Origin of the sequence: Parasutterella secunda, from assembly GCF_023336895.1 — a bacterium.
GTDB classification, from domain to species: Bacteria; Pseudomonadota; Gammaproteobacteria; order Burkholderiales; family Burkholderiaceae_F; genus Aphodousia; species Aphodousia faecalis.
The window spans coordinates 1-50,454 of the sequence record NZ_JAMBLT010000012.1 but is presented as its reverse complement, the minus strand read 5'-3'; the positions used below and the strand labels follow the sequence as shown (position 1 = coordinate 50,454).

Annotated in this window: 45 protein-coding genes, 1 other RNA gene and 1 pseudogene; 25 read left to right on the top strand and 22 right to left on the bottom strand. The window is 47.3% G+C overall.

The genetic code is table 11. The features are described from left to right. Window positions 1–8: 8 nt before the first annotated feature. The 5 genes from recN to M3080_RS08190 all read right to left on the bottom strand — a co-directional run bounded on the left by recN (window position 9) and on the right by M3080_RS08190 (window position 5,822). Window positions 9–1,685, bottom strand: coding sequence for a DNA repair protein RecN (recN, locus tag M3080_RS08210; protein ID WP_249092669.1), 1,677 nt, complete (start codon window positions 1,683–1,685; stop codon window positions 9–11). A 7-nt stretch (window positions 1,686–1,692) separates the two neighbouring features. Next, window positions 1,693–2,583 carry an NAD(+)/NADH kinase gene (locus tag M3080_RS08205; RefSeq protein WP_249092668.1) on the bottom strand — a complete coding sequence of 297 codons (891 nt, stop codon included), beginning with the start codon at window positions 2,581–2,583 and terminating at the stop codon, window positions 1,693–1,695. 70 nt (window positions 2,584–2,653) lie between these two features. Beyond that, window positions 2,654–3,445, bottom strand: a complete 792-nt coding sequence (fabI, locus tag M3080_RS08200) for an enoyl-ACP reductase FabI (protein ID WP_022472642.1) — start codon at window positions 3,443–3,445, stop codon at window positions 2,654–2,656. An 87-nt stretch (window positions 3,446–3,532) separates the two neighbouring features. Beyond that, the gene (locus M3080_RS08195; RefSeq protein ID WP_249092667.1) at window positions 3,533–5,053 is read right to left on the bottom strand and encodes a LysM peptidoglycan-binding domain-containing protein; all 1,521 of its coding nucleotides are present in this window, start codon (window positions 5,051–5,053) and stop codon (window positions 3,533–3,535) included. Between the two features lie 10 nt (window positions 5,054–5,063). Beyond that, entirely contained in the window at window positions 5,064–5,822 is a 759-nt protein-coding gene (locus M3080_RS08190) for a helix-turn-helix domain-containing protein (protein WP_249092666.1), read from the bottom strand. Between the two features lie 206 nt (window positions 5,823–6,028). Here M3080_RS08190 and hemN point away from each other — a divergent pair, with 206 nt between their 5' ends. Then, a complete protein-coding gene (hemN, locus tag M3080_RS08185) occupies window positions 6,029–7,423 on the top strand; it encodes an oxygen-independent coproporphyrinogen III oxidase (RefSeq protein WP_428982295.1) in 1,395 nt (464 codons plus the stop codon). 419 nt (window positions 7,424–7,842) lie between these two features. On the opposite strand, the gene M3080_RS09325 is transcribed toward hemN, so the two are convergent. The 3 genes from M3080_RS09325 to M3080_RS08175 form a co-directional block, all read right to left on the bottom strand. Continuing rightward, complete coding sequence (locus tag M3080_RS09325; RefSeq protein ID WP_283162578.1) at window positions 7,843–7,971, bottom strand: hypothetical protein; 129 nt, start codon at window positions 7,969–7,971, stop codon at window positions 7,843–7,845. A gap of 389 nt (window positions 7,972–8,360) precedes the next feature. Then, the gene (gene metC / locus M3080_RS08180; protein ID WP_249092665.1) at window positions 8,361–9,530 is read right to left on the bottom strand and encodes a cystathionine beta-lyase; all 1,170 of its coding nucleotides are present in this window, start codon (window positions 9,528–9,530) and stop codon (window positions 8,361–8,363) included. Between the two features lie 27 nt (window positions 9,531–9,557). Continuing rightward, window positions 9,558–9,992, bottom strand: coding sequence for a hypothetical protein (locus M3080_RS08175; protein ID WP_249092664.1), 435 nt, complete (start codon window positions 9,990–9,992; stop codon window positions 9,558–9,560). Between the two features lie 225 nt (window positions 9,993–10,217). Between M3080_RS08175 and alaS the strand changes: the two genes are divergently transcribed. Both alaS and M3080_RS08165 read left to right on the top strand, forming a co-directional pair. Next, complete coding sequence (alaS, locus tag M3080_RS08170) at window positions 10,218–12,839, top strand: alanine--tRNA ligase (RefSeq protein WP_249092663.1); 2,622 nt, start codon at window positions 10,218–10,220, stop codon at window positions 12,837–12,839. 2 nt (window positions 12,840–12,841) lie between these two features. Next, window positions 12,842–13,069 (top strand): sulfurtransferase TusA family protein, encoded by a 228-nt coding sequence (locus tag M3080_RS08165; RefSeq protein WP_249092662.1) that lies wholly within the window; start codon window positions 12,842–12,844, stop codon window positions 13,067–13,069. A gap of 69 nt (window positions 13,070–13,138) precedes the next feature. Here the strand turns inward: M3080_RS08165 and M3080_RS08160 are convergent, their stop codons facing one another. Both M3080_RS08160 and M3080_RS08155 read right to left on the bottom strand, forming a co-directional pair. After that, window positions 13,139–13,909, bottom strand: coding sequence for a BPSS1780 family membrane protein (locus M3080_RS08160; RefSeq protein ID WP_249092661.1), 771 nt, complete (start codon window positions 13,907–13,909; stop codon window positions 13,139–13,141). Between the two features lie 3 nt (window positions 13,910–13,912). Continuing rightward, complete coding sequence (locus M3080_RS08155; RefSeq protein ID WP_249092660.1) at window positions 13,913–14,374, bottom strand: hypothetical protein; 462 nt, start codon at window positions 14,372–14,374, stop codon at window positions 13,913–13,915. Window positions 14,375–14,674: 300 nt separating this feature from the next. Between M3080_RS08155 and polA the strand changes: the two genes are divergently transcribed. Continuing rightward, complete coding sequence (gene polA, locus M3080_RS08150; protein WP_249092659.1) at window positions 14,675–17,434, top strand: DNA polymerase I; 2,760 nt, start codon at window positions 14,675–14,677, stop codon at window positions 17,432–17,434. Between the two features lie 48 nt (window positions 17,435–17,482). On the opposite strand, the gene M3080_RS08145 is transcribed toward polA, so the two are convergent. Further along, window positions 17,483–17,944 carry an META domain-containing protein gene (locus M3080_RS08145; RefSeq protein WP_249092658.1) on the bottom strand — a complete coding sequence of 154 codons (462 nt, stop codon included), beginning with the start codon at window positions 17,942–17,944 and terminating at the stop codon, window positions 17,483–17,485. Window positions 17,945–18,276: 332 nt separating this feature from the next. After that, window positions 18,277–19,128, bottom strand: coding sequence for a DMT family transporter (locus M3080_RS08140; protein ID WP_249092657.1), 852 nt, complete (start codon window positions 19,126–19,128; stop codon window positions 18,277–18,279). A 375-nt stretch (window positions 19,129–19,503) separates the two neighbouring features. Between M3080_RS08140 and hisG the strand changes: the two genes are divergently transcribed. From hisG to hisIE, 8 genes are read left to right on the top strand one after another with little or no spacing between them, the layout of a single operon-like run. Beyond that, window positions 19,504–20,403, top strand: a complete 900-nt coding sequence (gene hisG / locus M3080_RS08135; RefSeq protein WP_249092656.1) for an ATP phosphoribosyltransferase — start codon at window positions 19,504–19,506, stop codon at window positions 20,401–20,403. Window positions 20,404–20,418: 15 nt separating this feature from the next. Further along, complete coding sequence (hisD, locus tag M3080_RS08130; protein WP_249092655.1) at window positions 20,419–21,720, top strand: histidinol dehydrogenase; 1,302 nt, start codon at window positions 20,419–20,421, stop codon at window positions 21,718–21,720. 3 nt (window positions 21,721–21,723) lie between these two features. Continuing rightward, window positions 21,724–22,794 (top strand): histidinol-phosphate transaminase, encoded by a 1,071-nt coding sequence (gene hisC, locus M3080_RS08125; RefSeq protein ID WP_249092654.1) that lies wholly within the window; start codon window positions 21,724–21,726, stop codon window positions 22,792–22,794. Continuing rightward, window positions 22,791–23,864 carry a bifunctional histidinol-phosphatase/imidazoleglycerol-phosphate dehydratase HisB gene (hisB, locus tag M3080_RS08120; RefSeq protein ID WP_249092653.1) on the top strand — a complete coding sequence of 358 codons (1,074 nt, stop codon included), beginning with the start codon at window positions 22,791–22,793 and terminating at the stop codon, window positions 23,862–23,864. Before hisC ends, hisB begins: the two co-directional genes overlap by 4 nt. Next, window positions 23,861–24,466, top strand: coding sequence for an imidazole glycerol phosphate synthase subunit HisH (gene hisH, locus M3080_RS08115; RefSeq protein WP_249092652.1), 606 nt, complete (start codon window positions 23,861–23,863; stop codon window positions 24,464–24,466). Before hisB ends, hisH begins: the two co-directional genes overlap by 4 nt. After that, window positions 24,463–25,227 (top strand): 1-(5-phosphoribosyl)-5-[(5-phosphoribosylamino)methylideneamino]imidazole-4-carboxamide isomerase, encoded by a 765-nt coding sequence (gene hisA, locus M3080_RS08110; RefSeq protein ID WP_022472624.1) that lies wholly within the window; start codon window positions 24,463–24,465, stop codon window positions 25,225–25,227. Before hisH ends, hisA begins: the two co-directional genes overlap by 4 nt. Then, window positions 25,197–25,991: an imidazole glycerol phosphate synthase subunit HisF gene (gene hisF, locus M3080_RS08105; protein WP_249092651.1), complete on the top strand. Its 795-nt coding sequence runs from the start codon at window positions 25,197–25,199 to the stop codon at window positions 25,989–25,991. The genes hisA and hisF overlap by 31 nt, the downstream gene beginning before the upstream one ends. Next, the gene (gene hisIE, locus M3080_RS08100) at window positions 25,984–26,607 is read left to right on the top strand and encodes a bifunctional phosphoribosyl-AMP cyclohydrolase/phosphoribosyl-ATP diphosphatase HisIE (RefSeq protein WP_249092650.1); all 624 of its coding nucleotides are present in this window, start codon (window positions 25,984–25,986) and stop codon (window positions 26,605–26,607) included. Before hisF ends, hisIE begins: the two co-directional genes overlap by 8 nt. 54 nt (window positions 26,608–26,661) lie before the next feature. On the opposite strand, the gene M3080_RS09320 is transcribed toward hisIE, so the two are convergent. Further along, entirely contained in the window at window positions 26,662–27,174 is a 513-nt protein-coding gene (locus M3080_RS09320) for a methylated-DNA--[protein]-cysteine S-methyltransferase (protein WP_283162577.1), read from the bottom strand. Between the two features lie 385 nt (window positions 27,175–27,559). Here M3080_RS09320 and xseB point away from each other — a divergent pair, with 385 nt between their 5' ends. From xseB to M3080_RS08065, 6 genes and pseudogenes are all read left to right on the top strand, one after another. After that, on the top strand, window positions 27,560–27,820 hold the full coding sequence (gene xseB / locus M3080_RS08090) for an exodeoxyribonuclease VII small subunit (RefSeq protein WP_249092649.1): 261 nt from the start codon (window positions 27,560–27,562) through the stop codon (window positions 27,818–27,820). Then, window positions 27,810–28,715: a polyprenyl synthetase family protein gene (locus M3080_RS08085; protein ID WP_249092648.1), complete on the top strand. Its 906-nt coding sequence runs from the start codon at window positions 27,810–27,812 to the stop codon at window positions 28,713–28,715. Before xseB ends, M3080_RS08085 begins: the two co-directional genes overlap by 11 nt. 11 nt (window positions 28,716–28,726) lie before the next feature. Further along, window positions 28,727–30,583, top strand: a pseudogene (gene dxs / locus M3080_RS08080) (1-deoxy-D-xylulose-5-phosphate synthase); the annotation flags it as partial. A gap of 21 nt (window positions 30,584–30,604) precedes the next feature. Beyond that, complete coding sequence (gene murB / locus M3080_RS08075) at window positions 30,605–31,597, top strand: UDP-N-acetylmuramate dehydrogenase (RefSeq protein ID WP_346429234.1); 993 nt, start codon at window positions 30,605–30,607, stop codon at window positions 31,595–31,597. A 50-nt stretch (window positions 31,598–31,647) separates the two neighbouring features. Next, entirely contained in the window at window positions 31,648–32,850 is a 1,203-nt protein-coding gene (locus M3080_RS08070) for a phosphoglycerate kinase (protein WP_249092647.1), read from the top strand. A 204-nt stretch (window positions 32,851–33,054) separates the two neighbouring features. Next, window positions 33,055–33,261 (top strand): hypothetical protein, encoded by a 207-nt coding sequence (locus M3080_RS08065; RefSeq protein WP_249092646.1) that lies wholly within the window; start codon window positions 33,055–33,057, stop codon window positions 33,259–33,261. 128 nt (window positions 33,262–33,389) lie between these two features. On the opposite strand, the gene M3080_RS08060 is transcribed toward M3080_RS08065, so the two are convergent. Continuing rightward, the gene (locus M3080_RS08060) at window positions 33,390–34,670 is read right to left on the bottom strand and encodes an L-cysteine desulfidase family protein (protein WP_249092645.1); all 1,281 of its coding nucleotides are present in this window, start codon (window positions 34,668–34,670) and stop codon (window positions 33,390–33,392) included. Window positions 34,671–34,732: 62 nt separating this feature from the next. After that, window positions 34,733–35,392 carry a VTT domain-containing protein gene (locus tag M3080_RS08055; protein ID WP_022472572.1) on the bottom strand — a complete coding sequence of 220 codons (660 nt, stop codon included), beginning with the start codon at window positions 35,390–35,392 and terminating at the stop codon, window positions 34,733–34,735. Between the two features lie 185 nt (window positions 35,393–35,577). Here M3080_RS08055 and mutL point away from each other — a divergent pair, with 185 nt between their 5' ends. Both mutL and miaA read left to right on the top strand, forming a co-directional pair. Continuing rightward, entirely contained in the window at window positions 35,578–37,452 is a 1,875-nt protein-coding gene (gene mutL, locus M3080_RS08050) for a DNA mismatch repair endonuclease MutL (protein ID WP_249092644.1), read from the top strand. Further along, on the top strand, window positions 37,449–38,381 hold the full coding sequence (gene miaA / locus M3080_RS08045) for a tRNA (adenosine(37)-N6)-dimethylallyltransferase MiaA (RefSeq protein WP_249092643.1): 933 nt from the start codon (window positions 37,449–37,451) through the stop codon (window positions 38,379–38,381). Before mutL ends, miaA begins: the two co-directional genes overlap by 4 nt. A gap of 36 nt (window positions 38,382–38,417) precedes the next feature. Here miaA and M3080_RS08040 read toward each other — a convergent pair whose 3' ends face one another. From M3080_RS08040 to M3080_RS08025, 4 genes are all read right to left on the bottom strand, one after another. Beyond that, complete coding sequence (locus tag M3080_RS08040) at window positions 38,418–39,116, bottom strand: SIMPL domain-containing protein (protein WP_249092642.1); 699 nt, start codon at window positions 39,114–39,116, stop codon at window positions 38,418–38,420. Window positions 39,117–39,319: 203 nt separating this feature from the next. Next, window positions 39,320–40,732, bottom strand: a complete 1,413-nt coding sequence (locus M3080_RS08035; RefSeq protein WP_249092641.1) for an MATE family efflux transporter — start codon at window positions 40,730–40,732, stop codon at window positions 39,320–39,322. Beyond that, complete coding sequence (locus tag M3080_RS08030) at window positions 40,732–42,447, bottom strand: ArnT family glycosyltransferase (RefSeq protein WP_249092640.1); 1,716 nt, start codon at window positions 42,445–42,447, stop codon at window positions 40,732–40,734. The genes M3080_RS08035 and M3080_RS08030 overlap by 1 nt, the downstream gene beginning before the upstream one ends. 99 nt (window positions 42,448–42,546) lie before the next feature. Further along, on the bottom strand, window positions 42,547–42,807 hold the full coding sequence (locus tag M3080_RS08025) for a type B 50S ribosomal protein L31 (RefSeq protein ID WP_022472578.1): 261 nt from the start codon (window positions 42,805–42,807) through the stop codon (window positions 42,547–42,549). Between the two features lie 372 nt (window positions 42,808–43,179). Between M3080_RS08025 and M3080_RS08020 the strand changes: the two genes are divergently transcribed. Then, the gene (locus M3080_RS08020; RefSeq protein WP_249092639.1) at window positions 43,180–44,355 is read left to right on the top strand and encodes a sugar transporter; all 1,176 of its coding nucleotides are present in this window, start codon (window positions 43,180–43,182) and stop codon (window positions 44,353–44,355) included. A gap of 59 nt (window positions 44,356–44,414) precedes the next feature. Here M3080_RS08020 and rho read toward each other — a convergent pair whose 3' ends face one another. The 3 genes from rho to M3080_RS08005 all read right to left on the bottom strand — a co-directional run bounded on the left by rho (window position 44,415) and on the right by M3080_RS08005 (window position 47,133). Continuing rightward, the gene (gene rho / locus M3080_RS08015) at window positions 44,415–45,677 is read right to left on the bottom strand and encodes a transcription termination factor Rho (RefSeq protein WP_249092638.1); all 1,263 of its coding nucleotides are present in this window, start codon (window positions 45,675–45,677) and stop codon (window positions 44,415–44,417) included. A gap of 142 nt (window positions 45,678–45,819) precedes the next feature. Further along, window positions 45,820–46,137: a thioredoxin gene (gene trxA / locus M3080_RS08010; protein ID WP_249092637.1), complete on the bottom strand. Its 318-nt coding sequence runs from the start codon at window positions 46,135–46,137 to the stop codon at window positions 45,820–45,822. 195 nt (window positions 46,138–46,332) lie between these two features. Then, window positions 46,333–47,133 (bottom strand): enoyl-ACP reductase FabI, encoded by an 801-nt coding sequence (locus M3080_RS08005; protein WP_249092636.1) that lies wholly within the window; start codon window positions 47,131–47,133, stop codon window positions 46,333–46,335. Window positions 47,134–47,297: 164 nt separating this feature from the next. Here M3080_RS08005 and M3080_RS08000 point away from each other — a divergent pair, with 164 nt between their 5' ends. From M3080_RS08000 to M3080_RS07985, 4 genes are all read left to right on the top strand, one after another. Next, window positions 47,298–48,557 (top strand): nitronate monooxygenase, encoded by a 1,260-nt coding sequence (locus M3080_RS08000; protein WP_022473315.1) that lies wholly within the window; start codon window positions 47,298–47,300, stop codon window positions 48,555–48,557. A gap of 118 nt (window positions 48,558–48,675) precedes the next feature. Continuing rightward, an RNA gene (gene ffs / locus M3080_RS07995) (signal recognition particle sRNA small type) lies at window positions 48,676–48,774 on the top strand. 198 nt (window positions 48,775–48,972) lie between these two features. Next, on the top strand, window positions 48,973–50,154 hold the full coding sequence (locus tag M3080_RS07990) for an ATP-binding protein (RefSeq protein ID WP_249092635.1): 1,182 nt from the start codon (window positions 48,973–48,975) through the stop codon (window positions 50,152–50,154). Between the two features lie 72 nt (window positions 50,155–50,226). Beyond that, on the top strand, window positions 50,227–50,454 hold a 228-nt coding region (locus tag M3080_RS07985; RefSeq protein ID WP_428982294.1), incomplete at its 3' end, for a TerC family protein.

Here is a 50,454-nt window from a genome sequence, read left to right as displayed (position 1 = left end):
CAAACGCCTTAGCCTTTGTAGGCTCGGGCGTTTTCTATAAGTTCCCGAGCATTAGCTCGAGCCTTTTCAGTGATATCGGCCCCGGCTAACATACGAGCCAGTTCTTCAACTCGTTGATCATCGTTTAATTCACGCAAACGGCTCACCGTTGTGTCATCTTCCTGAGACTTCTGTACCTTTAAGTGATTTTTCCCGTAACAGGCCACTTGCGGTAAATGGGTGACGCACATCACTTGACGCTCAAAAGAGAGCTTTTTAAGAAGTTTTCCAACCACGTCAGCAACCGCACCGCCGATGCCGGCATCAACTTCGTCAAAAATCAAAGTATCCACAGGGGTGGATTTTGATGTGATCACTGAGATGGCCAGACTGATACGGGATAACTCACCGCCGGAAGCGACTTTGGAAAGGGCTCGAGCGGCCACACCCGTGTGACCGGCAACCAAGAATTCACACTTTTCAACGCCAAGCGAATAAGGTTCGCATTCATTAAGAGAGGCTTCAAATCGGCCGCCTGTCATCGAGAGCATTTGCATGGCATCTGTTACAGCCACAGAAAGCGTCTTTGCGGCTTGGCGGCGCTTCTTGGACAGTCCTTTGGCGGCTTGCATAAAAGTCTGGCGCGCCTTTTCCTCTTCTTTCTCTAACGCTTCTAAGTCAAGATTTTGCTGCAGGGCTTTAAGCTTTTGGCCTGTTTCTTCGTATTTTTCAAAAAGGGCTTCCGGCAGGGTATGGAATTTCCGAGCCGCATTAAAGTAAAGGGAGACTCGCTCATCAACTTCTTCAAAACGGCTCTCATCCAAATCCGTTCGATCTGAATAGCGTTCAAGTTCACGAACCGCATCTTCTAAAATGGCCTGAGCTTCAGACAATTGATTGGCAATTTCGCCTAACTTCTCATCGTATTGAGAAAGGGATTGCAATTGTTCCGTGTGTTGCCCTAAAAGCGAAAGGGCACTTTCGTCGTTTTCAGACAGTTCACTTTTGGCTGCATCGAGCGCTTCTAAAATGTCATGCGCGTTACCCAGGCGTTTGTGCTCTGCATTGAGTTCTTCCCATTCGCCCTTTTGAGGGTTGATTTGAGAAAGTTCCTCATGTATCCAGGCCAAACGGTCAGCCTCATCAGATAATTTTTTCGCGTCTTCTTTAGCTTGAGAGAGGCGTTTTTGAGCGTCTTGCCACGTGGCAAAAGCAACCTTTGTTTCAGCCAGTTCTTTTCCATAGCCGCCATAGGCATCTAGCAATGCTAACTGTCCCGAGGTTTTCAATAACGATTGCTGGGCGTTTTGTCCATGAATATCAAGAAGTTGGGCGGCAATCTCTTTAACTTGGGAGGCGGTGACGGCCACGCCGTTTATCCAAGAGCGAGAGCGGCCGTTGCGGTCAATGACACGTCGAATAATGGCGGTTTTTTCCAACAGATCATCTTCTGTGGTTAGTGCAAAATCACGAAGGTGAGCAAACACCTCGTCATTGACTTCAAAAATGGCCGTGAGGTCTGTTTGTTTGGCCCCTTCACGAATAACACCGCTATCGGCTCTGCCACCTAAAATCAGCTGTAACGCATCAATCAATATGGATTTGCCGGCACCAGTTTCACCGGTAAGAACCGTCAGCCCAGTCGATAAATCCAAAGAGAGCTCTTTGACGATGACAAAGTCTTTAAGTGAAAGGTGCAAAAGCATGATAAGGCTAATCCTTGATGGGCAGCGAAGCGTTGGCCGAAGGCATCAGATTCCAATACAGTTTTCGACGCAGTGTGTCGTAATGATTGTGTCCGATCGGATGCAAAATAGTGAAACTTTCAGGCAAAGTTCTGACTCGGAGAACGTCGCCCTTTTGCATCGGGAAAAAATCCTGCATATCGCAATAAGCTGATGCTTCCCTTGCCTCAATCAGACTGATATCCACGATACTAGAACCGGGAAGGACAATCGGACGATTGGTTAGGGCGTGGGGGGCGACCGGTACAAGAACCATGGCGTTTAAGGCCGGATGCAGAATCGGGCCGCCGGCGGCCATTGCGTAGGCAGTAGAACCCGTGGCAGAGGCAACGATGATGCCGTCAGCCCGTTGAGTGGCCATGGGATGGCCATCTACCCAGACGTTAAATTCCACCATAGAGCCCGCTCGACCGTGTGTGATACCTGCATCGTTTACAGCCGTGGCGTTAAAGACGATTTCGCCCTTGCGATAGACACGGATGTGAAGCATTGAGCGAGTATCGACTTCATATTCACCCCGAAGCAAAGGCGGCAAGTCTTTATCCATTTCCTCAAGGGAAAAATCAGTGATAAAACCAAGACGGCCGGCATTGATGGCAATGATGGGAAGCTTGAAGCGGGCCATACGCCGGGCGATGCCAAGCGTTGTTCCGTCTCCGCCTAACATAATGATCACGTCAGCTTTAGAGCCTAACTCATCAAGGCTGACACCTTGAGTTCCAGGGAGATGCTCTGCCGTACTCTCTTCAAGCAAGTATTGGACGTTTTCTGCACGCAAAATGGTAAGAAGCTTTTTTAATGCCTCACCCATCGGTTCCGTTCGCTTGGCAAAGACTGCGGCGGTCTTAAACGATTTCACTTTTCAGGGCCTTTAAAGCGACAGACCGAAAGGAAAATACACTTTCGGTCCGACCTTTTTAATAAAGAAATTATTCTTCGGCTTCTGCGCCGATTGCAACACTGTGGAAACCGGCGTCAACGTGGACGACTTCGCCCGTGACGGCGCTTGCCAAATCGGAAAGCAAGAAGGCAGCGACATTGCCCACTTCTTCAGTCGTTACCGTGCGACGAAGAGGAGCATTGGCTTCCATATGGTAAAGCATCTTAGAGAAACCTTGAATACCCGAAGCCGCCAAAGTCTTAATCGGGCCGGCAGAAATGGCGTTAGCGCGGATGCCCTTGGGGCCGACGCTGCTGGCAATGTAGCGAGTGCTGGCTTCAAGCGCAGCTTTGCAAAGGCCCATGGTGTTGTAGTTGGGAACCACTCGTTCGCCGCCCAGGTACGTGAGGGTCAAAAGAGAACCGGCGCGGCCTTGCATCAAGGGTAAAGCGGCTCGGGCGATTGCCGGGAAAGAGTAAGCGGAAATATCCATGGCTGTTTTAAAAGCATCACGCGTGCAGCCTTCAAGGAAGTCACCGGCAATGGCTTCACGCGGAGCAAAGCCGATTGAGTGAACCAGACCGTCCAAGGCGCCCCAACGTTCTTTAATTTGTGCGAAAGCGTTATCGATTTGTTCGTCACTGGAGACGTCCATTTGCAGTACAAAGTCACTGCCGAAATCGGCGGCAAAACCGGCTACGCGATCTTTGAAGCGTTCGTTGGCGTACGAGAAAGCGAGTTCCGCGCCTTCACGGTGGCAGCACTTGGCAATGCCGTAGGCAATAGAGCGGTTGGAAACAATACCCGTGATCAGAATCTTTTTACCTTGAAGAAAACCCATTTGATCCTCACTTTTTTAACAATGGATAACGGATTGGATTTTAGCTAAAGCGCTAAAAACTTTGAAGTTAAGGGCCAAGGTTTAGCATTAATGAGGGATGACTAAACGCTGACCGGGTTTGAGGTTTTTTGTTTGAAGACGATTTTCGTCCATGATGGCGCTTACGCTGGTGCGATGGCGTTGGGCGATCGTGTAGAGCGTATCGCCGCGCTTGACGCGATAGGCCGTCTTCCGAAGACCGGCACGCTGTACTTCACGAACGGTCAGGCGCAATCTTTGGCCCACCTTGATTGTGTTGCTTTTGAGTCGGTTTTGTTTGCGAATGTCCGCAGCCTTAACACCAAAGCGTGAGGCAATGCCCGATAAGGTATCTCCGCTTCGTACTCGATACGTAATGCGTCGAGTGGTGGGCAGTGGAACGAGGCGCATGGCGGAGTCGGCTTCTGCGACCTGAATGTCCTGACTGGCATGAGCATCTTTAACAAGAATGGTGCTGCCGACCTGAACACGACGATTTTTCGGGATCTTATTGGCTGCGCGCACTTCATCTTCAGTCATGCCGTAACGTTTGGCTATGGTTTTCAGTGTCTCGCCTTTTTTTACCGTATGCGTGGACCAATTGGAAAGCGGTTTGCCGGTTGCCTGCCAATTAATCAGGTTGGAAACAAAGGCGTCAGCTTTGGCAGCCGGAATCAAAATAGAGCCTTGATGCGCGGCGACAACCACCGGTCGGTTAAAACTCGGATTCAGAAGTCTGAATTCCTGCAAATCGGTTTCGGCCAATTGAGCGGCCGTTTCCAAATCAAGATCCCGGTTTTTATTGACACGCACAAAGTACGGTTCGTTGGCGATGGCGGGTAACTTTAATCCATACCGCTCGGGTTCTTGGATGAGTTTCTTAATGGCTAGGAGTTTGGGCACGTAGCGAGAAGTTTCTGTCGGAAGAGGCAAACTCATAAAATCGGTGGGTTTGCCTTTGGCTTTGTTGGCGGCAACCGCTCGGCGGATATAACCTTCGCCACAATTGTAGGCAGCAAGAGCCAGGTGCCAATCTTCAAATTGATTGTGAAGGTATTGTAGGTAGTCAAGTGCTGCACGCGTACTTTCTACAACATCAAGTCTGTCATCTCGCCAGCTTGACTGTCTTAAATCAAAGATATCACCTGTAGAAGGGAGAAACTGCCAAAGTCCTGCCGCTTTGGAGCGTGAAAGCGCCTCGGGCTGAAATGCACTTTCTACAAAGGGCAAAAGAGCCAACTCTGTCGGCATTGCTCTTTTCTGAGTTTCCGAGACAATAAAATACAAATACATCCGAGCGCGGAAAGCCATTTGCTCGGTATAGGGGAGCGCTTTAGTGTAGCGTTCCAGCTCCTTATCGACAACCGCTTCGGGTAAGTCCGATAAACCAAAGCCGCGGCGAATGGTTACCCAAATGGTGTCATCGGGATTGATTCGTGTGCGTTGAGCCTCACGCAGTTCAACAGAACGAACGAATTCGTCGTTTTCAATAGTGATGTCACCTAGCAAGTCCACAAAATCGGAAGCCGCGGCGCTCAGAGACCATCCGAGCCCCGCTATGATGACGGCCAGGTGCTTGAAAGCGATCAAAGAAAACCTCTTACTCTTCTTCTGTCGGTTCGGGATTTTGTCCCGAAACGATGGCGCGCAACCCGTCGGCGTCAATGATGTGGACGTGTTTTTGGTTCACTTCAATGAGTTTATCGTGCGAGAAGCGTGACAAAACACGGCTTACCGTTTCCAATTTGAGTCCGAGATAAGAGCCGATTTCGGCACGGGTCATACGGAGCACAAATTCAGTTCGGGAGTAGCCGCGGGATTCAAAACGTTGAGAGAGGTTTAAAAGGAATGCCGCAAGTCGTTCTTCGGCGTGCATGGATCCCAAAAGGAGCATAAGGCCGTGTTGACGAACGATTTCACGGGAAAGCACTTTTTGAAAGTGCAGATTGTAATCTTCAATTTCGCTGCAGGCAGCAAGAATTCTTTCGTACGGGATGACACAGACTTCGGTATCTTCCAGAGCGATGACATCGCACGAATGCACTTCATTGGCGATGCCGTCTAAACCGATCAATTCTCCGGACATGTGGAAGTTGGTCACTTGTTCTCGGCCGTCGCTACTCATTACAGAACTTTTTAAAAAGCCCAGACGGATAGCGTAAATAGCTTCAAAACGGTCACCGGCCCGAAACAGCGGCTCACCTCTATGAATGCGCTTACGAGATGCGATCAGATCTTCCAAGCGGTCAATGTCACGTAACGACAATCCGAGAGGAACACAATGTTCCCGAAGATTACAGTGAGAACAATTGACCCTGAGAGAGGGCACGGATGAAAGATTCGGAGACAAAGTCGACATGAAATGCCAATCAAAAATGTTTTAACACCCGCAGACAGTGACTGGACAATTGGACGGCCGCTTTCAGCTTGCGGTAATAATTCCTGTGCACAATGTCAGCAATGTCACTGCTGTCATTTTTACTTTTGACTTTCGTCAAAATCAGATTGTGAAATGATAACAGAACTTTAACTTAAATCAAATTGGTGAACTTTAGGTGTTATCCCATGTTGACTGATCCGAATTTAACCGGCGTGGAATTGCCGTCCATTGAGTTGTTGCAAAAGTTTGATGTTCCGGCTCCTCGCTACACGTCTTACCCAACCGCAGACCGTTTTAACAAAAACTTTACAACGGACGATTACGAAGAAGCTCTCGCTAATCGTGAGGCGGATAAACCACTCTCCTTGTACGTGCACATTCCATTTTGCAATGACATTTGCTTTTATTGCGGATGCAATAAGCAAGTGACGCGTGACCATAGCAAAAGTGCCGAGTATTTGGATGTTCTCGACAAAGAAATTGAATTGGTCAAGGGAAAAATCAGCGGCAAGACAACGGTCAGCCAACTTCACTTCGGTGGAGGCTCGCCCACCTTCCTCAATAATGAGGAAATTGAACGGCTGATGGATTTGATCACCAGTCGTTTCCCGTTGGAAGAGGGAGGGGAATTCTCTATTGAGGTTGATCCCAGGACTTGTCCGCCGGAGAAAGTCCAGACACTCGCTAAAGTAGGTTTGAACCGTATGAGCTGCGGGGTGCAAGATTTTAATCCGGACGTGCAAAAAGCTGTCAATCGCATTCAACCCTTTGAGATGACTCGCGATACGATGCAAGCTGCGCGTGAAGCGGGTTTTCATTCCATCAACATGGATTTGATTTACGGGTTGCCGAAGCAGACGAGAAAAAGTTTTGAAAAAACGCTTGATCAAGTGTTGGAACTTTCGCCTGACCGGATAGCCCTTTATCACTATGCACACCTGCCGAATCATTTCCCGCCGCAGCGTCGCATCCTAGATGCAGATTTGCCGGGTACGGTTGAAAAGGTTCACATCATGATGGATGCCATCACACGGCTGACGCAAAATGGCTATCGTTACATCGGGATGGACCACTTCGCCAAGGTAACTGATGAATTAGCCATTGCCCAGCAGCAAGGCAAGTTGCAACGTAACTTCCAAGGCTATTCAACTCGTCCCGATTGTGACATGATGGCTTTGGGTGTCTCCGCTATTAGCAATGTACATCACTGCTATGCCTGCAATCCCCGTGAATTGCCGGCCTATTATGAAGCCATTCGTTCCGGACGTTTAGCGACAAACCGTGGTTACAAATTAAGTGATGAGGATCAGCTTCGCCACGCCGTCATTATGACCATCATGTGTCAATTTAGGATCGTTAAGGCAGAAATTGAAGCTCGCTTTGGGATTAATTTTGATGAAACGTTTGCCTACGAACTTAGGAAATTACAAAACTATCAAAAGGTGGGCTTTGTTGAACTAACACCGGAAGAAATTGTTGTAAGTCCTAAAGGTAAGATTTTCGTCAGAGCGGTCGCCATGCAATTTGACCGTTATCTTCGCGAATCTGATCGAGCAGGCGGTTATTCAAAAATCGCTTAAAATGCATGAGGGCTACTTCCTTTTAAGAAGTTAGCCCTAACGTGTTGACGTTTCGTGCGGATCATGACCCAAACAATGGCCGACACGAGCATTAGATCAAGTCTAAAATCGCCCGTGAAAGACACACTGATTTGTGTCATAACCAAGGTGCACGAGGTTTGAGAGTCGAGCATAACTTCACCTCATGTAAAAAGACTTAGCCAGTGTTCGCGCACTGGCTTTGTCGTTTCTAAACCACTTACGTGGGCCCCTACGGCTTTCGCCGTAATCTTTTTTGCGCGCAGAAATTGAAAGATTCGGCGGCAAGGTTTCAGGCCGAGGTGAGTTAACCAAAGAAAGCTGACCAAAGCTAAAAAAATTTTAAAAATGTTTAAAAACGCACAAGGGCTACTCCTTTTTCAGAAAGTAGCCCCAACGTTTTAACGTTTCGTGCGGATCATGCCCCAAACAATGGCTGACACGAGCATTAGATCAAGTCTAAAATCACCCGTGAAAGACACACTGATTTGTGTCATAATCAACGTGCACGAGGTTTTAAAGTCAGGCATAACTTTACCTCATGTTAAAAGACTTAGCCCAGTTAGCCGCTGGGCTTTGTCGTTTCTACACTCCATTTCTGGAGACCCCTACGGCTTTCGCCGCAATCCTTTTTAGACGCGTCAACATGAAAGGTTGGGCGCAAAGATTTCAGGGCTGAGGTGAGATAGCCAAACAATCCCACTTCGTGACGAGCGGTATTTTATCAAAAATAAATTAGATATGGCTCTTTTTTTGATGTTGATTTTTGCTATCAATCAATGCTATCTAGCTTAAATAACTGAAATAATTGACTATATTTATAAATAAAATGAACGTATTCTAAGATTGATAATTAAAAAAGGCGTCAAACAAAACATTGCTTAACGCCTCATTTCTGCTGAGCGGTCGGACAACTTTGTTAGTGTGGTAGTTGATTAAAAGCTTGATTTAAGTCTTCAATCAGATCAACCGGATTTTCTAAGCCAACCGCAATCCGAACCATCCGCTCAAATGGCATAGGTGTCTGGTTCCGAGTTCCATAGCTTTGAATCAGAAGACTTTCAAATCCGCCCCATGAGTAGCCTCGACCAAAAATTTTGAGAGCATCAATCATAGGGGCAAGCTTATTGGCGTAACGCTCCTTAAATACAACTCCGAAAAGTGAAGTGGCTCCGGAGAAGTCACGCTTCCAGATTGGGTACGATGGGTCCGTCGGCAGGGCAGGCCACAAAACACGTTCAACTTCTTCTCTTTGTAAAAGCCAGTCAATAATTTGTTTTGTGCTCTGAGCGGCCGCTTTAACACGGACAGCCATTGAGTGAAGCCCTCTGTATGCCAGGTAAATGTCATCACAACCGGTTGTTTGTCCGGTTTGTACAAAAGTACGATAGGCTTGAGGCCAGGTTTTGGCATTGCAGATGACAACGCCCATCGTCAAGTCGGAGTGACCGCCAATGTATTTGGTCGCCGCATGAATGACAACGTCAACGCCAACGTCAAGGGGTTTAAAGAAAAGAGGAGTCGCCCAGGTGTTATCAATAACACTGATGACTCCTTTTTCTTGGCAGGCTTTGGCAATGGCAGGCACATCGGGCATTTCAAACGTATGGGAGCCCGGGGTTTCTAGCATGACAAGGGCGGTATTGGCCTTAAAAAGTGAAGCGATATCAGCACCGACTGAAGGCGCGAAAAATTCAACTTCCACCCCCATTCGACGCAATACTTCTTCGGCAAACTCTCGAGTCGGTCCATAAATGGTATCGATTAAAAGCGCGTGATCGCCAGCCTTTAAAAAAGCGAGAAGAGGAATGGTGCAAGCCGCAAGCCCTGACGGGAAGGCCCAAGCCCCGGCGGCATTCTTACCTTCAAGCGCGCAAAGCGCTTTGTAGAAAGCATGGTGAGTCGGAGTGCCATATGTTCCATAAGGAATTTTGTCCTCAATCATGTCCCGCTCGTGCATAGCACGATTCATCATGTCTTCGGCAGACTTATGCAACACTGTCGATGCTCGGATAACCGGCGGATTAACAAAATCGTAATCATCGGAAATATGCCGACCGGCATGGACCAAAAGTGTCTCTTCTCGCACCAGATAAACTCCTGTTAAAAAATTAATTTAACGTCTATCTTTTTCTCGACGGTCCGGACGATGGCCCTTTTTAGGGCGAGGCGGTTTCTTATCCTTATCGGGTTTGGGCGGGCGTTTCTTTTCATCCCGATCCTTACGCTTTTTGTCTTCGTCCTTCTCGCGCGGCCCCTTCCCATAGCGCTCTTTTCGCCAATCACGTCCGGCTTTCTCTTCCTTATAACGCCACTCTAATTCCTTGCGCCATTCGTCGCGCGTATAGCGTTTGTTGTTTTCGCGATCGTAGTAATACTTTCCGTCCCAACGACCATCCTTATCGTGACGCTCCATGAAGTCTTTCATTGCCTTGTCTTTGACATTGGAGAGAAATTCGCCAAGCGGACTTTTCTCTTCGGCAAAAGCCTTGGAGCCAAGAAAAGCTAAACCTAAAGCGGAAGCTATAAATAATCGTCTAGTAACGCTCATATTGACTTCCTTGGGTTAAGTTTCCCTCATCAGTAATATCATAGGCTTGAAACGAAAAAAGGACTGTTTGAAATTGTTGCCAAAAAGATTGTTAGTGCCTTGGTCGAATGCATGGATTCAGTGATATTGTCCCCAGCTAGTGTAAAAATGACTAAAATTAACAAATTCGCTCCTAAGATTTGAAAAAAGCTTGGGAAAACCATTTTTTATGAAAAGAGACTGATTATGAAGACTTCGCAAATTCGCGAGACCTTTTTGAAGTTCTACGAAAGCAAAGGTCATACGATTGTGCATTCCAGCCCTGTGGTGCCGGGCAATGACCCGACACTGTTGTTTACCAATGCAGGTATGAATCAATTTAAGGACGTGTTCTTGGGCTTTGACAAGCGTCCTTACACCCGTGCAACGACCGCTCAAAAGTGTATCCGCGCAGGCGGTAAACACAACGACTTGGATAATGTTGGCTATACCGCTCGTCACCACACCTTCTTCGAAATGTTGGGTAACTTCAGTTTCGGTGACTACTTCAAGCACGATGCAATCAAATTTGCTTGGGAGCTCTTGACACAGCACTTTCATCTTCCGGCTGAAAAGCTCTGGGTCACGGTCTACGCTGAAGATGACGAAGCTTATGACATTTGGAATAAAGAAGTGGGAGTGCCCGCTGAACGCATTGTTCGTATCGGTGACAATAAGGGCGCTCGCTACATGTCGGATAATTTCTGGATGATGGGTGATACCGGTCCTTGCGGTCCTTGCTCAGAAATTTTTTACGACCACGGTGAAGAAGTTCAAGGCGGCCCTCCGGGAAGCCCAGACGAAGACGGTGACCGTTATATCGAAATTTGGAACCTGGTGTTCATGCAATTTAACCGTGACGAAAACGGTGTGATGCACAAACTGCCGAAGCCTTCCGTGGATACAGGCATGGGTCTTGAACGTATCGCTGCTGTGCTGCAGCACGTTCACAGCAACTATGAAATTGACCTCTTTAAGAATTTGCTGGCAGCGGCAAAGAAAGCCGTTGAAGAAGCCGGTGCCACCGATGTGGATCCCGAAAGTCCCTCTTTGAAGGTGATCGCCGACCATATTCGCGCCTGCACGTTCTCTGTTGCTGATGGTATTTTGCCGGGCAACGAAGGTCGCGCTTATGTGCTTCGCCGTATTTGCCGTCGCGCTATCCGTCACGGCTATAAGCTCGGTGCGCGCAAACCCTTCTTTGCCGGATTGGTGGATGCCGTGGTCACAGAAATGGGTGAAGCCTATCCTGAAATCAAGAATCCGAAAATTAAGACGATTCTTGCCAAAGAAGAAGAACGTTTTGCTCAGACGCTCTCCCAAGGCATGCAAATGCTCGAAGATGCCATTGCTGAGACGAAGAACGGCGTTTTGGATGGTCAGGTCGCCTTTAAGCTTCACGATACCTACGGTTTCCCGGTTGATTTAACGGCAGACGTCTGCCGTGAACGTGATATGACGGTGGACATGGATGGTTTTGACGCCGCCATGCAAGAGCAACGCGACAAGGCTCGCGCCAGCGCTAAATTTAAGATGGCCGCAGGCCTTGAATACAATGGTCCGGATACGGCCTTTACCGGTTATACGGAAACCGAAGGCAAGGCTGCTAAGGTCATTGCCCTTTACCTTGATGGTGAGCAGGTTGAAGAAGTGCCGGCAGGCGATGACTGCGTTGTGGTTTTGGATTCCACGCCGTTTTATGGTGAAAGCGGTGGTCAAGTCGGTGACACCGGTGTTATGAAAAATGACACGACTATTGTTCGTGTGATTGATACGCAAAAGATTAAGGCAAAGGTAACCGGCCATCACGCCCATGTGGAAGAAGGCCATGTGAAAGTGGGTGACGTGTTTGATGTTGCAATTGACGCCGAACGTCGTGCAAGCATCCGCCGCAACCACTCGGTTGCTCACTTGCTCCAGTACGCATTGCGTGAAGTATTGGGTGATCACGTTCAACAGCGTGGTTCTTGGGTTGGTCCCGATGTGACGCGTTTTGACTTCACTCATACGGAAGCCATGACTGTGGATCAAATCCACGCAGTGGAAGATATCGTTAACCGTGAAATCTTGGCTAATACTGAAGTCTGTGTTCAGGAAATGCCGATTGAAGAGGCTAAGAAGACGGGCGCGATGATGCTTTTCGGTGAAAAGTATGGTGCGACTGTCCGCGTGGTTAAGATTGGTCCTTCTTGTGAACTTTGCGGTGGTACTCATGTTGACCGTACGGGCGATATCGGTTCCTTCAAGGTCTTAAGTGAATCGGCGATTGCTGCGGGTATTCGTCGTGTGGAAGTGACAACCGGCATGAACGTTGTGGCTTTTACACGTAAAGAAGAAAATACGATTCACGAAGTGTGCGCTGCTTTGAAGTCTCCGGTTGATGTGGTGACTGACAAGGCCCACGCCGTTTTTGATACGGTTAAGAGCCTTGAAAAAGAAGTGACACGCCTGAAAGAAAAGATTGCCCAAATGACGGCAACCACGTTGGTTTCTTCTGCCAAGGACTTTAATGGCTACAAGCTCCTTGTTACTAAGGTCGAAGGCATTGAAGCCAAGGCTTTACGCTCAATGGCAGAAGGTTTGCGCGATCAATTGGGTGAAGCCATTGTGGTGTTGGCGAGCGTAAACGACGGTAAGGTGCAGATTGTGGCTGGTGTGGCTAAGTCGCTTACCTCTCGTGTGAAGGCTGGTGAATTGGCCGGATTTGTTGCCTCCAAGATGGGCGGCAAAGGCGGTGGAAAACCCGATTTAGCTATGGCGGGCGCTCCGAAGGCAGAAGGCCTCAATGAAGCGTTAGCCTCGGTTGAAGGTTTTCTGCAAGGCAAGTAACCATGCATTTTGACGAGCAAATCGATACAAGGGGCACAAAGTGCCCCATGCCGGTGCTTAAAACGAAAAAGGCTTTGGCCAAGATGCAAACCGGTGAGGTGCTGATGGTTTTGGCAACCGATCCGGCAAGTGTCGCCGACTTAGCTCAATTTGCCTCGCAGACCGGACACAAAATCCTTTCGCAGGACGAAGTGAACGGTGAGTGGCATCACTATATCGAGCACAAATAGTCGTTGTACTCTAAAAAAAACTCGACGTTGGTTTTTATCCTTCGTCGAGTTTTTTCTACTTAAGAATGACTAATCGGCATTAACATCGCCAAAAATATCAACCCACATGGGCCAGATCGTGCCATAGGCGACGGTAGTCAAGAAAAATGCAATCGGCATGAGAACAAAGATTGAAAGATCGCCGATACCTAAAGATTCAGTGATAAAAATGACTGCTAAGGCACAAAGCACTGTGAAGCCGAAAATGAGAATGAGCAACACCACGATAGCGAGCCAATTTCTTAAGCAGCCGAAGAAGGAATAAAAAATAGCTTTCCCAACCGCCATGTTTTTCCAAGTAACCAAGGCGGGCGCAAACCAGGTCGCCATCTGTCCTAATGCGTAGATGATAACGGTGACAACGGCTGCTGACCACGGGAAATTGGCATAAACAGAATCCCAGTTGAGTCTGCCGTCAACCACTTGCCACTGACTGACCTCATCAACAGCCATAAAAATGTAGAGGTAATTGGCGACTAACAGAAAAGCCGCATAAATCACTCCGACTCTCATCAGTCGGGAGCGTTTAAACGGATCCTTAAAAAGTTCAACCAAAACACCATACGACGGTTGTCTGCCTTCGTAGGCCTCTCGAGTTCCTTCTATGATGAGCATTGTTCCGAAAGGCATAAAAAAAGCAGCGACAACGAGGCCAAACATCGGCAATGCTCCCAAAACCGACATGGTGAAAACGTAGAAAATACAAATACTCACCATACCGAAAGGGGCCTGGCGGATGGCGCTCAGGCCCTGACGGAGCCACTTAATCGGCGAGGAAAAACTCGCAATGTGACCTTGCATGCTTTAGAACCCGAAATTGATGAACTTAGGTGTTCCGAGCGTGTCTTTGCTGTGACCGGGGTTTGTACTGGGGCGGTCAGAGCGGTTTTCAACCGTATAAGGAATTTGTGTGCTACCGGGCGTCACAACGTATTCTGTGATGCGGTTGTTTTGATCGCGAACTTCTTCAATTTCTGTGCGCTGGGAACGGCGAGTGACTTTGCCTTCTTCGCGGTCTTTGCGAGCTTTGGCGTAGTCAGCATCCGTTGGCGCTAAGTCAGGATTGACATCATATTGACGCGCTTTTTCTGAAATTTTGTCGTAACTTGTTGCACGGCGAGGAGCCTTCACCTGGTCTTTGGCCGTTTGAGCATCGGCTTCACTGATTTGGGGCGGTGCACTGATCGGAGCAGCGATGGCGGGAGACAAAGCTGCAGAACCCAGTGTTAAAGCGGCAAGGGCAGAGACTAAAAGTGTTTTTTTCATAACTTACTCTCGAATTATTTTTATTCGGTTTCTACTTTGATTATAGGTGTTGGATTGTACCGAAGGAGAAAAAATTTGAAGTTAATTTGTTTAGTTTGAAAGAAGAAGTACAAAAGAATTATTGCAAAATAAAAATTTCAGCTCTTGCATAAGTTATGATCACAAAGGTGATTTTTTTCTGTAGCGTTGCCTAAATTGTTGTCTAAGTGACTAAAACAAAAAAACTAGTATGAAGTTGCCAGGAAAATTCCTTAGCTTTCTCTACAATCAAAACTTATTTGTCTTGTTTTTTCTGCGATTATGAAAACGGTTTTATTGGTTGACGGTTCTAATTTTCTTTATCGAGCTTTCCACGGCTTGCCGGATTTGAGAACAAGCGCGGGCGAACCTACAGGAGCGATCAAGGGTTTTGCCAATATGCTCAAGATGATTCGCTCCATGATAAAACCGGATTACGCGGCCTGTGTTTTTGATGCGCACGGCGGCACCTTTAGAGACAAAATTTACGACCAATACAAAGCTAATCGTCCTCCAATGCCTGATGACTTAGCCTGTCAGGTTGAACCGATTTTCTCAATGGTAAAAGCGCAAGGCTGGCCTTTTTTACAAGTGCCTGGCATTGAAGCCGATGACGTTATCGGTACTTTGGCCAAACAAGCCGAAGCGAAAGGATTCAAGGTCTTCATTGCCACAGGTGACAAAGACATGAGTCAGTTAGTCACTGACAACGTGTTTATTCTCAACACCATGACGCGCCAGATTTTGGATGTGGAAGGGGTAAAGAACAAGTTTGGTGTTGCGCCTGATCGAATTATTGATTATCTCTCTTTAATGGGTGATGCAATTGATAATGTTCCGGGTATTACAAAGTGCGGCCCAAAGACTGCTGCTAAATGGATCAACGATTTCGGTGGATTGGATGAGATTATCCGTCGAGCCGATGAAGTAAAAGGCAAGGCAGGAGAGTATCTTCGAGAGGGCGTGTCTTTCTTACCTACTGCTCGCGCTTTGGTGACGATTAAGACTGATGCCGATTTATCTGATTACGTTCAAAATGCTGATGTTTGTTCATTGACCTTTAAAGACGAGGACACCGAATTTTTATCCGGTTTTTACGCCCGTTGGGAAATGCAGCAAAGTAAAAAGGCTGTTGAAAAACGAATGCCGCAAAAACCAAAACCGGTGATCGTTGATACGACAGCGGATTTATTTTCCAGTATTCCGGCTGAACCGGAAGTAAAAACCGTGAGCCGTGAAGAGGTTGAACTGAAGATCATTCATTCCGTCGATGAACTTAAAGCATTAGCCGAGCAATTGCAAAACACAGATGCCATGGTGGCTTTCAGTCTTTTGTGTGATCCCTCTGATGGGATGCATGCAAAAGTAAGCGGCATCGGTTTTTCGTTTGGTGAGGAAAATGTTTACGTTTCGTTTGCTGCGAATAAAACGGATGCGCTTGAGGCAAAAGACGTCACCAACATTTTGGGGCAGTGGTTTGCATCCGACAAGCCCAAGGTGAGTCAGCAATGCAAATATGCTCGTCATGCGCTTGCCAACATGGGGATCGCGCTTAACACGCATACGGAAGATGTCACACTGTTGAGCTACGTGATTGAAGCGCACATGAAGCATGAATTAGCCAATTTAGCGCTTCGCTGGCTCAAAACGGATGTGCCCGCTTTGGAAGACTTAATCGGTAAGGGGGTTAAGCAACTTAAGTGTGAACAGATTGATACAGAAGCCGCCGCTCAGTTTTGCACGCAAAGGGCCCGTTCCATTGCTCAACTTTTTGTGTTGATGCGCGCAAGGGTGGATGGTGACGCAGGACTTAAATCAATTTACGAGACGATTGAGTTGCCCACGCAAAATGTTCTTTTCGAGATGGAAAGAAACGGCGTTTTGATTGACTCCATGCGTTTAGGGGCGCAAAGCGACGCTTTGGGTGATGAGATTGTGAAACTGGAGGCAAAGTGCTGGGAGATGGCTGGGCAACAATTTAATGTTGCAAGTCCCAAACAACTGTCTCATATTCTTTTCGAAGTTTTGCAGATTCCCGTCCCTCCTAAGACTAAGAAAACAGCAACGGGCGGTTACAGTACCAATGAAGATGTCCTTCAGCAATTGGCTCTTGACTATCCGTTACCCAAAGCCATTTTGGAATACCGTCGTCTAAGCAAATTAAAGAGTACTTACACGGATAAGTTACCGTTGATGATTTTCCCGAAAACCGGTCGGGTTCACACCACATTCGGTCAAACCACTGCCGTGACAGGACGTTTGGCATCGAGTGATCCCAATTTGCAAAATATTCCTGTGCGAACCACAGAAGGCAGACGCGTCCGAGAAGCCTTTGTGGCGCCAACAGGAAGCGTTATCGTTTCGGCGGACTATTCTCAGATTGAGTTGCGCATCATGGCCCATTTGTCGGCTGATGCGGGTTTATTGGATGCTTTCCACAAGGGATTGGACATTCACCGTGCGACAGCGGCCGAAGTGTTTGGTGTTACTCTCGATAAGGTCACACCTGATCAAAGACGTACAGCCAAGGTGATCAATTTCGGATTGATCTACGGGATGAGCGCTTTTGGTTTAGCTCAAAATTTAGGAATTGAGCCTCAGGCGGCAAGAAATTACATTGACCGCTATTTTGCACGATACCCGGGAGTGAAAGCCTACATGGAGAAAACCCGAGCCCTGGCTCATGAGCAGGGGTTTGTTCAAACGGCTTTTGGCAGACGACTGTGGTTGCCTGACATTACGAGCTCCAGGGCGCCGGTGCGAGCAGCGGCAGAGCGGGCGGCTATTAATGCGCCGATGCAGGGAACGGCCGCTGATTTGATTAAAAAAGCCATGATTGCCGTTGAGCGTTGGATTGAAGACAACGGACTAAAGACACTGCTGGTTTTGCAAGTCCACGATGAATTGGTGTTGGAAGTGCCGCAAGAAGAGTTGGAAAAAGTGAAAGAGGCATTGCCGAAATTAATGCAAGGAGTTGCTCAATTAGCTGTTCCTCTCATTGCGGAAGTCGGCAGCGGGGACAGCTGGGAATCCGCTCACTAAGAAAAAGGCCTTCGAAAACAGAAGGCCTTTTTCAAAATTTCTTAAAAACTATTGGCATTGACCGGCTTTTTCCGGTTCATATTGAGCCAAGAGTTTTCCGTTTTCATCCCAGAACATCAAACCTTTTTCGTTTTGCGTCAGGTAACGCGTGGCTTGCAACATATTGAGAAGCTTACCTTCAAGCTTCATCGCATCAGGTGAACACATTCTGCGCGTGGTGGCAGCAGGGGCGAAGGAGAATTTCTTACCTTCTTGTGTGTAGGTTGTATTGAAAAGATTGCAGCCTAAATTGCCTGCCACTTTGGAGTCATCCAAAAAGTCCATGACGGGTGGTAAGTTTTCACAGTTCGCTTCGTCTTTAGCACTCGGTTCTGAGCTCACAAGCTGCCAGGATGTACCTTGAAGATTTTTAGCAGCTTCTCCAGCCAAATCGTCGGCAGGGCTTTTTTCCGTGCATCCTGTTAATGCCATGACACATGCTCCTAAAAGGGCGATGAAAGATTTTTGCATAATGACCTTTCCTTTAAAACTCAGTTGAGATCGTAGCTGAAACGTTGCAGAGACTCCAGTTTTGTTGCATCTTGTTGCCAACTTCAAAAAAAAGGCTAGGGATTTTTTAAAGCCCTAGCCAAACTCTCTCTTCTCTTGTTCCGGAGGACCAGCTCTGCTTGTCTCTCACGACTCTAACTTTACAGGTCCTGGGTTTCGAATACCGATTCAAAATGTATTCGCTCGCAACTAAATATTTCAGAGCGAAGGCATTGGAAAGCTAATTTCTCAAAAATATCTATTAAAAACAAGGTGTTAAATATTTTTAACAGGCCTGTAAAATTTGCATATTGTTAAGCTTTTGTATTCTGGCGCTTTGTCAGCATGGTGGCAGTGACCCCGGCGACCATAATCACAAGGATGCCGATTTCAGTAACAAGCGACAGTTCATCGTTAAAGAAGAACCAACCCATGAGCTCGGCCATGATGATGGCAGAAAATTGCAGACAAGAGCTCAATAGCACATTGCCTTGGCCAAAAGCTAATGTCAGGGAGCATTGTGCAAGCGTGGCGCACAGTGCCATGCCAATTAAGTAGATCACGTTATCGGAAGTGATCGGTGAAAGGCCGCCTTCAATAAAAAAGTTACCTAATAAACCGTAGACCGTACCAAACACGGTGAAATAAAAAACAATGCGCCAAGATGGCTCTTTAAGTTGTCCCAACTCTTTAATTTGCCAATAGGCGACACTGCCTAAAAATCCTGAACTCAACGCTAAAAATGCGCCCAGCATTTCCCCTGAAGAAAAAGAGGGACGAAGAACCAATACGACTCCGCAGAAGCCAAGCAGAATGCAGCCCAACAATCCCCACGGCATCGGCTCTTTTCTCATTAATAAGAAAACAACCATGAATGAGGACATAAAAAGAGGCGAGGTGTAATTGAGAGTCATTGAGGTGCCAACAGGCAACATTGTCAGCGACAGAAACCACAGGGACATTGAGAATGTACCGATAAAGCTTCGCTTAAAGTGTCCGAAAAGGTACGGCGTTCGAATGGTGTAGCCGCGGGCGCGGATAAAGCTGTAGAGCAAAATGACGCCAGCAAGCGAGCGGTAGAAAATCAATTCAAAGGTACCGAAATCTTCGGCTCCCATCTTCACAAAAACGGCCATCAATGAAAAGAAAAAGGAGGCCGACAACATCCAAAGCGATTTCATTATTGACAAACTTGATTCAAAAAAACGAATTTTAAAGTTATTTTTCTGATTAAAAAATTGATCGATATAGATTGTTTTACGTAGGCAAGTCGGCAAAAAAAGTGCAAAAATAAAAATCGTTCAATAGGAACTGACATGAAATATTTATTTGTTGCCCTTAACCATCATCAACATTCGCTTGAGTAGTCTCTGGCGAGTGATGAGGTTTGCGCCGGAAGACGAAAAGAAATCTTTCGGTGGCAACAAAAATAAAATCCATTTTCATAAAGACGCCTCCGAAAGAATTTCGGGGGCTTTTTATTACGTCCTTCGTTTTCCGGTTCAAAAAGGTCGACAGATGATTTTTGGAAAGGAAAAACGATGCCTGAAAATTCTCGTTTACGTATTGCGCTTCAAAAGTCCGGACGCCTGTCTGACGATTCTTTAGATCTTTTGGAGCAGGCAGGGCTGAGGGTTCGCGTTAGAGCTCAGCGTTTAATTGCCATTGCGGAAAATTTCCCCGTAGAAGTGCTGTTAGTGAGAGATGACGATATTCCAGGACTTGTCATGGATGGCACGGTTGACATGGGTATTGTCGGGGAAGGTGTTTTGGAAGAAACAAAGCTTGCCCGCGAAGCTTTGGGCCGGGAAGCTGCCTATACCGTGAGCCGCCGCCTTGATTTCGGAGAGTGCCGTTTGGGTATCGCTATTCCGTTAGATAAACCCTGGAAAGGTGTATCCGATTTAGAAGGACTTCGCATTGCGACCTCTTTTCCGAATCTTTTAGGCAGGTGGATGCGTGAGCAAGGCGTGAAATTTAAAACCTGTATCTTGACGGGTTCTGTGGAAATCGCGCCGCGCGCAGGACTGGCTGATGCCATTTGCGACCAAATCTCAACCGGCGCCACCCTGGAAGCCAATGGTTTAAAAGAAGTGCAAACGGTTTTTCGCTCAAAAGCTTGCCTCATTGAACGCAAGGGTGAGTTTTCAGATCAAAAACGTGCATTGATGGACATGATCTTGGCCCGCATCGACGGCATTCTCATGGCTCGTGGCTCTAAGTACATCATGCTTCACGCGCCTAAAGATAAAATTGAAGAGGTTGTGAGGCTGCTGCCTGGAGCAGAACACCCGACGCTCTTGCCCATGGCCGATGATGACTCAAAAATTGTTATGCACATGGTGAGCCGTGAGACGCTGTTTTGGGAAACGATGGAAAAACTCAAAGCGCTGGGCGCAAGCTCAATTTTGGTTCTGCCGATTGAAAAAATGTTGAAGTAAGAAAGGGGAGTGGAAATGTCTGTAATGAAAGCCGTTATTTGGAATGATTTGACGGAGAAAGAACAAGCCGAGCTTTTAATGCGGCCTGCGGTTCTGGCCGGGGCTGATATTGCCAAAATCGTGGATGCCATTGTGGCCGATGTGCGGGCAAGAGGAGACGATGCTCTGCGGGACTACGCGGCCAAATTTGATAAAACAGCGCTTACAACCATTCGAGTCAGTGAAGAAGAAATTGAAGAGGCCGAATGTCGTTTGTGCAACGACATAAAAGAGGCCATGCAGTTAGCTGTCAAAAATATTGAAGCTTTTCACCGCGCTCAGGCACTCAAACCGGTAGAGGTGCAGACGATGCCCGGGGTTACGTGCCGTCAAGTAACGCACGCCATTGATTCAGTGGGTTTGTATGTGCCGGGCGGTACCGCTCCACTTTTTTCAACCGTGATGATGTTGGCGATTCCAGCCAAGATTGCCGGTTGCCGCAAAATTATTTTGATGTCGCCGCCTAAAATTGCCGATGAAATTTTGTATGCTGCCAAACTGTGTGGGGTCACAGAGATTTATCAATCCGGCGGTGCTCAGGCGATTGCCGCTATGGCCTTTGGTACGCAGAGCGTGCCGAAGGTGATGAAAATCTTTGGCCCCGGCAACGCTTTTGTAACGCAGGCCAAGCGTTTAGTGAGCGAGTGTGCTGACGGTGCGGCTATTGATATGCCGGCTGGTCCCTCCGAGGTATTGGTCATTGCCGATGCGGCGGCCAATCCAGCCTTTGTTGCAGCCGATTTGCTCTCTCAGGCCGAGCATGGCAAGGATTCGCAAGTGGTTTTGGTGACACCTGATCAATCATTGGCAGAGAAAGTCGCGCTGGAGGTTGATGTCCAGTTGCAGCAGCTGCCTCGCAAAGCCATTGCAGAGGTAGCACTATCGATGAGCCGTATTATTGTGGCTGATGATTTGGATGCGTGCGTTACGATCTCCAATCGCTATGCTCCTGAACACTTGATATTGGAAACGCGAAATGCAAGAGAGCTCGTCAACAAAGTGCGAAATGCGGGCTCGGTATTTTTAGGCGATTGGTCCACGGAAAGTGCCGGCGACTACGCTTCGGGTACCAACCACGTCTTGCCGACCTATGGGTACGCTAAAACCTATTCCAGTTTGGGGTTGGCTGATTTTGAGCGCCGTATGACCATTCAGGAGGTTACGCAGGAAGGCCTTCGCGCCTTGGGGCCGGCGATTGAAAAATTGGCTCAGGCAGAAAAGTTGGACGCACACAAGCGAGCAGCTTCTATCCGTTTGGAAAAACTTAATGGAATTTAAATCATGGATATTCGTTCATTAATGCCCTCTTTTCTTAGAACATTGATCCCCTATGAATCTCCCAACGAGGGGGCGCCAGAGGGGACGGTGTGGCTTAATACCAATGAGTACCCAACGGCGACCAAGTACGAGATGCGGTTTGAAACATTAAACCGTTATCCTCAAGTGCAACCGGCTTTATTTCGCAACCGCTATGCGCAATATGCCGGCGTAAAGCCCGAAGAGGTGCTGGTGACCCGAGGGGCCGATGAGGGCATTGAATTAATTATCCGTACGTTTTGCACGCCTTTTAAGGACACCGTGCTTTACGCATTGCCGACCTACAGCATGTACGGTATCAGTGCGAAGACCTGTGGCGCTAACGTCTTGACGGTTGAGGCAAAGAAATCGCTCGGTTTGGATACTTTGGGATTATGCAAGGCGTTAGCACAAAACCCGGACATCAAAGTGGTCTTTTTGTGTAATCCTAATAATCCGACGGGGAATACGGTCAGCCGCGACGCGATCATTCGAGTGTTGGAGGCGGCTAAAGACGCCATTGTTGCTGTTGATGAGGCTTATATTGAGTTTTGTCCGCAAGCCACTATCGTGGATTTAATCGAAAAATACCCCAATCTGGCGGTCATTAGAACGCTCTCGAAAGCTTTTGCCTTGGCCGGTTTACGCTGCGGGATGATTTTGGCGCAGGAGAATTTAATAGCGGCTTTGCGTAAGGTCATTGCCCCTTATCCAGTGCCCGAGCCTGTTGCGGCCATTGCAGCGCACGCTCTTTCTGAAGGCGGTATTGCCGCGATGAGGCAACGTGTAGAACTGATTCGAGGAAATCGGACGTATTTGAAAGAGTCTCTGGCCAAAATTCCCGGTGTCCGTTCAGTCTATCCGTCACAAACAAACTTTGTGCTTTTTGAAGTTGATGAACCTGAAAGAATCTATAAAAGTCTTTGGGAAAAGGGCGTTGCGATTCGGGAGCCTGGCTCTGACAAGGGCGTGCTAAGAGTTTCTGTCGGAACAATCGGAGAGTGCAAATTGTTTATCAATAAATTAACACAGGTACTTCAGGAGGCAGCTTCATGAGTCAATCCAAATTTCTTTTTATTGACCGAGACGGAACACTCATTGCTGAGCCTGAAGATTTCCAAGTGGATCGGTTTGAAAAATTTGTACTGGAGCCCGACTGCATTGCCGCATTGCAAAAACTTCGTGATGCAGGATGGGAATTCATAATGGTTTCCAATCAAGATGGATTGGGCACGGAAAGTTTCCCCAAAAAGGATTTTGAAGGACCACAAAATCTTTTACTTCAGATCTTAAATTCTCAAGGCATCTATTTTCGCGATGTTTTGATTTGCCCGCATAAGCCCGAAGATCAGTGCGAGTGTAGGAAACCGAAAGTGGGGCTGGTGAAAAAATATTTGGAATCGGGAGAAATGGATTATGAGCGCTCCTTTGTGATCGGCGATCGGCTCAGTGACGTCGAATTAGCCGTCAACATGGGCTTAAAAGCTTTTTTGTATAGCCGAGATAATTGGAACTGGACGAGTATTGCCGAGAAAATACTCTCCTTTGGACTTCGTCGTGCACAGATTGAACGTAAAACAAAAGAAACCGATATTCGCATTTTTGTGGATTTGGATCACTCAATGGAGTCAGAAATTAGCACCGGGATAGGCTTTTTTGACCATATGCTCGAGCAAATTGCTACGCATGCCGGCATCACGCTAAAGATTTCTGTCAAAGGCGACCTCCAGGTCGACGATCATCACACGATTGAAGATGTCGGATTGGTTTTGGGTGAAGCTTTAAAACAGGCTCTCGGAGATAAAAGAGGAATTGCGCGCTTTGGTTTTATGCTGCCGATGGATGAATGCCTTGCCCAATGTGCCTTAGATCTTTCCAATCGACCCTATCTGGTTTATAGCGCAACTTTTAAGTACCAGAAGGTAGGGGATATGTCCACGGAAATGATTGAGCACTTCTTTAGGTCACTGTCTCAAACACTGGGCTGCACCCTGCACTTAAAGACAACGGGAGACAATGATCACCATCGAGCAGAAAGTCTCTTTAAGGTATTTGCCCGCGCACTGCGGGAAGCTATAAAAATTGAAGGCAATGCACTGCCCTCTTCAAAGGGAGTACTTCAATGAAAGACATCGTGATTTTGGACACTGGATGCTGCAATTTGACCTCTCTTTTGGCGGCCGTGAAGCGCCTGGGTGTTGAACCGCTTGTGACAGCAGAGCCCGCTCAAGCCAAACGCGCATCCCGATTATTTTTGCCGGGAGTGGGAACAGCGCAGGCCGCCATGCGTGAGTTGCAAAAAAGGGATCTGGTTTCTTGCATTACGGAAAGTCGTTGCCCTGTTTTAGGTATTTGCCTTGGAATGCAGCTTTTGGGGGCAGAGAGCGAAGAGACAGGTGGCGTGAAAATGCTAAATGTGATTCCGGAATCTGTCGGCAAACTTCAGGTGGGAAGACTGACCTTACCTCACATGGGTTGGAATCGCGTTAAACCGATTATCAAGGATCCGCTTTTTGAAGGACTTGACAGTGAGTTGGGTGAGTACTTTTATTTTGTTCACAGCTACGCCTTCAATTTGAATTCTTACACCATTGCGAGCACCGAGTATGGAGTGACATTTTCCGCTGCCGTGCGTCAAAAGAATTTTTGGGGTGTTCAATTTCATCCGGAGCGCTCTGGCGCGGCAGGACTCAAACTGCTGAGAAATTTTGTTGAGGGCGACCTATGAAAAGCGCCAACAATATCATTGCTTCGGTTGATTTGATTGATGGTTCTGTTGTTCGGTTACAGCAGGGTGACTACGGAAGACAGACTCGCTACCGTGTTGATGCGCTTGAACAATTAAGTCGCTACATTGAAGACGGCTCCCGCAGACTTCATATTGTGGATTTAGACGGTGCGCGTGACCCTGAAAAAAGGCAGACCGCTTTTATTGCTCATCTGGTTAAGGAGCTGTCAGTGCCGGTTCAGACCGGAGGCGGGGTACGTACGGAAGCCGATGTTCGTGGGCTGCTCGATGCCGGTGTCGCGCGAGTCGTTCTGGGATCCGTAGCTGTTAGTGATCCTCAAACAGTTTCCCGATGGTTTCAATCGTTTGGTGCAGATCGCTTGGTTTTGGCTCTTGATTGCAAAATCGATGAAAAGGCAGTCCCCAGGGTGGTCACTCAGGCCTGGCAGAAGGCGTCTTCCTTTACTGTGGCTGAGATGATTGAGGGCTATTTGTCTGTCGGTTTGAAACATGTCTTATGTACTGATGTGGCAAAAGACGGTCTACTAAAGGGCAGTAATGTCAAGCTTTATCAATGGCTTTGTCAGTGCTATCCGGGATTGCGCGTTCAGGCATCGGGCGGCATTGGCTCTTTAGATGACATACGAGCCTTGTCCGCAACGGCAGTGGACGGAATCATTATTGGTCGTGCTCTTTTGGAAGAAAAATTTACGGTAAAGGAGGCCATTGAATGTTGGCTAAACGCATCATCCCCTGTCTAGATGTTAAAGATGGACAAGTTGTCAAAGGCGTGCGTTTTCGCAACCATGAGATCATTGGCGATATTGTCTCGCTTGCTAAACGGTACTCCGAAGAGGGGGCCGATGAATTGGTTTTCTATGACATCACTGCCTCTTCTGACGGACGAACAGTTTCTAAAGATTGGGTGAGACGGGTCGCAGAAGTGATTGACATTCCTTTCGCAGTGGCTGGTGGTATTCGCAGTGTTGAAGAGGCCGGCAGAATCCTTTCAATGGGAGCGGACAAAATTTCAATTAATTCGCCGGCATTGGCTAATCCCGGATTGATTACCCAATTGGCTGACGAGTTTGGAGTGCAATGCGTGGTGATTGGCATTGATTCGTGGTACGACTCGCAAAGCGATACTTATTGGGTCAATCAATTTACCGGTGATGAAAGTAAGACGCGACGCACGAGTTGGAAAACGCTCGATTGGGTGCGGGAGGTGCAGTCTTTGGGTGCCGGCGAAATCGTTCTTAATATGATGAATCAAGACGGTGTACGGGAAGGCTACGATATTGAGCAGCTGAAAAAAGTTAGAGCCATTTGTCAGGTGCCATTAATTGCATCAGGGGGCGCCGGCAAACGGGAACATTTTTTAGAGGCTTTTAGTGAGGCTCAAGTTGACGGTGCATTGGCGGCGTCGGTATTTCACAAAAATATTCTCAATATCGAAGAACTTAAAAACTGGTTAATCAGCCAAGGCGTTGAAATGCGCAAGGCCTATGGAGTTAAAAATGCTTAGTAATGAAGATTTAAAGCGTTTGGATTTTGAAAAAGGCAATGGTTTGATGCCTGCTGTTATTCAAAATGCGGTCTCAGGCAGAGTATTAATGCTGGGATACATGAATCGTGAAGCCTTGGATAAAACTATCAATTCGGGAAGAGTCACATTTTGGTCGCGGTCTAAAAATCGTTTGTGGACAAAAGGTGAGACAAGCGGAAATTTCTTGGATTTTGTTGACGTTGCTCTTGATTGTGACGGTGATTCACTGCTGATATTAGCGAATCCTCAAGGACCGACGTGTCATTTGGGAAAAGAGAGTTGCTTTGGTGATTTGGCTCCTGCTCACGAATTCTTGGCCAGGCTTGAAAAAATTCTGGCTGAGCGGAAAACCGCATCGCCAGAAAGCTCTTACACCGCTTCTCTTTATGCCAGAGGAACAAAAAGAATCGCTCAGAAAGTCGGAGAAGAAGCGGTTGAAACAGCATTGGCTGCGACTGTACATGACCGGGAAGAGACGATTAACGAGGCCTCTGATTTGCTTTATCACCTGTTGGTTCTTTTGCAGCAGGAGAATTTGGATTTAGCCATCATCACAGAAAACTTGAAAAAGCGCCACGAAATCAGGAAAAAATAATCATTGAAGTTCAAAGGCTTTCTGTCAGGTTATTGATCTGTCGGAAAGCCTCTTTCAGACTCGCTGACCTTCGATATTGAGTAAAAAGCGCTTGGCCTCAAAACCACCGCCGTATCCGGTAAGCGTCTTATTTGAGCCAATAACGCGATGGCAGGGGACAATAATCGATAAGGGATTCTGGCCAACTGCGCCGCCAACGGCGCGAAGAGCCCTTGGTTGTCCTATTGCTTGAGCGATGTCAGCATATGAAACGCACTGTCCGTAAGTAATCGTTTGCAAAGCCCGCCAGACCTTTATCTGAAAAGGCGTCCCGATCAGTTCAATCGGTAGGTCAAACTGCTTTCTTTTCCCTTCGCAGTATTCTTGCAGTTGATCAATGGTGCAATCAATGACCGCCGTCGTTGCTTCTTTAAAAGGAAGATTAAGTAACTTTTCAAATCGGTTAAGAATCGTTTGATGGTGCCAACCGTTTAACCAGTCAGTCATCACTAATTTATTGTCTAAGGAGGCGACAATCATTGGCCCGCAGGGTAATTTCCATTGACGGTAAAAAATAGCTCTATCCATTTTTAAATTCACAGAAGTTGCAGAACTTTTTTACACAAAAAGGATTATATGAATCAATCATAGCAGTCGCGCCGATAGGTGCAATTCTGCTAAAAACTTTGAAGTGTGAAGCAGTGTTCTCTTATTTGGGTGGCAAGGAGCGGTGAGAGCTAAAAAAAATCACTGATTTTTATGATTTAAATTGATATACACTTGCCTGAAACGGTCTTTTTTGGCTTTTACACTAAGTTAAATCAAATAAGCTTGACCTCTCATTTTTATGAAGAGGAAGTCAAAGATTCTTAAATGCAAACTTCAAAAAGCGATGATAGCTGATTCTCATCGGCGTTCCTAAACGGAAGCTGCGGTAAAATGAACAGAATGTGGATGTCACGATGAGGGTGAAATGGCTCAACCGAAATCAGTTCAAAAATTATCATTTGAAGAAGCTATGCAAGAGATGCAGGCCATTGTTGAGACGATGAGAAAAGGGGAACTTACGCTTGAGGAGAGCGTTAAGGCTTATCAGCGCGGAAAGGAGTTGTCGGCTCGTTGTCAGGAGTTACTTACTCAGGCAGCCGAGGTTGTCCGACAGCTTGAAGATGGTACCGAAGTGCCTTTGCAGGAAACGGAGCTTCGCCAGAAAGGAATTACGGATGGACTTTAAGAGTTGGAGCGCTCAACGCGCGGCGCATTTTGAACTATGCGCAAAGAAAGCATTGCCCCCGGATAATCGTTTGCCTTGGAAGCTTCATGAAGCCATGCGTTATGCTGTTTTGGATGGCGGCAAGCGTATTCGTCCGTTGTTGGCGTACGCAGCCGGGGAACTGGTTGGTGCCAAAGAAGAAGCGCTGGACCATATCGCCCTTTCTCTTGAATATATCCATTCGTATTCGCTTGTTCATGATGACATGCCATGCATGGACAACGACACGTTGCGTCGCGGCAAACTCACTACACACAAAAAATACGGCGAAGCCATGGGGATGCTCGCCGGCGATGCCCTCCAAGCACAAGCTTTTTTTGAATTGACACAAACAAAATTGCCGGGTGAGCAGATTGCCATGCTGGTTAAATTGTTGGCCGCAGCGGCCGGATCGGCCGGTATGTGCGGCGGTCAGGCAGTGGATCTTTTATCGGTTCACCAAAAACTTGATCTGGATACGTTGACGTTGATGCATAGGATGAAGACCGGTGCCATGGTTCGGGCGAGCGCTCTCATGGGGCTTTATGGTGCAGAGCAAACGCCTCCGGCCTCATTAATTGGGTTAGTCGCACAGTATGCCGACGCTATCGGCTTGGCTTTCCAGGTCATCGATGACGTTTTGGATGTGACGGCTGAAACGGCTGTTTTGGGTAAAACGGCGGGTAAGGACGCAGCCGAGGATAAACCCACTTTTGTATCGCTTTTAGGGCTCGAACAATCTCGCACGATGGCTCAAAATGAAATAAGTCGGGCGCTTGATGCGTTGCAGACCATTGAAAAGTTGTCCAAAGAGTATGAGGGCAAAACGGAACGTCTGGCTGATATTGCCAACTATATTTTGAGCCGAGATCACTGATAGGGGAAGAGATGCGTTTACTCAATAGAATCCATTCTCCGAAAGATTTGAAAAAGCTTTCTGTGCCGATGTTGCCGACGCTTGCTCGGGAAATCAGAGAGTTTATGGTTGACTCTGTTTCAAAAACAGGAGGTCACTTGGCAAGTAGCCTCGGGGCAGTTGAGCTGACATTGGCTCTTCACTATGTTTTCAATTCGCCTTACGACAAGATCATTTTTGATGTTGGGCACCAGGCTTATGCCCACAAGATGCTCACCGGGCGAATGGACCAATTTAAGACATTGAGGCAATATCATGGACTCTCGGGCTTTCCCAAGCGGGGAGAAAGTGAGCACGATGCGTTCGGCACGGCCCATAGTTCCACTTCTATTTCTGCTGCCCTTGGCATGGCCGTTGCCGATGCCATGAACGGTGAGAAGGATGCCTGGCACATTGCGGTTATCGGTGATGGAGCACTGACGGGCGGTATGGCCGTTGAAGCGCTCAATCATGCTGGTACATACAAAGACGGCATTAAGCTTTTAATCATCGTTAATGACAATGATTGTTCTATTTCACCATCGGTCGGTGCCTTGAATCATCACTTAGCAAAACTTGTGTCCGGCCACGCGTTTTCAAGCGCACGCAATTTCTCAAAACGCGCCTTGAAGCCGCTTCCTAAGCTTTGGAATCTTTTCAAAAGCATGGAGCAGCGCACGGTTAACTTTGTGGCGCCTCACTCTACGCTTTTTTCTGCCTTTGATCTTAACTACTACGGTCCGGTTGATGGCCACGACATTGCCAACCTCATAACAGTTTTGCGCAATATCAAGGCGCTTGACGGTCCCATGGTTTTGCATGTCGTCACAAAAAAAGGCAAGGGGTATACGCCTGCGGAAGAAAATCCCACGCTCTATCACGGTGTCGGGAAATTTGATCCTGAAAAAGGAATCGTTGAGAAAAAGTCTGATCCGAAACACCCCACTTACACGGAAGTGTTTTCCCGCTGGGTTTGCGATATGGCAGCGGTCGATGAACGACTCTATGCCATAACTCCCGCTATGCGAGAGGGTTCAGGTTTAGTCGAATTTGAAAAGCGTTTTCCGGAGCGTTACCGCGATGTGGCTATTGCCGAGCAACACGCCGTCACTTTTGCGGCAGGACTCGCAACTTCGGGCATCAAACCAGTGGTGGCGATTTATTCATCTTTTGCCCAACGGGCCTATGACCAGATTTTGCATGATGTCGCCATCCAAAATCTTCCAGTGATGTTTGCCATTGACCGAGGCGGATTGGTGGGGGCTGATGGTGAGACACATCAGGGTGTTTTCGACATTGCCTATTTACGCAGTATCCCCAATATGACAATCATGACGCCGTCGGATGAAAACGAGTGTCGAAAGATGCTCACGACGGCCTTCAAAATGGATACGCCGGCTGCGGTTCGATATCCGAGAGGTAAAGGTCCCGGAGTTCTTCAGGATGAAGCCCTGGAAACTCTCGAAATCGGTAAAGCTCGAATTATTCGAGAAAGCACTAAACAGGATAAACGGGTGGCGATTCTTGCGTTTGGCTTAATGGTTAGCCGGATGCGTGAAGTGGCCGAGAAACTTGATGCCACTTTGGTGGATATGCGCTTTGTAAAACCGCTTGATCGTGAACTGTTGGCTCAAATGGCGGCAACGCACGATTTGCTTTGCACAGTGGAAGACGGTGTTGCGGCGGGCGGCGCGGGAAGTGGTGTTCTTGAGGCCCTGTCTGAAATGGGAATGGATGTGCCCGTTTTAGTTCTGGGAATTAAAGATCGCTTCATTCCGCAGGGGACGATTGATGAACTGATGCGTGAAAATGAGTTGGATACTTCAAGTGTCCTTCGGCGTATCGAAGAGGCGCTTCTTATTCGAAGCTTTGTGGACTTAAAGCCCTACAATACGATGGCTGTCAGTGCTAAAGCGCGTTATTTTGCAGAAGTGACAGACCGTAGAGAGTTGGAACTGGTACTGGACTTTGCTCGTCGGGAGAATATTGAGCCCTTCATTTTGGGAGGGGGCTCGAATTTGCTGATTGCTTCTCATCTTGTTAATCGATTGGTTATCAAGATGAATATGAAGGGTTTTGAAGCACGAACAGACGAAAAAATTGTAAAGGTTGGTGCCGGTGAGTCATGGCACGAAACGGTCCGAAGAGTTTTGGATTTAGGTTGGGGCGGCCCTGAAAACCTGGCTTTGATCCCGGGAACAGTCGGCGGAGCCGTTGTTCAGAATATCGGAGCTTACGGAGCCGAGGTGGCACAGTTTGTCAGAAGCGTGGAAGTTTTTGATCCCCAAACGTCTTTAGTTCGTACGCTTACAAATGAAGAGTGTGATTTTGGCTACCGACATAGCGTTTTTAAAACGCAAGCCGGATCAAAATGGATCGTTCTTGCTGTTGAGTTGGCGTTTGATTCCCAGTGGTCAGCAAACTTGAGCTACAAAGAGTTGGCGTTGGGATTTAAAGATTCTCAAGAGACAACGCCACAAGCTATTTTTGAAGCGGTTGTTGCCGCCCGTTCGCGTAAGCTTCCTGATCCGAAAGTATTGCCGAGTGCCGGTTCTTTTTTCAAAAATCCGGTCGTCACGCGTGAGGTTTTCCAACAATTGCTCGAGCAATTCCCAAGCATTGTTCACTATCCCTTATCGGGCGGCCGTGAGAAATTAGCAGCCGGTTGGCTCATTGACCAGGCGGGATTAAAAGGGGTGCGTCACGGATTTGCCGGAACATACGAAAAACAAGCCCTGGTTTTGGTTAACCATGACGGCGCGGCTGACGGTCAGGCATTACTTGATTTTGCTTCCTTTGTACAAGACACGGTTGAGGAAAAATTCGGTGTGCGGTTGGAACCTGAGCCCGTGGTCTTAAAGTGAGCCATTTATAATTACTGAATTAGTCTTTTTCTTTTTAAGGGAAATAAACCATGCGAGTGACAACTCTTGAACAATTGGTCAAGGCCGGAGCCTTGAAGGATAAGCGCGTGTTCATCCGTTCTGATTTGAACGCTCCGCGTGATGAAAACGGCAACATTACAAATGAGGCCCGTTTGGTTGCCTCAGTGCCTGCCATTCGCATGGCCCGTGATGCGGGGGCTCGAGTGATGGTGGTAAGTCACTTGGGTCGTCCTAAGGAAGGCGAAAAGACCCCGGCTGACAGTCTCGAGAAGATTGCTCAACGCATGGCTGAATTATTAGGTAGCCCCGTTCGTTTAATTGACAATTGGGTTGACGGCGGCTTTGAAGTGGCTCCCGGTGAAGTGGTTATGCTTGAAAACTGCCGTTGCAACGTGGGCGAAAAGAAGTGCACGGAAGAGCTCTCTAAGAAGTACGGTGCGCTCTGTGACGTTTTTGTAAACGATGCTTTCGGTACGGCTCACCGTGCTCAAGCATCGACCTATGGAGTGGCTCAGTACGCCGATGTCGTCTGCGCGGGTCCATTGATGGCCGCCGAAATTGATGCCTTAACCAAGGCCGTTGAAGAAGCCAAGCACCCGTTGGTTGCCATTGTCGGTGGTTCCAAAGTATCAACGAAGTTGACCATTTTGAATAACCTTGCTCAAAAAGTGGATCAGCTGATTGTGGGCGGTGGCATCGCCAACACATTCTTGATGGCTGCCGGTTACAAGGTTGGCAAGTCTTTGGCTGAGGCGGATTTGCTTGACGAATGCAAGAAGATTTTAAAGACCTTGGAAGAAAAGGGCGCGACACTTCCTTTGCCGACAGATGTTGTTGTTGCCAAGGAATTTTCTGAAACGGCAGAACACCGTACTTGCCGCATTGAGGATGTTCAAGACGACGAAATGATTTTGGACGTGGGACCGGAAACGGCTCAAGCTTTAGCTGACATCTTGCAAAAGGCCGGCACAATTGTTTGGAATGGTCCGGTGGGTGTGTTTGAAATGCAGCCCTATTCTCACGGTACTGAAGTGATGGCTGAAGCTATTGCCAAGGCAACTGAAAACGGAGCTTTCTCTATCGCAGGTGGTGGTGACACGGTAGCTGCAGTTGGCAAATTCGGCATTTCTAACCGTATTTCTTACATCTCAACCGGTGGCGGAGCGTTCCTTGAATTCTTGGAAGGAAAGGTTTTACCTGCCATTGAAATTTTAGAAAAACGCGCTCAGTAAGCATTTTTAGTTTAACTTGAATCCCGGGGTTCTATTTTGAAGAGTCTCGGGATTTTTGTATGTATTTCGCATAGTTCTCTTGCGATAGTATTTGCTAGAATCAGGCACAGCATTTTTCGTTTAATTATCTTATTTTAGATTTGCCATCTATATGCTCACTTTTCCGATGGAAACGGAAGAACGGCACGACTTCTCTTAAACTATATGCTGGTTAGAGAAGGTTATTGGCCTGTCAATATTCGTTATGCGGAAGATAAAGAGAGATATTACGAAGCGTTAGCATTGTATGATGAAGATAGTTGTGCTGACGCTTTAACATGCTTAATTGCTGAAAGAGCTATCGAACAATTAAATTATTGTATTGAGATTGCTCAACAACAGGCTGCTCATTGCGTACAAAAAGCTGATTGAGCATTCAAAACCAGATCAAAATAGCGCCTAAAACGAGCAGCACAAGCCTTCTTCTTAAAAAAAAGAGTCCAGCTCGATAACGGTATGGACTCTTTAGGACGGGCTATATTCCGTCACTTACCCGATTATTAATTTTTGCGCATAATTTCGATTATCTTTTCATCGGTTTGTTGCATACCCTTTGTGATCATCGCGCCGAGGTTATCAATCGTTTGCTCAACGTCTGCAGAGACAATCCCCTGACCTTCAACCCCGTGGCCGGCTAAAGCCAAGAAACAGCATTTATAAGCTGTTTGTGCGGCCGTATGAACCTTCATGGCGCAGGTGGACTTGGCACCGTCGCAAACCATGCCGGAAGTGTCACTGATCACGTTGTTGATGGCCATGCAGCATTGCTCAAATGTACCCGAATTAAGGTAAACGAGAGCCATCGCTACGGCCGAAGAGGTGGCAGTGTTGCCGCAGAACGCTGACAGTGATGGGTAGTGCGATTTAATGTAAATAGCTCCAAGGTGCGAGAGAATCAGAGCCCGAGCCAATTTTTCATCATCCGCTTTAACGTACTCGGCCATTTTGACAACAGGAATGGTTGCCGTGATGCCTTGATTGCCGCTGCCGTAGTTACTCATGGCAGGCAGGGTTGCGCCGCCCATTCGAGCATCAGAGGCCGCAGCTGTACAGGCGGCCATATTGTTGATCAGGTCAGAACTCAAAATGCCGGCTTTGATTTGTTCATTAATGGTTCGGCCAAGTTCAAGACCATATTCATTTGCCAAGCCTTCAGCGGCCAAAGCCATATTGATATCACGTGCCTGGAGAATAAAAGCGATATCCTCAAAGGGAGCTTTCAATGCGAAATCATAGATAGCCTTTAAGTTGATTTCTTCTCCGCCCACAGCGCTTTGTCCTTCCGCATTGGTACTAATAGCGGGTTCTTTTTTGAAAACAACTTCGCCATTTTTGCGTTCTTCAACAATACCGGTGTGGTCACCTTGTACGGTTACTTGCGCGGAGTCACTTCCGGCATATGCAGTGGCACTGCAATAGACTGCATCGGGACTATCGGCTCTTTCAATGCTGACGCAACCGTTTTCAATCATTGTCATGGCTTCTTTCACATGAGCGGGTGTAACGGTTGCCAATACTTCAAGCCCGGCGTCAGGATTACCGCCCAAAGCGCCGACGGCTGCGGCGATGGGTAAACCGATTTGACCGGTTCCCGGTACAAAAACACCCATGGCATTTTTGTAGAGATTGTCACTGACTGCGACAGAAAGACGTTCAGGCTTTTTCCCTAAAAGTCTGGCTGCATGGGCTGCGGCATAGGCGATGGAAGTTGGTTCCGTGCAGCCTAAAGCGGGTTGAACTTCCTTTTTGATAATCGCGATAAAGTGTTCCCACTGTCGCATGTCTTTCTCCTTATGAGTCAATGGGCGCAGAACCGTGAGATTTTGCGCCCATTGTTAAATGATTATTGAATCGCTTTTTGCTCGCCTTTCTTTTTCTTTAAGAACTTTGAAACGGCGATGATGGCAGTCGGAATTAAAGCAAACCCGATACCGCAAAGCAAAATCGTTGTCAGGTGGTCACGAATAAAAGGCATGTTGCCAAATAAGTGACCGGCCCAAACTAAACCGTAAACCCATGCAAAAGCACCCGTGATGGAATAAAACTCAAAGCGCCAAACCGGCATGGAAGCGGCTCCGGCAATTAACGGAGCAAATGTTCTGACGATGGGTACAAAACGGGCGAGAAAGATAGTTTTCCCGCCGTGGAGTAAATAGAACTGATGTGTTTTGTTAAGGGCTTCTTGGTCAATCCAGCTGATCGAGCCATCATAGATTTTATGGCCAAGCCAAGAACCGATATAGAAGTTGGACGTATTGCCGAGAATAGCTCCAAGTGTGACAACCCCCGTAAGCCACCAGGGATCAATTGCTCCCGTTGCTGTCACGGCGCCGGCAACAAACAAAAGTGAATCACCCGGTAAAAAGGCCATGACCACAATCCCTGTTTCCAGGAAAAAGATCATGAACATGATGATATAAATCAGAATGCCGTAATCGTTGGCGATCGTAATTAAAAAGCGATCGGCGTTGGTAAACAAATCAATGAATAAAGACCAGTCCATAAACGGGGGAGCCAATCAAAATAAGGTTATTTTTATTAATTTAACGTTGGAGAGTTTACTCATTTTTAGGCTAGTTTTAAAGAGGCTATGAAAGCATAAATTTGTTAGGCCCTATGTCCGCTGGCAAGAGCAAATTGTGAACACACAAAGCCCGGCGGAAAATCCAATGCTAAAATCCCGTCATTATGCAAGTACTGAATAACACAGAACATTCCCCAAAAAGAGCGATTAAAGAGCTCTCGGATCAATTGGTCAGTCAAATTGCCGCCGGTGAGGTGATTGAACGTCCTGCCTCCGTTCTCAAGGAACTCGTCGAAAACGCCATTGACGCGGATGCCACCCGCATTGAGGTAAGACTGGAGTCAGGAGGAATAAAACGGCTGACGGTGACAGACAATGGTCGGGGGATTGCCAAAGAAGAGCTGCCTTTAGCCCTGAAGCGGCATGCAACCAGCAAAATTCGAGATCTAAGCGAACTGGAACACGTTTTAAGTCTTGGGTTTCGCGGTGAAGCTTTGGCTTCGATTGCCTCAGTAAGCGCACTGACCTTAACGTCCAGAACACAGGATCAATCCTGTGCATACAGTATTCATGAAGGAGAGGTGGATGTTGCGGCCGGCACTCAAGGCACCAAGGTGGAAGTGGAGGATTTGTTTTTTAAAACGCCTGCCAGACGAAAATTTTTAAAGTCAGAGGCAACGGAGGCGGCGCATTGTAAAGTGGCTTTGGAGCGAATCGCCATCGCCCACCCAACTATTGAGTTTCGTCTTGTCAATAACGGCAAGCCGGTTTTGGTTTTACCTATTGAAGAAAGCCGCTCGCGTGTCAACAGGATTCTGCCCGATGAGTTTGCTCGCGCACAACGCGAGGTCTACGCCGAAACGGCTTCTGCGCGTGTTTATGGATGGGTAGGATTGCCAACGGCCGGTCGTGCTCGAACCGATGCTCAATATTGCTATGTCAACGGTCGCTTTGTTCGCGACAAGCTCTTAGCCCATGCGGTCAAGAGCGCCTATGCTGATGTGCTGCACAATCAGCTGCAGCCGATGTACTGTTTGTTTGTAGACATCGATCCCGTGAAGGTGGACGTTAATGTTCATCCGACAAAAAGTGAATTGCGCTTTAGGGATTCTCAGTGGGTTCACCAGTTTGTGATGCACGCGGTTCAAAACGCTTTAGCTCCCGCCTTATCGGCAATGGAAAGTGATGCAGGCGCTTCAGATCAATCTCAACCGCACACTCAAACGGTGCAAAAACCGATATCGGAGGGGACGGGCTCAACTCATGCCCGCGCATTTGAGTTGCGTTCCCAAGCCGCACCGGCTTATGAACCGTCGCAATTGAATCGGTACTTAGACTTTTATCAGACTAAAGCAGAACCGTCTCGAGGGCGTGTTATTCCGGACACTGTTCAAGCTATCCGCTCGGGTACGGCGTTTACTCAGGCGCATGATCAGGAGCAACTGACTTATCCCTTGGGAAGAGCTTTAGGGCAGGTTGGCGGCGTATTCATTGTGGCCGAAAACGATCACGGTATGGTGCTTGTGGATATGCACGCAGCGCATGAGAGAATCGTTTATGAAAAATTAAAAGCACAGATGGACGCTCAAACGCTTGCTGTTCAGCAACTTTTAATTCCGCTTGTGTTTCAAGCTGATGCTGAAGAAATGGCAACCTTTGAAGACAATCAGTCATTGCTTTTAAATCTTGGTATAGAGTTGGAAATTGCCTCTCCTACACATCTGCGATTGCGCGCTGTTCCCGCTGTTTTGGCTGCAGATATTGAGAAAACTGGAGAAGCGCTGATTACAGAGTTGTTGGCTGACATTAAAAAGTTCGGGGCGAGCAATTTGGTGGAAGAAAAGCGCAACGAGATTTTGGCCACCATGGCCTGCCATGGCGCAGTTCGGGCACATCGTTATTTAAGTATCGATGAGATGAATGCGCTTTTGCGTCAAATGGAGCAGACCGAGCGTATTGATCAATGCAATCACGGCAGACCGACTTGGGTGCAGATGTCCATGTCTGACTTAGATAAGCTTTTTATGCGGGGCAAATGATGGCCAAGGCTGTCTTATTGTTGGGACCGACAGCAAGCGGGAAAACAGCTTTAGGGGTGAAGCTTGCCCATACATTTAATGCGGAGATCATTTCCATAGACTCGGCCCTAGTGTATCGAGGGATGAATATTGGAACAGCCAAACCCACCGAAGAGGAAAAAGAAGGCGTTCCTCACCACTTAATTGATATTCGCGATCCCTTTGATAGTTACAGCGCGGCCGATTTTTTTAAAGATTGTGAAAGATTGATCGAAGAGATTTCAGCTCGTGGCCGTTTGCCTTTAATCGTGGGCGGTACGATGCTTTATGCCAAAGCACTGAAAGATGGCTTAAATCAAATGCCTTCCAGTGATTTGAATGTGCGTGAAGAAATTGAACGGCAAGCGCGGCAATTGGGCTGGCCGGCCATGCATGAGAAACTGTCTGAAGTGGATCCGCAGACCGCTCACAGGCTTCATCCGACGGATTCTCAACGTATCAGCAGGGCTCTTGAAGTGTATCGACAAACTGGAAAGCCGATTTCCTATTATCAAAGTCAGCAAAATAAAGGTTCAGAGCACACTTTCCTGACATTAGGGCTCTTACCCAAGAATCGGAAGCTTTTGCACGAACGCATTGAAAAACGTTTTTTAATGATGATTCAGGCGGGCTTTCTCGATGAAGTCAAGCATCTCATGGCCGATGATCGTTTCGAGCGTCAAAGCCCCTCCATGCGAGCTGTTGGCTATCGTCAGGCCATCGATTATCTGACCGGCGAGATCGATTACGACCGATTTGTTTTGGCAGGCATTGCTGCCACTCGCCAATTAGCCAAGCGTCAGATGACATGGATGCGCTCGATGCCGCAACTGGTGACCATTGATCCGTTTGAAGAAGACACCAATGCTTTGGCAACCGAGCACATTAAAGAATTCTTGAGTTCAAACTAAAAGTTTGCCGCCTGGGAAGGCGGCAAGCTTTAGACATCAGTCCTTTAGATAGTATTCAACGGTTGTAACCACCCGAACGCGTTTAATGTAGGGCGTGTTGCTGTCTCGGTCATAAATTGAGAATTGTCCCTGAGAGGCGCGCCGGATTTTTCCTAATTCACTATCGCTGTCTTCGGCAAATTTTTGAGCGGTGGATCGAGCGTTTTTAGTGGCTTCTTCAACCATCTCCGGTTTGATAGAGTTCAAACCGTTAAAGGAAAATTGCGTACGGTAATTCTGCGTAAAAAGAACCCCTTTTTGAATCAATTCGCTTTGGTTGACCATGGCTTTTAAAACCGTATCAACATCGGTGGTTGCCACAGAAACGGCCATTTCCATACGGTATCGTTCGGGCGGTAGGTTATTGCCGTAAAAGTCAGCATGCAGATCCTGGACAGAAGGAGTGCCCTGAGAGATATCTTGAGCTTTTATGCCCTGGCTGATTAAAAAATTTCGGATTTCTTCGCTTTGTGTTTGCGCTTTTTCATAGAGCGCACTCAAATCGTTGCCGGTGACGCGGAAGGTGACAGGCCAGATGACGTAATCGGCTTGAACGTTTCTTTCAGCCAGTCCTTTGACGGTAACGACACGATCACGATCGACAAAATGGTCAATACCGGCCTTTAGAGAAATGCCGACAGAGGCGATACCGATGGCCACACAGACGCCGGCGATTAAATTTTGTTGAACACTCATCTGCTTCTCCTTTAACCATTGCTCTTAGAAAACATGATAGGGAACAGAGGATGGTTCAGGGAAGAAAATTTTCAAATTGTTTTGAATTTAACAAAAGTATGGATCTTTTGCCTTTTTGACGAATAGTCTAAAAATCAGGGAATTTTTCTTTGAATATTCAAAGGAGAGGCAAAGTCTTTTGAGCGTCTGTCTCTCCTTTTTGATTAAGAAGCTATTTCAGCGGCTTTCTTGGCGACCGCTTCTTCTTCCTTAGTACGGGTTCGGGCAACATAAAGTGCAGTTACGGCAAGTGCAACTCCGGCCAAGAAGAGCCCAAGGGCTGTCATGCCCCAGAAGCCGTACGCGGCAAGCGGCGTGCTGAATGGTTCGCCAATGAAGGCCATGTAGTAGCCGCCGAAAAGTCCTACGCCCCAAAGCAATACGCCATAAATGACCATCGGCCAGAATGTGACCCGATAACCTCTTAATGCAAAGGAGCTCACGCATTGCATGGCATCAAAGACGTGATAAAGGATGCCAAAGAGAATAAGCGAAAAACCGATGCGAATAACGGTTTCGTCGCTTGTGTAAAGTGAGAGCAAAAAGCTTCTGCCAAAAAAGAGAGACAAAGCGACAATGGAGGCGACCGATACGGCAATAGTCAGACATTTTTTTGTTGCCTTTTCAGCGACGCTGGGCCAACCAGCCCCCAAGCACTGGGAGACCAAGACCGTGCAGGAAATCCCGATTGCAAGCGCAAGCATATAGCACAGACTTGTGATGTTGGCGACAATCTGGTGCGCTGAAACCGTGACGGCTCCAAAGCGCGAAATGAAAATGGCCATCAACGTAAACGAGCTCACTTCAAAGAAGGTCGACAGTCCAATCGGAATACCGATTTTCAGTTGCGCCCACATGGCACGAGGGTCTGGACCGTAGAAGCGTTTGCAGCGCATGAGCTGGTAGAAAGAATCTTTCTTCCAAACGTAGATATAAACGAAGAACGAAAGCCAGGTCAGAATCGTAGAAGAGACGGCAGCGCCGGCGCCGCCCAATGCGTCAAATCCCAGCCAGCCATACATGAATACCGCATTTAAAGGCGCTTTGAGCACCAGCATGGCCAAAGAAACGTACATCGTCACCTTGGGACGGGAGACAGCGGCATTCAATGCGATAAAAGCGCGTCCGCCCATAGCCGCGGGCAACCCCAGCATGCTGATCAAAAGATACTGAGAGGCCATGGTCTTTACCGGGCCTTGGGCTTGAGCCAGATTGGTCCAAATGTCCGTGCAGCCTAAAAGCGGCATGCCGATAAAGCATAGGAAAAAAGCAAGCCAGAGACACTGAGAGAGTTCAAAACCGATTTTCTCGAATTTCCGTGCGCCGAAATGGTGTCCGGCCAACGGGCTCATGCCTTGAAGAATGCCGACCAACCCCATGAAAACCATGATCATGGAAGCCAGACCCAAAGCGATGGCGGCCAGGTGGTCTGCGCCTAAATGGCCGGCCATAATTGTGTCGATGGTGCCGCCGCCCACAATAGCGATATTGGCAACAAAAATGGGGCCGGCCAATTTAGCAATGGCACGACCGGAAATATCAGGTGGGGTCAGACGTTGCGGAAGCGGATGACTCATTATTCACCTTTTTTATATAACACAAAGCGTTCACGGTCTCGCGGACGACTGTAGCGGCCGAGAACAGAAGATTCTTTTTGAGAACTGTCTTTAAAGGCCTTGTCGGTCGTGAAAACGAAACGACAGGTGTTGTCATCTTTAAAAGTCAGTCCGTAGTAAGTAAAGAGGATCTCTTTGACAGGATCGACTTCCTGAATGCTCAGACAATCACGGTTTTTAGCGTGAGCCGATAAGTCTGTTGTGACTTCATGGACAAGTGGTTCATAGCTGCGAGCGCGGTCGATGACCGGCTCAAATAAATAAACCGTGGTGATGCTAAGAGCCGTGATGCCGGCGGCGGCAAGCCAAGGGCCCTTCCAAGCCACCACTTGTGAGTGGTTCATACGCCACAAAACCAGGGTAAGCCATCCTAAAAGCGTGACAAAGCAGAGTACAAAAAGCAATCCGTGAAGCGAGGGGATAAGACCCGGCGCCAAATTCACAATGGACTTAGACATCTTCGGCGGCCAACCGGTTTGCCAGGCAAAGAAGTAAAGCCATATAGTGATCAGGGCTAATGTGAAGACGGTTGCAGAGAACCAGTCGAGGATATTTTCGCGTGATCGTTTGGCTGACAAGAGACCAAATGCGGACAAGATGCAGAGCGGAACGGTCAAAAGCATCAGGAAGCGCTCACCGGGCAGGTGACCGGCGGCGGAAAATACCAAAAGTCCGATGAAAATCCAAAGCGGTATTTTGATGTGTGTGCGGTCCAGCTGTTTTCTGAAAGCATAAAGGCCCAAAAGGGCGAAAGGCCACAACGGCCAGAGAAACCAAATAAAGTTTTCCAGCATCCAGTAAACATCAGAACTTGCGATAAGACCGAAAAAGCCTAATTGCGTTTGCCACCAGATATCAAACCAGGCGTCAACCGTTTCAATGGCCACGGCAACGGCCAAAATGGGCCAGACGAAAAAGGTAGCACAGGCAGCCACAATAATGAGTGTGGCTCGGTTTATAAAGGGCGTTTCGTAGGCATGCACTCTTGCGTGAATGAAAAGCGCAATGATTAAAAGAGAAATACCTGCAAAAAGATTAGAGGCAAGAACAGCAGCGCCGACCGTCACTCCTGTTAAAAGAGGGGCTAAAACATCCCTTCTCAAGGTCCATGCCAAGGAAAAGAAAAAGGCGGCAACGATTGCTAAAAGCGCCGTTTCAACATACAGCTGCCGAATCGGAACAAAAAGGCCGAAAGTCGCGACAAACATAAGCAATGCCGCATCGGCGACAACCCGTCCGTAATCAATAGGCGAGGCTTGTCCACCGAAGGCCAGAACAACGGGTTGAGCTTCTGAACGACGGGCAAGATACCAAGTCCCATACCAAATGCTTGAAGTTGCAATGGCAAACCAAACCAGAACGCTTAAGCGGCTTGCGCTGGCTTCGGAGAAAAGCGGTCCGAAAATTTTGGCAAAAAGAGCCGATACCCATAAAGACAGAGGGCCATCGGTCACATAGGCGTTCTCTCCCAATTGCGGCAAAAGCCAGCCGACCGCATCACTTTGCAGCATCGAGTGCACAAGCGCAAAACTGGTCAGCTCATATGAACTCCAAAAGTCGCGTGACAGCAAGCCCGGAATAATGAATACAACCAAAAGGGCCAGAAGCGCCATACGAGGCAACTTCCGAGCTGAAGCAGCCGAGGCAACAATTGGGGAGGGACGTTCTTCAAACATGTGAATAGGCTAATGAATTTGACTTAGCTATTGTAACGAAAAGAGGCAGTCCATATATGACAGACTGCCTCTGTTTGCGAGAAACTTTCAAAGAGAAAATTACTTCGCAGCCTTCTTGCCGAGGTTGGCGTACTTGGCGCGGAATTTTTCCACGCGGCCGGCTTCAACGATGCGCGTTTGAGCGCCCGTGTAGAAGGGGTGGCTTTCAGAAGACGTATCAAGCTTAACGAGCGGATAGGTCACGCCGTCGATTTCAACCGTTTCTTTGGTTTGAGCGGTTGACTTGATGATGAACGTCTTGTTGATGGACAAATCGCAGAAGGCCACTTCGCGATATTCGGGGTGAATACCTTGTTTCATTTGTAAAGTTTTCCTAAAAAATTATCGGCCGCCCTGAGAGCCTTGCGCACGAGCCCGGTTAACCAAGGTCTTACCGCGGGCATGCATCTCCACGTTCCGACAGAGAAGCGGAATTATCCAATAAATTCCTATAAATATCAAATTTTTGCAAAACTGTTGAGAGAAAAACGAATTCCAAATTTTTATCCCTTCAAAGATCAGTTAAAAAAATTAAAAGTCAACTTTTAAAATTTTTGAAAGTGTACTTTTAAAAATTATAAAAATATTAAACGTGACTGACCTTGATCTTGCCTGAAAGGCACAAGTCTATTTTTTCCTTGGGTATCTTTCTATAATTTGCGCCTGTATTAAATTCAAAGAAAGGAAAGCGCCATGGCTCAACAAGAAGAGACTGGTGCTCTCAAACTCTGGGCTCCGGTAGCAGGCCTTACTTTATCGGCCTTCATCTTCAATACGTCTGAATTCATCCCGATTGGACTTTTAAGCGATATAGCCCGTGATTTCCAAATTACAGAATCCCAGGCCGGTACGATTATCACAGTCTACGCCTGGATAGTGACGGTTTTATCTTTACCCTTGATGCTTTTAGCCTCAAAAGTAGAATTTAAAAAATTGCTTCTGGGTATTCTCGGTTTATTCGTAGTAAGCCATTTTTTGTCAGCGGTTGCGCCTAGTTTCATTACGCTGATGCTTTCAAGAGCTGGCGTTGCCTTTTCGCACTCCATTTTTTGGTCCATTGCTTCGCCGTTAGCTGTGCGCATTGCTCCTCAAGGTAAACGTGCCACGGCGTTAAGTCTCGTTGTAACAGGGACAGCCGTTGCCATGATTGCCGGTCTTCCTTTGGGTCGCATGGTCGGTCTTTACATGGGGTGGCGAGCCACCTTTTTCTCAATCGGTTTAGTGGCTTTGGCGGTTGCCATATTTTTACTCTTTATTTTCCCGCGCGTGCCCGCCAACACCCAAGGCTCTTCTGTTGCAAAATTGCCAGGCATTTTGAAAAATCCGGCCTTAATTGGGGTGTACGTTCTGACCGCTTTGATCTTTACGGCTAACTTTACGGGCTACAGTTATATTGAGCCTTTTATGGCTCAGGTCGCTCATATGCCCGAAAGCGAGATTACCTTTTCGCTGACTTTATTTGGTGTGGCAGGTATTCTTGCCAGCATTTTCTTTTCTCGTTGCTATGAGCAACATCCCAAATTCTTTTTTGCAACCGGTACGTTTGGTGTCGGTATTTTTCTGGCATTAATGGAATTGTCTTCGGCACACATCTGGTCAGCTATGCTTTTGTGTGTTTTCTGGGGGATCACTTTCACAATTTTCGGTTTGGTATTTCAGGCCGTTGTGATTCGGCTGGAACCGCAATCCACTCCTATCGCCATGTCAATTTATTCAGGGATTGCCAACGTTGGAATCGGCAGCGGTGCGCTGGTGGGCGGCTGGGTCTGCGCAGTCCCGGCTATTGAATGGATTGGTTATGCGGGCGCGGCCTTTGCTTTTTTGGGCGGAATCATTTGCTTCGCAATGATTAGACGTTTTCTGGGTTGAGGTAAAAAAAACGGCTCTCCGGTTGATTGGAAGAGCCGCTTTTGCCAGCTTTTTAAAGCTTAACCGCCGCGACGCATTAAATCGAAGAAGTCGGCATTGCTCTTGGTTGCTTTCAAGCGTTCGAGCAAGAATTCCATGGCTTCGACTTCGTCCATGTCGCTCAAAAGTTTTCTCAAGATCCAAACCTTTTGTAAAACATCCGGCTTCAAAAGCAGTTCTTCGCGGCGGGTACCGGAGCGCAGAACATTGATAGCTGGGTAAATACGTTTTTCGGCCAAGCGACGTTCCAAATGCACTTCCATGTTGCCGGTGCCTTTGAATTCTTCATAGATCACATCATCCATGCGGCTGCCGGTATCGACCAAGGCGGTGGCGATGATCGTAAGAGAGCCGCCTTCCTCAAGATTACGGGCGGCACCAAAAACGCGCTTGGGGCGATGCAGAGCATTGGCGTCCACGCCGCCTGAGAGCACGCGGCCGGAGGTAGGCATCACGTTGTTATAGGCACGTGCCAGGCGAGTGATGGAGTCAAGCAAAATCACTACATCTTTCTTGCTTTCGGCCAAACGCTTGGCTTTTTCGATAACCATTTCGGTTACTTGCACGTGGCGAGATGCCGGTTCATCAAAGGTACTGGCGACCACTTCTCCCTTAACTGTACGCTGCATTTCAGTGACTTCTTCAGGACGTTCGTCAATGAGCAGAACAAAAAGCACGCAGTCGGGATGGTTCGCTGTGATGGCATGGGCGATGTGTTGCATCAAGACGGTTTTACCGCTCTTAGGTGAAGCAACAATCAAGGCACGTTGACCTTTACCGATCGGGGCGATCATGTCAATGACGCGACCGGTTAAGTTTTCATCACCTCTGATATCGCGCTCAAGCACCAGATGTTCATTCGGAAAGAGCGGCGTGAGGTTTTCAAAAAGCATGCGATGCTTTAAGTTTTCCGGCGGCTGACCGTTTACCTTTTCAACTTTGACAAGGGCGAAATAGCGTTCGCCTTCTTTCGGAGTGCGCACTTCACCTTCAATGGAGTCCCCCGTGTGCAGGTTAAAACGTCTGATTTGTGAAGGAGAAATGTAAATATCATCAGTGCTGGCGAGGTAAGAGGTTTCGGGGCTACGGAGAAAACCGAAGCCGTCGGGCAGAATTTCTAACGTTCCATCACCGAAAATTTGTTCACCGTCCTTGGCGCGTTTTTTCAAAATGGAGAACATGAGTTCTTGCTTACGCATGCGGTTGGCGTTTTCGACACCAAGGTCAATAGCCCAGTCCAAGAGCTTGGAGACATGCAACGATTTGAGTTCGGAAAGATGCATTTGAATTTTTGAAATTGTGTATTGAAAAGGCAGGGGAAGGCAGACAAGCTTTCACCGCTGTTCTGATCGTTAGGTATAAAAAGGATTTAATCAAAAGATTCCGTTCCGGATAATGAGCTCCGGAACGGATTCGGAGGGCATTTTAAACAAATTGATTTAAAAAATCTTCCAACTGAGATTGACCCATGGAGCCAATGTGCTGTTGGATGGGTTTGCCGTCTTCGTAAACGATTAAAGTGGGAATGGAGCGGATGCCGAGTTTGGCTGCGTATTCATTGGCTTCGTCAACGTTATATTTGGCAATGCGAAGCTTACCGTCAAACTTTTGAGCGGCGGCTTCCAAATGCGGAGCAAGCGCGCGGCAAGGTCCGCACCAAGGAGCCCAGAAATCCACAACCACAACACCTTGTGCCGTTTCGGTTTCATAGTTGGAGTCATTTAAGTGAACGATATCGCTCATGATTTCACCTTCATTCAATAAAAAATAAAAACTGTCCTGACAGTGATGCCACTGTGTCTGATGAGACGAGCATAACGGATTTTTCAGCGATTGGGAATTTGAAATTGTCTATTTTGGTAATAGTTTTCAAGGAACTTTGACGTATACAAAAAAATCGCCCGAAATTTCGGGCGACTTTAAATAAATGTTTCGTTATTAGGATTCTTCTTGAGTCTGGACTTGACCGGCCATGGCTTGGAATCCTGCGTCCACATAAAGCGTTTCAGCCGTAATGCCTAGTGCATAGTCAGACAGCAAGAACGCGGTCGAACGACCCACATCTTCAATCGTAACGGTTTGACGCAACGGCGAGATATCGCGAGCGTGAGCGAGCATCTTTTGGAAATCCTTAATGCCGCTTGCCGCCAGCGTGCGGATCGGACCGCTCGATAAGGCGTTAACACGGATACCCCTGGGGCCGAGATCGGCGGCCATATAACGAGTGACGGCTTCAAGAGCGGCTTTAGCAACACCCATCGTGTTGTAATTGGGAACGACTTTTTCAGCGCCCAAGAAAGAAAGCGTCACAAGGGATGCTTTTCTGCCTTCAAGTTGTGGCAGGAAAGCTTTAGCCAAGGCGGCGAAAGAATAGGCGGAAATATTGATTGCCGCCATGAAGCCTTCACGGGAAAGACCTTCTAAGAATGACCCTTCAATGGCTTCACGCGGAGCCCAGGCGATGGAATGCACAAAACCGTCAAAACCTTCCGGCCACACTTCCTTGACACGGGCAGCCGCAGCTTCAATGCTTTCATCACTTGCAACGTTTAATTGAATAACAGCAGCGGCACCGAAATCGTTTGCGAAGCGTTCAAGACGCTCGCGGAAACGTTCGTTGTTATAGGTCAGAATCAGTTCGGCTCCTTCTTCCTTACATGCTTTTGCGATACCGTAGGCGATGGAGCGATTCGAAGAGATGCCGGTAATCAGCAGCTTCTTGCCCGTTAATAAAGCCATTTTTAAGTTCCTGAAAGTTTAAATCTGATTTAATTTACTGAAAAAGAGTGGCTTGTCAAGGGTGATTGCCTTAGGGGAATGTCCTAGTTTTTCTGTTACGGTTTTTACAAACTGGACTGTCATACTTCTCAGATAGTAATTTTTATCCATGAGGATAGTCTCTGATGAACGCTTTAAGTGATGTCTGTCTTAAGGACTTGCGAATTCGTCTGAAAGATAAAGAATATGTTCCGCTCATGGTCGGCGGCATGGGTGTGAACATTTCCACGGCTGAGATGGTTCTCGCCGTGGAGAAGTTGGGTGGTATTGCTCACATTTCCGATGCCATGCAAATGGATTTGTCCGACCGTCTTTACGGCACTGATTTTACGGCTAAGAAAGTTAAGCGCTATTACGGATGCCAAAAAAATCCGGATAAATCTGACAATCATTTTGACTTAAATGATGTGCGCGAGGCCTCTTTGCGTTATGTGGGCGATGTGATGAGCCGCGCTACGGGCAAAGGCTTGGTATTTCTCAATTGCATGGAAAAACTGACCTATAACGCCCCTCATGAGTCACTCGGCGTTCGTCTAAACGCTGCCTTGGATGCAGGTATTGACGGTATTACGCTTTCGGCGGGCCTACATTTGTCAAGCTTCAATCTCATGAGTGAGAACAAACGCTTCAACGATGCTTTGCTCGGTATTGTTGTTTCGTCTGTTCGCGCTTTGAATCTTTTCTTAAACCGCAACCGTCGCCTTAATCGTTTGCCTGATTACATTGTGGTGGAAGGTCCGCTGGCTGGCGGACATTTGGGCTTCGGTGAAGACTGGAGAGAATTTTCGCTTGAAGATATTGTCAGAGATGTAAAGGCGTATCTGGCCCATAATCACCTTAATATTCCGGTGTTTGCTGCCGGTGGTATTTTCACGGGTGGTGAAGCCGTCAGAATGATTAAAGAGGTTGGAGCCGATGGAGTGCAGGTAGCCACGCGTTTTACGATCAGTAAGGAATGTGGCCTGCCCGATGCGGTTAAGACCGCTTACATCAATGCCAAGGAAGATGACATCGAAGTCAATCACCTCTCGGCTACGGGTTATTTGATGCGTATGCTGAAGTCGTCTCCGGCCATTAAGATGCGTGTGCCGCCTAACTGTGAGCCGTACGGCTATATGCTTAAAGAGGGTAAGTGTCCGTATTTAACCCAGTGGTGGGACATGATGACAAAGAAGGCTATGCCTAAGCCTGAAGAGATGAAGTGCTGTTTGTGTACGCATATGAAGCTCTATAACGTCTGGACATGTGGCGCTAAGACCTTCCGACTTAAGGAAACGACGGTGAAGCTCCCGAATGGCCAGTGGTACTTCCCGAGTGCCGAAGAAATCTATAACGACTACATCACGAGCACGGGCGATCAAATTCAGTTGCCCAAACCGCTCTAAGTCGTTAGAGCTTTAAAAGAAGGCGGCCTGCGAGTGTTTTTTCGTAGGCCGTTTTTCTACAAAAAGTTCAACGAAAAAATCCTGAAATTTCAGGGGAAATTTGATAAACTGCGCTCCCGGCGGGTCCCCTCGCATGCATTCGTCGTGAACCTGGTCAGGCCGGGAACGGAGCAGCCACAGCGAAGTGAATGTAGTGCCGAGGATAAGGCTCGCCACTTCTTTTTTGCTTATTAGCACAATCAGACCATTTCTCTAAACCTACCCCACAGTAGTGAACTACTTCGCCCAGATAAGGTTTATGACGCTGATAAATTGAGAATAAATCTAGTGAAAGATTTTTCTGGTTTTATTAAAATCTTTCACTAGTAATGAAATATATTAAATTCCCGAAAAAACTTTCACTCTGAGGCGTGTGATGATTAGTCGAGAACATTATCTTCAACAAATTCGGCCGTTTTATGAAAGTAACTTGGTGAAGATCGTCACAGGTATTCGCCGATGCGGAAAATCGGTCATCATGGATCAAATTGAGACCGAGTTGCGTCAGAGTGGCAAGAAAACACTAATGCTAAATTTTGAGGATCGATCAGTCTCTGCCTTAATTACGACTGTTGATGAACTGATTGATTACATTAGTCAGTATCTGGGGAAGGAGAAACTGTATGTTTTTTTAGATGAGGTGCAGATGATTGAGCAGTGGAATGTTGCTTGTCGTACTCTTCGTCTGAAAAATGTTTCTCTTTTTATCACCGGAAGTAATTCCAAGTTGTTATCTAAAGAATTCACCAAAGAATTGAGTGGTCGTTACGTAGCCTTCAGAGTTCGTCCTTTTGTTTTTCTTGAGATTCAGGAGTATGTAAAAGAGCTACAGCACGATTACAGTATTTCTGATTATTTGGTTTTTGGAGGATTCCCACAAGCCATAGAATTTCCAACGAAGCAGGCTCGATTAAGATATTTAAACGATTTAGATGACACTATTGTCATTAATGATATTTTGAACCGTTACAAAATCAGGAAAGATAATCTTTTTCGTCGATTAGTTAATTACATAATGATTTCTAATGCTCGGATATTCAGTGCCAATTCTGTACAAAAATTCTTAAAGGGACAGGGTTTTGAGTGTTCATTGAACACAATACTGAAATACCTTTCGTATTTGGAAGAAGCGTATGTTATCTCACCGATCCGTCAGTATTCTACAAAAGCTAAAAGAGAGTTGAAGTACTATCAGAAACTGTATGTCGAAGATGTGTCCTTTAATTCTATTCGTCAAACAGACGGGCATTGGGATATAACTCATAATTTAGAAAATATCGTATACAACGAATTGCTTTATAGAGGCTTCAATCTTTTTGTCTTTAGAGAGGGGAGCCAAGGGGTGGATTTTTTGGCTGAAAAAAATAATCGCCAGTATTTAATTCAGGTGGCCTATAGCATTGCAGAAGAAAGTACCTATAGGAGAGAATTCACCTTGTTTAACAAATTAGATCAAACGCGTGAGAAGATCATTATTACAAATGACGATTTTGATTTTTCTACGAGTACGGTTAGACATATCAATTTGAAAGAGTTTCTGATAAATGAGTCGTTTTAACTTTTTGCTATAGTCTCGGAACTGTTTAAATAATCAATTAGATAACTCCATTGCAGATATAAGGAAACAATAATGGAAATTCTTCTAGATCCTTCCATATGGATAGGTCTTTTGACGCTCGTTATTCTTGAAATTGTCCTTGGCATTGATAATTTAGTGTTTATCGCTATATTGGCCGATAAGCTTCCCTCCAAACAAAGAGATAAGGCTCGAGTTGTGGGGCTCTCTTTAGCTCTGGTAACGCGTTTGCTGCTGCTTGCGCTCATCTTTTGGTTAGTCACCTTAACTCAACCACTTTTT

Excerpts from the sequence above, each read along its gene's own strand:
- recN (WP_249092669.1), bottom strand. The coding sequence starts at position 1,685 with ATGCTTTTGCACCTTTCACTTAAAGACTTTGTCATCGTCAAAGAGCTC.
- fabI (WP_022472642.1), bottom strand. The coding sequence starts at position 3,445 with ATGGGTTTTCTTCAAGGTAAAAAGATTCTGATCACGGGTATTGTTTCC.
- M3080_RS08190 (WP_249092666.1), bottom strand. The coding sequence starts at position 5,822 with ATGTCGACTTTGTCTCCGAATCTTTCATCCGTGCCCTCTCTCAGGGTC.
- hemN (WP_428982295.1), top strand. The coding sequence starts at position 6,029 with ATGTTGACTGATCCGAATTTAACCGGCGTGGAATTGCCGTCCATTGAG.
- M3080_RS09325 (WP_283162578.1), bottom strand. The coding sequence starts at position 7,971 with ATGCCTGACTTTAAAACCTCGTGCACGTTGATTATGACACAAATCAGT.
- M3080_RS08175 (WP_249092664.1), bottom strand. The coding sequence starts at position 9,992 with ATGAGCGTTACTAGACGATTATTTATAGCTTCCGCTTTAGGTTTAGCT.
- alaS (WP_249092663.1), top strand. The coding sequence starts at position 10,218 with ATGAAGACTTCGCAAATTCGCGAGACCTTTTTGAAGTTCTACGAAAGC.
- M3080_RS08165 (WP_249092662.1), top strand. The coding sequence starts at position 12,842 with ATGCATTTTGACGAGCAAATCGATACAAGGGGCACAAAGTGCCCCATG.
- M3080_RS08160 (WP_249092661.1), bottom strand. The coding sequence starts at position 13,909 with ATGCAAGGTCACATTGCGAGTTTTTCCTCGCCGATTAAGTGGCTCCGT.
- M3080_RS08155 (WP_249092660.1), bottom strand. The coding sequence starts at position 14,374 with ATGAAAAAAACACTTTTAGTCTCTGCCCTTGCCGCTTTAACACTGGGT.
- polA (WP_249092659.1), top strand. The coding sequence starts at position 14,675 with ATGAAAACGGTTTTATTGGTTGACGGTTCTAATTTTCTTTATCGAGCT.
- M3080_RS08145 (WP_249092658.1), bottom strand. The coding sequence starts at position 17,944 with ATGCAAAAATCTTTCATCGCCCTTTTAGGAGCATGTGTCATGGCATTA.
- M3080_RS08140 (WP_249092657.1), bottom strand. The coding sequence starts at position 19,128 with ATGTTGTCGGCCTCCTTTTTCTTTTCATTGATGGCCGTTTTTGTGAAG.
- hisG (WP_249092656.1), top strand. The coding sequence starts at position 19,504 with ATGCCTGAAAATTCTCGTTTACGTATTGCGCTTCAAAAGTCCGGACGC.
- hisD (WP_249092655.1), top strand. The coding sequence starts at position 20,419 with ATGTCTGTAATGAAAGCCGTTATTTGGAATGATTTGACGGAGAAAGAA.
- hisC (WP_249092654.1), top strand. The coding sequence starts at position 21,724 with ATGGATATTCGTTCATTAATGCCCTCTTTTCTTAGAACATTGATCCCC.
- hisB (WP_249092653.1), top strand. The coding sequence starts at position 22,791 with ATGAGTCAATCCAAATTTCTTTTTATTGACCGAGACGGAACACTCATT.
- hisH (WP_249092652.1), top strand. The coding sequence starts at position 23,861 with ATGAAAGACATCGTGATTTTGGACACTGGATGCTGCAATTTGACCTCT.
- hisA (WP_022472624.1), top strand. The coding sequence starts at position 24,463 with ATGAAAAGCGCCAACAATATCATTGCTTCGGTTGATTTGATTGATGGT.
- hisF (WP_249092651.1), top strand. The coding sequence starts at position 25,197 with ATGTTGGCTAAACGCATCATCCCCTGTCTAGATGTTAAAGATGGACAA.
- hisIE (WP_249092650.1), top strand. The coding sequence starts at position 25,984 with ATGCTTAGTAATGAAGATTTAAAGCGTTTGGATTTTGAAAAAGGCAAT.
- M3080_RS09320 (WP_283162577.1), bottom strand. The coding sequence starts at position 27,174 with ATGGATAGAGCTATTTTTTACCGTCAATGGAAATTACCCTGCGGGCCA.
- xseB (WP_249092649.1), top strand. The coding sequence starts at position 27,560 with ATGGCTCAACCGAAATCAGTTCAAAAATTATCATTTGAAGAAGCTATG.
- M3080_RS08085 (WP_249092648.1), top strand. The coding sequence starts at position 27,810 with ATGGACTTTAAGAGTTGGAGCGCTCAACGCGCGGCGCATTTTGAACTA.
- M3080_RS08070 (WP_249092647.1), top strand. The coding sequence starts at position 31,648 with ATGCGAGTGACAACTCTTGAACAATTGGTCAAGGCCGGAGCCTTGAAG.
- M3080_RS08065 (WP_249092646.1), top strand. The coding sequence starts at position 33,055 with ATGCTGGTTAGAGAAGGTTATTGGCCTGTCAATATTCGTTATGCGGAA.
- M3080_RS08060 (WP_249092645.1), bottom strand. The coding sequence starts at position 34,670 with ATGCGACAGTGGGAACACTTTATCGCGATTATCAAAAAGGAAGTTCAA.
- M3080_RS08055 (WP_022472572.1), bottom strand. The coding sequence starts at position 35,392 with ATGGACTGGTCTTTATTCATTGATTTGTTTACCAACGCCGATCGCTTT.
- mutL (WP_249092644.1), top strand. The coding sequence starts at position 35,578 with ATGCAAGTACTGAATAACACAGAACATTCCCCAAAAAGAGCGATTAAA.
- miaA (WP_249092643.1), top strand. The coding sequence starts at position 37,449 with ATGATGGCCAAGGCTGTCTTATTGTTGGGACCGACAGCAAGCGGGAAA.
- M3080_RS08040 (WP_249092642.1), bottom strand. The coding sequence starts at position 39,116 with ATGAGTGTTCAACAAAATTTAATCGCCGGCGTCTGTGTGGCCATCGGT.
- M3080_RS08035 (WP_249092641.1), bottom strand. The coding sequence starts at position 40,732 with ATGAGTCATCCGCTTCCGCAACGTCTGACCCCACCTGATATTTCCGGT.
- M3080_RS08030 (WP_249092640.1), bottom strand. The coding sequence starts at position 42,447 with ATGTTTGAAGAACGTCCCTCCCCAATTGTTGCCTCGGCTGCTTCAGCT.
- M3080_RS08025 (WP_022472578.1), bottom strand. The coding sequence starts at position 42,807 with ATGAAACAAGGTATTCACCCCGAATATCGCGAAGTGGCCTTCTGCGAT.
- M3080_RS08020 (WP_249092639.1), top strand. The coding sequence starts at position 43,180 with ATGGCTCAACAAGAAGAGACTGGTGCTCTCAAACTCTGGGCTCCGGTA.
- rho (WP_249092638.1), bottom strand. The coding sequence starts at position 45,677 with ATGCATCTTTCCGAACTCAAATCGTTGCATGTCTCCAAGCTCTTGGAC.
- trxA (WP_249092637.1), bottom strand. The coding sequence starts at position 46,137 with ATGAGCGATATCGTTCACTTAAATGACTCCAACTATGAAACCGAAACG.
- M3080_RS08005 (WP_249092636.1), bottom strand. The coding sequence starts at position 47,133 with ATGGCTTTATTAACGGGCAAGAAGCTGCTGATTACCGGCATCTCTTCG.
- M3080_RS08000 (WP_022473315.1), top strand. The coding sequence starts at position 47,298 with ATGAACGCTTTAAGTGATGTCTGTCTTAAGGACTTGCGAATTCGTCTG.
- M3080_RS07990 (WP_249092635.1), top strand. The coding sequence starts at position 48,973 with ATGATTAGTCGAGAACATTATCTTCAACAAATTCGGCCGTTTTATGAA.